Annotated in this window: 54 protein-coding genes and 2 tRNA genes (1 of these 56 running past the window's edge); 22 read left to right on the top strand and 34 right to left on the bottom strand. The window is 67.5% G+C overall.

What is annotated here, in order from left to right; translation table 11 throughout:
- The 3 genes from topA to plsY form a co-directional block, all read right to left on the bottom strand.
- Window positions 1–1006: the start of a type I DNA topoisomerase gene (gene topA, locus AC07XS_RS02165; protein WP_182713507.1), read on the bottom strand. The gene continues 1622 nt to the left of window position 1, outside the view; 1006 of the gene's 2628 nt are visible here — the first part of the coding sequence; it begins with the start codon at window positions 1004–1006; the stop codon falls past the left edge of the window.
- A 138-nt stretch (window positions 1007–1144) separates the two neighbouring features.
- The gene (dprA, locus tag AC07XS_RS02160) at window positions 1145–2215 is read right to left on the bottom strand and encodes a DNA-processing protein DprA (RefSeq protein ID WP_182713506.1); all 1071 of its coding nucleotides are present in this window, start codon (window positions 2213–2215) and stop codon (window positions 1145–1147) included.
- A complete protein-coding gene (plsY, locus tag AC07XS_RS02155) occupies window positions 2212–2850 on the bottom strand; it encodes a glycerol-3-phosphate 1-O-acyltransferase PlsY (RefSeq protein WP_152950601.1) in 639 nt (212 codons plus the stop codon). The genes dprA and plsY overlap by 4 nt, the downstream gene beginning before the upstream one ends.
- Window positions 2851–2977: 127 nt before the next feature.
- On the opposite strand from plsY, the gene AC07XS_RS02150 reads away from it, so the two are divergent.
- Window positions 2978–3913: a glycerophosphodiester phosphodiesterase family protein gene (locus tag AC07XS_RS02150; protein ID WP_182713505.1), complete on the top strand. Its 936-nt coding sequence runs from the start codon at window positions 2978–2980 to the stop codon at window positions 3911–3913.
- Window positions 3914–3982: 69 nt separating this feature from the next.
- Window positions 3983–5164, top strand: coding sequence for a 5-demethoxyubiquinol-8 5-hydroxylase UbiM (gene ubiM / locus AC07XS_RS02145; protein WP_182713504.1), 1182 nt, complete (start codon window positions 3983–3985; stop codon window positions 5162–5164).
- Between the two features lie 130 nt (window positions 5165–5294).
- On the opposite strand, the gene pyrC is transcribed toward ubiM, so the two are convergent.
- The 4 genes from pyrC to ruvX all read right to left on the bottom strand — a co-directional run bounded on the left by pyrC (window position 5295) and on the right by ruvX (window position 9055).
- Window positions 5295–6566 carry a dihydroorotase gene (pyrC, locus tag AC07XS_RS02140; RefSeq protein WP_182713503.1) on the bottom strand — a complete coding sequence of 424 codons (1272 nt, stop codon included), beginning with the start codon at window positions 6564–6566 and terminating at the stop codon, window positions 5295–5297.
- Window positions 6567–6611: 45 nt separating this feature from the next.
- On the bottom strand, window positions 6612–7592 hold the full coding sequence (locus AC07XS_RS02135; protein ID WP_182713502.1) for an aspartate carbamoyltransferase catalytic subunit: 981 nt from the start codon (window positions 7590–7592) through the stop codon (window positions 6612–6614).
- 63 nt (window positions 7593–7655) lie between these two features.
- Window positions 7656–8579 (bottom strand): AEC family transporter, encoded by a 924-nt coding sequence (locus AC07XS_RS02130; RefSeq protein WP_182713501.1) that lies wholly within the window; start codon window positions 8577–8579, stop codon window positions 7656–7658.
- Window positions 8576–9055: a Holliday junction resolvase RuvX gene (gene ruvX, locus AC07XS_RS02125; RefSeq protein ID WP_182713500.1), complete on the bottom strand. Its 480-nt coding sequence runs from the start codon at window positions 9053–9055 to the stop codon at window positions 8576–8578. Before ruvX ends, AC07XS_RS02130 begins: the two co-directional genes overlap by 4 nt.
- 113 nt (window positions 9056–9168) lie before the next feature.
- Between ruvX and gatC the strand changes: the two genes are divergently transcribed.
- Window positions 9169–9456, top strand: a complete 288-nt coding sequence (gatC, locus tag AC07XS_RS02120) for an Asp-tRNA(Asn)/Glu-tRNA(Gln) amidotransferase subunit GatC (protein ID WP_008261275.1) — start codon at window positions 9169–9171, stop codon at window positions 9454–9456.
- A gap of 2 nt (window positions 9457–9458) precedes the next feature.
- Window positions 9459–10937 (top strand): Asp-tRNA(Asn)/Glu-tRNA(Gln) amidotransferase subunit GatA, encoded by a 1479-nt coding sequence (gene gatA / locus AC07XS_RS02115; RefSeq protein WP_182713499.1) that lies wholly within the window; start codon window positions 9459–9461, stop codon window positions 10935–10937.
- Window positions 10938–10981: 44 nt separating this feature from the next.
- Here the strand turns inward: gatA and AC07XS_RS02110 are convergent, their stop codons facing one another.
- On the bottom strand, window positions 10982–11323 hold the full coding sequence (locus AC07XS_RS02110; RefSeq protein WP_287394760.1) for a hypothetical protein: 342 nt from the start codon (window positions 11321–11323) through the stop codon (window positions 10982–10984).
- A 97-nt stretch (window positions 11324–11420) separates the two neighbouring features.
- On the opposite strand from AC07XS_RS02110, the gene gatB reads away from it, so the two are divergent.
- Window positions 11421–12923, top strand: a complete 1503-nt coding sequence (gatB, locus tag AC07XS_RS02105; RefSeq protein ID WP_182713497.1) for an Asp-tRNA(Asn)/Glu-tRNA(Gln) amidotransferase subunit GatB — start codon at window positions 11421–11423, stop codon at window positions 12921–12923.
- 100 nt (window positions 12924–13023) lie between these two features.
- On the opposite strand, the gene AC07XS_RS02100 is transcribed toward gatB, so the two are convergent.
- Window positions 13024–13611 (bottom strand): RcnB family protein, encoded by a 588-nt coding sequence (locus tag AC07XS_RS02100; RefSeq protein ID WP_182713496.1) that lies wholly within the window; start codon window positions 13609–13611, stop codon window positions 13024–13026.
- 175 nt (window positions 13612–13786) lie between these two features.
- On the opposite strand from AC07XS_RS02100, the gene AC07XS_RS02095 reads away from it, so the two are divergent.
- Together AC07XS_RS02095 and AC07XS_RS02090 are read left to right on the top strand one after the other, a co-directional pair.
- Window positions 13787–14512 (top strand): glutathione S-transferase N-terminal domain-containing protein, encoded by a 726-nt coding sequence (locus AC07XS_RS02095; protein ID WP_182713495.1) that lies wholly within the window; start codon window positions 13787–13789, stop codon window positions 14510–14512.
- 172 nt (window positions 14513–14684) lie between these two features.
- Window positions 14685–14996: a sel1 repeat family protein gene (locus AC07XS_RS02090; protein ID WP_152950594.1), complete on the top strand. Its 312-nt coding sequence runs from the start codon at window positions 14685–14687 to the stop codon at window positions 14994–14996.
- Window positions 14997–15034: 38 nt separating this feature from the next.
- Here AC07XS_RS02090 and AC07XS_RS02085 read toward each other — a convergent pair whose 3' ends face one another.
- Complete coding sequence (locus AC07XS_RS02085; protein WP_152950593.1) at window positions 15035–15796, bottom strand: polysaccharide biosynthesis/export family protein; 762 nt, start codon at window positions 15794–15796, stop codon at window positions 15035–15037.
- Window positions 15797–15917: 121 nt separating this feature from the next.
- On the opposite strand from AC07XS_RS02085, the gene AC07XS_RS02080 reads away from it, so the two are divergent.
- Window positions 15918–17357: a Wzz/FepE/Etk N-terminal domain-containing protein gene (locus AC07XS_RS02080; protein WP_182713494.1), complete on the top strand. Its 1440-nt coding sequence runs from the start codon at window positions 15918–15920 to the stop codon at window positions 17355–17357.
- Between the two features lie 65 nt (window positions 17358–17422).
- Entirely contained in the window at window positions 17423–18124 is a 702-nt protein-coding gene (locus AC07XS_RS02075; RefSeq protein WP_152950592.1) for a P-loop NTPase family protein, read from the top strand.
- Here AC07XS_RS02075 and AC07XS_RS02070 read toward each other — a convergent pair.
- Genes AC07XS_RS02070 through AC07XS_RS02055 form a run of 4 tightly spaced genes read right to left on the bottom strand, consistent with a single transcriptional unit; the run spans window position 18121 to window position 22950 of the window.
- Window positions 18121–19050: a glycosyltransferase family 2 protein gene (locus AC07XS_RS02070; RefSeq protein WP_182713493.1), complete on the bottom strand. Its 930-nt coding sequence runs from the start codon at window positions 19048–19050 to the stop codon at window positions 18121–18123. The genes AC07XS_RS02075 and AC07XS_RS02070 overlap by 4 nt on opposite strands.
- Window positions 19050–19991 carry a glycosyltransferase gene (locus tag AC07XS_RS02065; RefSeq protein ID WP_182713492.1) on the bottom strand — a complete coding sequence of 314 codons (942 nt, stop codon included), beginning with the start codon at window positions 19989–19991 and terminating at the stop codon, window positions 19050–19052. The genes AC07XS_RS02070 and AC07XS_RS02065 overlap by 1 nt, the downstream gene beginning before the upstream one ends.
- The gene (locus AC07XS_RS02060) at window positions 19988–21433 is read right to left on the bottom strand and encodes a lipopolysaccharide biosynthesis protein (protein WP_182713568.1); all 1446 of its coding nucleotides are present in this window, start codon (window positions 21431–21433) and stop codon (window positions 19988–19990) included. The genes AC07XS_RS02065 and AC07XS_RS02060 overlap by 4 nt, the downstream gene beginning before the upstream one ends.
- A gap of 11 nt (window positions 21434–21444) precedes the next feature.
- Entirely contained in the window at window positions 21445–22950 is a 1506-nt protein-coding gene (locus AC07XS_RS02055; RefSeq protein ID WP_182713491.1) for an exopolysaccharide biosynthesis polyprenyl glycosylphosphotransferase, read from the bottom strand.
- 123 nt (window positions 22951–23073) lie between these two features.
- Between AC07XS_RS02055 and AC07XS_RS02050 the strand changes: the two genes are divergently transcribed.
- Window positions 23074–23165, top strand: a tRNA-Ser gene (locus tag AC07XS_RS02050).
- A 62-nt stretch (window positions 23166–23227) separates the two neighbouring features.
- Here AC07XS_RS02050 and AC07XS_RS02045 read toward each other — a convergent pair.
- From AC07XS_RS02045 to AC07XS_RS02025, 5 genes are all read right to left on the bottom strand, one after another.
- Window positions 23228–24016 (bottom strand): acid phosphatase, encoded by a 789-nt coding sequence (locus AC07XS_RS02045; protein WP_182713490.1) that lies wholly within the window; start codon window positions 24014–24016, stop codon window positions 23228–23230.
- Window positions 24017–24036: 20 nt separating this feature from the next.
- Window positions 24037–25608, bottom strand: a complete 1572-nt coding sequence (locus AC07XS_RS02040) for an alkaline phosphatase D family protein (RefSeq protein WP_182713489.1) — start codon at window positions 25606–25608, stop codon at window positions 24037–24039.
- A complete protein-coding gene (locus tag AC07XS_RS02035; RefSeq protein WP_321207947.1) occupies window positions 25605–26837 on the bottom strand; it encodes a hypothetical protein in 1233 nt (410 codons plus the stop codon). Before AC07XS_RS02035 ends, AC07XS_RS02040 begins: the two co-directional genes overlap by 4 nt.
- Window positions 26838–26976: 139 nt before the next feature.
- Complete coding sequence (locus tag AC07XS_RS02030; protein ID WP_182713488.1) at window positions 26977–29202, bottom strand: TonB-dependent receptor domain-containing protein; 2226 nt, start codon at window positions 29200–29202, stop codon at window positions 26977–26979.
- A gap of 268 nt (window positions 29203–29470) precedes the next feature.
- A complete protein-coding gene (locus AC07XS_RS02025) occupies window positions 29471–30721 on the bottom strand; it encodes a TetR family transcriptional regulator (protein WP_182713487.1) in 1251 nt (416 codons plus the stop codon).
- Between the two features lie 252 nt (window positions 30722–30973).
- Between AC07XS_RS02025 and AC07XS_RS02020 the strand changes: the two genes are divergently transcribed.
- A complete protein-coding gene (locus tag AC07XS_RS02020; RefSeq protein WP_182713486.1) occupies window positions 30974–31411 on the top strand; it encodes a DUF2231 domain-containing protein in 438 nt (145 codons plus the stop codon).
- Entirely contained in the window at window positions 31408–32697 is a 1290-nt protein-coding gene (locus AC07XS_RS02015; RefSeq protein WP_182713485.1) for a PQQ-dependent sugar dehydrogenase, read from the top strand. The genes AC07XS_RS02020 and AC07XS_RS02015 overlap by 4 nt, the downstream gene beginning before the upstream one ends.
- 21 nt (window positions 32698–32718) lie before the next feature.
- Here the strand turns inward: AC07XS_RS02015 and AC07XS_RS02010 are convergent, their stop codons facing one another.
- The 4 genes from AC07XS_RS02010 to AC07XS_RS01995 form a co-directional block, all read right to left on the bottom strand.
- The gene (locus tag AC07XS_RS02010; protein WP_182713484.1) at window positions 32719–33324 is read right to left on the bottom strand and encodes a biliverdin-producing heme oxygenase; all 606 of its coding nucleotides are present in this window, start codon (window positions 33322–33324) and stop codon (window positions 32719–32721) included.
- Between the two features lie 68 nt (window positions 33325–33392).
- Window positions 33393–34559: a glutathionylspermidine synthase family protein gene (locus AC07XS_RS02005; protein WP_182713483.1), complete on the bottom strand. Its 1167-nt coding sequence runs from the start codon at window positions 34557–34559 to the stop codon at window positions 33393–33395.
- Window positions 34560–34562: 3 nt separating this feature from the next.
- Complete coding sequence (locus tag AC07XS_RS02000) at window positions 34563–35318, bottom strand: PspA/IM30 family protein (protein WP_182713482.1); 756 nt, start codon at window positions 35316–35318, stop codon at window positions 34563–34565.
- 15 nt (window positions 35319–35333) lie between these two features.
- Window positions 35334–36014: a YjfI family protein gene (locus AC07XS_RS01995; protein ID WP_182713481.1), complete on the bottom strand. Its 681-nt coding sequence runs from the start codon at window positions 36012–36014 to the stop codon at window positions 35334–35336.
- A gap of 137 nt (window positions 36015–36151) precedes the next feature.
- Here AC07XS_RS01995 and AC07XS_RS01990 point away from each other — a divergent pair, with 137 nt between their 5' ends.
- The 8 genes from AC07XS_RS01990 to AC07XS_RS01955 all read left to right on the top strand — a co-directional run bounded on the left by AC07XS_RS01990 (window position 36152) and on the right by AC07XS_RS01955 (window position 47498).
- On the top strand, window positions 36152–36799 hold the full coding sequence (locus AC07XS_RS01990) for a DUF2491 family protein (protein WP_182713480.1): 648 nt from the start codon (window positions 36152–36154) through the stop codon (window positions 36797–36799).
- A 27-nt stretch (window positions 36800–36826) separates the two neighbouring features.
- Entirely contained in the window at window positions 36827–37240 is a 414-nt protein-coding gene (locus tag AC07XS_RS01985) for a DUF350 domain-containing protein (RefSeq protein WP_182713479.1), read from the top strand.
- A gap of 5 nt (window positions 37241–37245) precedes the next feature.
- Entirely contained in the window at window positions 37246–37875 is a 630-nt protein-coding gene (locus AC07XS_RS01980) for a DUF1190 domain-containing protein (RefSeq protein ID WP_224764384.1), read from the top strand.
- A 179-nt stretch (window positions 37876–38054) separates the two neighbouring features.
- Window positions 38055–40814, top strand: coding sequence for a TonB-dependent receptor (locus AC07XS_RS01975; protein WP_182713478.1), 2760 nt, complete (start codon window positions 38055–38057; stop codon window positions 40812–40814).
- 151 nt (window positions 40815–40965) lie between these two features.
- Window positions 40966–41484, top strand: a complete 519-nt coding sequence (locus AC07XS_RS01970; RefSeq protein ID WP_224760962.1) for an RNA polymerase sigma factor — start codon at window positions 40966–40968, stop codon at window positions 41482–41484.
- Between the two features lie 84 nt (window positions 41485–41568).
- On the top strand, window positions 41569–42576 hold the full coding sequence (locus AC07XS_RS01965) for a FecR domain-containing protein (RefSeq protein WP_182713477.1): 1008 nt from the start codon (window positions 41569–41571) through the stop codon (window positions 42574–42576).
- An 80-nt stretch (window positions 42577–42656) separates the two neighbouring features.
- Window positions 42657–45632 (top strand): TonB-dependent receptor, encoded by a 2976-nt coding sequence (locus AC07XS_RS01960; RefSeq protein WP_321207946.1) that lies wholly within the window; start codon window positions 42657–42659, stop codon window positions 45630–45632.
- 39 nt (window positions 45633–45671) lie between these two features.
- Window positions 45672–47498: a Ca2+-dependent phosphoinositide-specific phospholipase C gene (locus AC07XS_RS01955; protein WP_182713476.1), complete on the top strand. Its 1827-nt coding sequence runs from the start codon at window positions 45672–45674 to the stop codon at window positions 47496–47498.
- 125 nt (window positions 47499–47623) lie between these two features.
- Here AC07XS_RS01955 and AC07XS_RS01950 read toward each other — a convergent pair.
- The 7 genes from AC07XS_RS01950 to AC07XS_RS01920 all read right to left on the bottom strand — a co-directional run bounded on the left by AC07XS_RS01950 (window position 47624) and on the right by AC07XS_RS01920 (window position 51929).
- Window positions 47624–47713: transfer RNA gene (locus AC07XS_RS01950), tRNA-Ser, on the bottom strand.
- Between the two features lie 87 nt (window positions 47714–47800).
- On the bottom strand, window positions 47801–48748 hold the full coding sequence (locus tag AC07XS_RS01945) for an NrtR DNA-binding winged helix domain-containing protein (protein WP_182713475.1): 948 nt from the start codon (window positions 48746–48748) through the stop codon (window positions 47801–47803).
- Between the two features lie 4 nt (window positions 48749–48752).
- Window positions 48753–49346 carry a YfbR-like 5'-deoxynucleotidase gene (locus AC07XS_RS01940; RefSeq protein WP_054766983.1) on the bottom strand — a complete coding sequence of 198 codons (594 nt, stop codon included), beginning with the start codon at window positions 49344–49346 and terminating at the stop codon, window positions 48753–48755.
- Window positions 49347–49490: 144 nt separating this feature from the next.
- A complete protein-coding gene (locus AC07XS_RS01935; protein ID WP_182713474.1) occupies window positions 49491–50303 on the bottom strand; it encodes a methyltransferase type 11 in 813 nt (270 codons plus the stop codon).
- Window positions 50304–50359: 56 nt separating this feature from the next.
- The gene (locus tag AC07XS_RS01930) at window positions 50360–51220 is read right to left on the bottom strand and encodes an AAA family ATPase (RefSeq protein ID WP_182713473.1); all 861 of its coding nucleotides are present in this window, start codon (window positions 51218–51220) and stop codon (window positions 50360–50362) included.
- Window positions 51221–51283: 63 nt separating this feature from the next.
- Window positions 51284–51481, bottom strand: a complete 198-nt coding sequence (locus AC07XS_RS01925; RefSeq protein ID WP_182713472.1) for a hypothetical protein — start codon at window positions 51479–51481, stop codon at window positions 51284–51286.
- Between the two features lie 10 nt (window positions 51482–51491).
- Window positions 51492–51929: a hypothetical protein gene (locus tag AC07XS_RS01920; RefSeq protein ID WP_182713471.1), complete on the bottom strand. Its 438-nt coding sequence runs from the start codon at window positions 51927–51929 to the stop codon at window positions 51492–51494.
- A 157-nt stretch (window positions 51930–52086) separates the two neighbouring features.
- Here AC07XS_RS01920 and flbT point away from each other — a divergent pair, with 157 nt between their 5' ends.
- Window positions 52087–52509, top strand: a complete 423-nt coding sequence (flbT, locus tag AC07XS_RS01915) for a flagellar biosynthesis repressor FlbT (RefSeq protein ID WP_152950574.1) — start codon at window positions 52087–52089, stop codon at window positions 52507–52509.
- Window positions 52469–52834 carry a flagellar biosynthesis regulator FlaF gene (gene flaF / locus AC07XS_RS01910; RefSeq protein ID WP_152950573.1) on the top strand — a complete coding sequence of 122 codons (366 nt, stop codon included), beginning with the start codon at window positions 52469–52471 and terminating at the stop codon, window positions 52832–52834. The genes flbT and flaF overlap by 41 nt, the downstream gene beginning before the upstream one ends.
- Before the next feature lie 245 nt (window positions 52835–53079).
- Here the strand turns inward: flaF and AC07XS_RS01905 are convergent, their stop codons facing one another.
- The 4 genes from AC07XS_RS01905 to AC07XS_RS01890 all read right to left on the bottom strand — a co-directional run.
- Window positions 53080–53718, bottom strand: a complete 639-nt coding sequence (locus tag AC07XS_RS01905) for an exopolysaccharide biosynthesis protein (protein WP_152950572.1) — start codon at window positions 53716–53718, stop codon at window positions 53080–53082.
- A 101-nt stretch (window positions 53719–53819) separates the two neighbouring features.
- The gene (locus AC07XS_RS01900) at window positions 53820–54008 is read right to left on the bottom strand and encodes a DUF3008 family protein (RefSeq protein ID WP_054766072.1); all 189 of its coding nucleotides are present in this window, start codon (window positions 54006–54008) and stop codon (window positions 53820–53822) included.
- A 29-nt stretch (window positions 54009–54037) separates the two neighbouring features.
- Window positions 54038–55201, bottom strand: a complete 1164-nt coding sequence (locus AC07XS_RS01895; protein WP_182713564.1) for an isovaleryl-CoA dehydrogenase — start codon at window positions 55199–55201, stop codon at window positions 54038–54040.
- A gap of 81 nt (window positions 55202–55282) precedes the next feature.
- A partial coding sequence (locus tag AC07XS_RS01890; protein ID WP_494732647.1) for a hypothetical protein occupies window positions 55283–55976 on the bottom strand: 694 nt, incomplete at its 5' end.

Genomic DNA, 55976 nt, shown 5'->3' with positions numbered 1-55976 from the left:
TGTAATGGCGAGGTTCGGCCGGGACATAGGCGGGGCCGTACTCCTTGCCGATCACCTCGCGCGCCTGGGCCAGACCCTCGGGGCTGACCGAGACGCCGTCGGTCCGCATATAGGTGATCAGGCCGCCGGTCTCGTCCACGCCCTCATACAGTTTTTGCGCCGCCTGCATGGTGCGCTGGGCGGTGAAGCCCAGCTTGCGCGCAGCCTCCTGCTGCAGGGTGGAGGTGGTGAAGGGCGGCGCCGGGTTGCGACGGACCGGCTTCTTCTCGACCGAATTGATGGTGAAGTCGCCGGCCTGGATGGCGGCGCGGGCGGCTGCGGCGGTCGCCTCGTCCTTGATGTCCAGACGCTGCACCCGCTTGCCGGCGTGCTTGACCAGGCGGGCGGTGAAGGGCGGGCTGTCGGCGTTCAGGTCGGCCTCGATGGACCAGTATTCCTGAGGCTTGAACTTCTCGATCTCCATCTCGCGATCGACGACGATGCGCAGCGCCACCGACTGCACCCGCCCGGCCGAGCGCGCGCCCGGCAGCTTGCGCCACAGCACCGGCGACAGGGTGAAGCCGACCAGATAGTCCAGGGCGCGGCGGGCCAGATAGGCCTCGACCAGCTCCATGTCGATCTGGCGCGGCTTGGCCATGGCGTCCAGAACGGCGGACTTGGTGATGGCGTTGAAGGTGACGCGCTCGACTTGGGTGTCCTTCAGCGCCTTCTTCTTATTCAGAACCTCCAGCACGTGCCAGCTGATGGCCTCCCCTTCGCGGTCGGGGTCGGTGGCCAGGATGACGCGGTCGGCGCGCTTGGCGGCCTCGGCGATTTCGGACAGGCGCTTGGCGCCCTTGGCGTCGGCCTCCCAGTGCATGGAGAAGTCGTCGTCGGGCAGGACCGAGCCGTCCTTGGACGGCAGGTCCCGGACGTGGCCGTATGAGGCCAGGACCTCGTAGTCCGAACCCAGATACTTATTGATGGTCTTGGCCTTTGCGGGGCTCTCGACGATGACGAGGTTCATGCGTGTTCGGTCTCGGGAAGGGGCGCGAACGTGGTTGGAGCGGAGCCATGTGTCAATGCACCGGCCGCCGGGCGCCCGTAAACTTGCGGAATATCGGGTGACTATCACGGATCGAAGACGAATCCGGAAGAGACTTCACTATATCGACGCCAGACCGCCCGGCAGCAGCTCGGCTCGGCCGGCCAGGCTCAGCTCCAGCAGGGCGGCGGCGACCTGGCCCATGGGGGCGTTCAGGGCGCGAGCGATCTCGTCGCGCGGCGTCGGGGTGGGCGAGAGCAGGGCGGCGACCCGGTCCAGGAAGGCGTCGTCCACCTCGCCATAATCCATCGGCTCCGACGGCGGCGCGCGCAGGCTGCGCAGGGTGTTGAAGGCGCGCTCGATGTCCTCGATCCCCTCGCAGAGGATGGCGCCCTGGCGCAGCAGTTCGTTCGGCCCCTTGGCGCGCGGGTCCAGCGGCGAGCCCGGCACGGCGAAGACGTCGCGCCCCTGTTCGGCCGCCAGTCGGGCGGTGATCAGGGATCCCGACTTGATCTCCGCCTCCACCACCACGACGCCGCGCGACAGGCCCGAGATGATGCGGTTGCGGCGGGGGAAGTCCCGCGCCTGGGCCCGCGCGCCGACGGGGCTTTCCGACACGACGCAGCCCTGGTCGATCAGCCGCGCGTAAAGATCCGCGTGTTCGGGCGGATAGACGTCGTCCACCCCGCCGCCCAGGACCGCGACGGTCCCCGTCGCCAGGGCGCCTTCGTGGGCGGCGGCGTCGATGCCGCGCGCCATGCCCGAGACGACGACATGCCCCGCCTGACCCAGTTGCAGCGCCAGGCCGCGCGCGATCCTCTGCCCGCCCGCCGAGGCGATGCGGGCGCCGACGATGGCGATGCTGGGCATGTTCAACAGATCGACCCGACCCCGCGCCCACAGAATCGGCGGCGGCGGGTCCAGGTTCGCCAACATCTCAGGATAGTCAGGATCGCCCAGCACCAGCAGGCGCGCGCCGATCCGCTCGCCGTCAGCCAGTTCGCGCTCAATGCCTGCGACGGGCGGCGGAATGGAGGCCGCGCCGGACTTGCGGACCAGGTCGGGCAGGACCTCCAGCACGCGGACAGCTGACCCATAACGGCCCAGCAACTGGGAAAAGGCGACGGGACCGATGCGGTCGGTGCGGGCGAGCCGCAGCCGGGCGAACCGTTCGTCCGCCGCCGGGGTCACGCCTTCTTGGCCCCGATGCGCGGCTCCTCGCCCTTCAGCAGCCGGGCGATGTTCTCGTGGTGGCGGATCCAGATCAGCACGGCGGCGAAGACGGTCAGGGCCAGGATCGGCATGTCCACCGGCAGGCCGACGGCGGCCAGCGGCAACAGGGCCAGAAGGGGCGCAGTCGCCGAGGAGATCAGGGCCGCCAGCGACGAATAGCGGAAGGCGAAGGCGCTGATCAGCCAGACGGCGCCTGCCATCAGGCCCAGGGGCCAGGCGGCGGCCAGCAGCAGGCCATAGAAGGTCGCCACCCCCTTGCCGCCCTTGAACTTCAGCCAGACGGGAAACAGGTGGCCCAGGAAGGCCGCGCCGCCGGCGATGGCGCCCGCAGCCTGGCTGTCGAACAGGGCGCGGGCGATCAACAGGGCGACGGCCCCCTTGCCGGCGTCCAGCAGCAAGGTGGCCAGGGCCAGGTCCTTGCGCCCGGTGCGCAGCACATTGGTCGCGCCGATATTGCCGGAGCCGATGTTGCGCACGTCGCCGGCGCCGGCGGCGCGGGTGATCACCACGCCGAACGGGATCGAGCCGAGCAGATATCCGCCCAGCGCGACCAGCGCCAAGGTCCCGACCGCGGGCCCCACCAGATCCTGCACTTTGATTCTCTCCCCGGGAAATGCAGCGGCAAAATGCGTCGGCGCGCCTTACGGAGCAAGGGCGATCCGGCCTCTTGACCCGATGAATGACGCAGGGTCAGGTCCGCCCGCCTTTCCGGAGACTCTCATGAGCCGATATTCCACCGCCGTCGCCGTCTCGATCCTGCTGATGTCGGCTTCGGCCTGCGTCGGCGCTCCGACCGGCGGGGAGGGGGCCGTGTCCCGCCCGGCCATGGCCGCCTATTTCGACTGTGTCCGCGACGGCGGCGTGGCCATCTCTGCCCATAGGGCGGTCTCGGCGCCGGATCAGCCCGAGAACTCCATCGCCGCCATCGAGGCGACCGGACGGGCCATTCCGGGCGCCGTCCTCGAACTGGACGCGGTCCTGACCAGGGACGGCCATTTGGTGCTGATGCACGACGAGACGATGAACCGGACCACGACCGGCCGGGGCCGCGTCGCCGACCTGACCCTGGCCCAGGTCAAGGCCGCCCGGCTGAAGGCGTCGAACGGCGCCTTGACCGAGGCCGCGCCCCCGACCCTGGCCGAAGCCCTGGACGCCGCCGGCCGCGTCGGCGCCATCGCCAGCCTGGACCTGAAACCGGCCGAAGGCGCGACCACGGTCGATCTGGCGAAAGCCATCATCGCCCAGGTGCGGCGCTCGGGCGCGCAGAACCGGGTCATCCTGATCACCTATAATGACGCCGACGCCCGCGCCGTGGCGGCCCTGGCGCCGGAGATGATGATTTCGGCCGGTCTGGACGGCGTCGAGGATCTGGACGGTCTGAATCCGGCCCAGATCCTGGCCTGGACCGGCACGCGCGAGGAGCGGCCCGCCCTATGGTCGGCCCTGCGTCAGGCGGGGATCGAGGTCCAGTTCGGCACCCTGGGGGCGGAGGGGCGCCGCCGCGACGACCGCTACGCCGCCGACGGCGACGTCTCCGAATACCGCGACCTGTTCCGCCAGGGGGTGACCGTCATCGCCACCGACACTCCTCTGGCGGTCCAGTCTGTACTGGGCGCGGAAGTCGCCAAGGCCGCCGCCTGCCGCCGCCCGCGCTGACGCGACGGTTTGCGCTCGATCAAGGAGCGGACGAACGGGCTAGGGCAGGGGGAAGATCAGGAGTTCAGCATGCGCGATGATCTGATGTTCGACGTGGCCGTGGTCGGGGCCGGCCCGGCCGGCCTGGCCTTCACCCGGTCGCTGGCCGGGGCGGGGCTGACGATCGCTCTGATCGAGGGACAGGACGAGGCGGCCTTGCGCGACCCGGCCTTCGACGGACGCGAGATCGCCCTGACCCACAACTCCATCCGCCTGTTAAAGTCCCTCGGCGCCTGGGACCGGGTTCCGGCGCAAGAGATTTCGGACCTGCGCGAGGCGCGGGTGCTGGACGGCGGCTCGCCCTTCGCCCTGACCTTCGACGTCGGCGGCGCCGACCGGCTGGGCGTCCTGATCCCCAACCACCTGATCCGCCGCGCCCTGTTCGACGTTGTCGAAGGCCAGGCGGGCGTGATCCTGATGGCGGGGCGGCGAGTGGCCAGCTGCGCCGTCCAGGGCGCCGCCCCGCGCGGCCGGGTCGTGCTGGACGATGGGACGACGATCCGGGCCAGGCTGATCGTGGCGGCGGATTCCCGCTTTTCCGGCGTGCGCGACCAACTGGGCGTCGGGGTCGAGATGAACCGGCTGGGCCGGTCGATGATGGTCTGCCGGATGCGCCACGACCAGGCGCACGGCCATGTCGCGACCGAATGGTTCGACCATCGCCAGACCGTCGCCCTGCTGCCGGTCGCGGACGCCCAGGAGCGGGTCTCCTCCGTCGTCCTCACCCTGGCCGCCCCCGCCATCGCCGACCTGATGCGCCTGTCGCCCGACGCCTTCGCGGTCGAGATGGAACGGCGGCTGAAGGGCCGGCTGACCGGGCTGGAACTGGTCAGCGAACGCTGCGCCTATCCGCTGGCCACCACCTGGAGCCGCCGGTTCGCGGGCGAGGGTTTCGCCCTGATCGGCGACGCCGCGGTGGGCATGCACCCGGTCACCGCCCACGGCTTCAACCTGGGTCTGCGCGGACAGGACGTCTTGGCCAAGGTGTTGAAGTCGGCGCGGGGCGGGGACATCGGGTCGGGACGTCTGCTGGCCCGCTATGAACGCGACCACCGCCTCGCCAGCTGGCCCCTGTACCAGGGCACCAACGCCCTGGTCCGCCTGTTCACCCAGGAAACGCCCCCGGCCCGTCTGGCGCGCGGCGCCGCCCTGCGCGCCGGCCAGGCCACGGCGCCGTTCAAACGGGTGGTGAAGCGGATGCTGACGGCGTGAACACCGTCATCCTCGGGCTTGACCCGAGGATCGGAAGGTCCGCCGTTGATGCGACGAAGGTTTAATCGGTCCAGGACCGCGTCCGATCCTCGGGTCAAGCCCGAGGATGACGAAAGTAGCGAAGCGGGCTTCAGAAAACCTTACGGCCGCCCACCCAGGTCCCGATTACCTTGCCCTGCAGTCTGCGTCCGTCGAACGGCGAGTTCTTCGACTTGGAGCGCAGCGTATCCGCATCCACGATCACCGGCGCGCCGGGGTCGAACAGCACCAGGTCGGCGGGTGCGCCTTCCGCCAGCACCCCGGCGTCGAGGCCCAGCAGCGCCGCCGGTCCCTGGGTCAGGGGCCGCAGCACGTCCAGCAGGTCCAGACCGTCCTCGTGGTGCAGGGTCAGGGCGGCCGGCAGCAGGGTCTCCAGACCCACGGCGCCGGGCGCGGCCTCGGCGAAGGGGCGGCGCTTGTCCTCGGCCGGGGCGGGGGCGTGGGCCGAGGTGATGACGTCGATCAGCCCCTCACGCACCGCCTCGATCAGGGCCTGGCGATCAGTCTCCGACCGCAGCGGCGGGTCCAGCCGGTAGAAGGTGCGATAGTCGCCGATATCCACCTCGTTGAAGCACAGGTGGTTGATCGAGACGCTGACGGCGACCTCCAGTCCCTTGGCCCGCGCCCGCGCCAGGGTCTCCAGCGCGCCCTCGGTCGAGATCTGGTCGACCAGGAACCGGGCGCCCGTCTGTTCGACCAGGGCCAGGTCGCGCTCCAGCCCGATCCGCTCGGCGATGGCCGGGCTGCCGGACAGGCCCAGCCGCGTGGCCAGCTCGCCGGAGGCGGCCACCGCTCCTTCTGTCAGCCAGGGGTCGGCCGGACGACAGGCGATCAGGGCGTTGAAGGCGGCGGCGTAGCTCATCACCCTTTGCAGGGTGCGGCTGTTGACGATCACCTTGTCGCCGTCGGTGAAATAAAGGGCGCCGGCCTCGTCCATCAGGCCGATCTCGGCCATCCGCTGGCCGTCCAGGGCCTTGGTCGCGGCGCCGGCCGCTCGGACATTGACCAGATTCAGGGCCGCGCCGCGCCGCTGGATGAAGTCGACCATGGCCGGGTCGTCCACGGCGGGATCGGTGTCGGGCTGGACCACGATGGTGGTCACGCCCCCGGCCGCGGCGGCCAGGCTGGCGGACTTCAGCGTCTCTTTCGGTTCAGCGCCGGGTTCGCCGGTCTTGACCCGGATGTCGATCAGGCCGGGCGCGAGGCAGTGGCCGTCGGCGTCGATCACCTGATCGGCGTCGATGGGCGATGCACGGTGAACGACGCGCACGATGCGGCCATTCTCGATCAGGACGCCGCCGGGGCCGTCATAGTCGCTGGCGGGGTCCAGCACCCGGGCGTTGATGATTGCGAGCGTGTTCATCGGAAATCCTCCCCCGTTGGGGGAGGATTTGAGCGTTCGTCGTCATCACTTGTCCCCCCAACGGGCCGACAGGGAAGCCAGCACGGCCATGCGGGCGGCGACGCCCATCTCGACCTGATCCTGGATCAGGGAGACGTCCAGATCGTCGGCCACGTCGGAATCGATCTCGACCCCCCGGTTCATCGGCCCGGGGTGCATGACCTTTGCGCCGGGCTTGGCCCAGGCCAGCTTCTCGCGGTCCAGACCCCAGAAGCGGAAATATTCGCGGGTCGAGGGCACCAGGGCGCCGGCCATCCGCTCCAACTGAAGCCGCAGCATCATCACCACGTCGCAGCCGGCCAATCCCTCGCGCATGTCATGGAAGACCTCGCAGCCCCAGCGGTCGGCGTCGCCGGGCACCAGGGTCGGCGGCCCGACCAGACGCACCCGCGCGCCCATCATCTGCAACAGGGCGACGTTCGACCGCGCCACCCGGCTGTGGGTGATGTCGCCGCAGATGGCGACCGTCAGGCTGGTCACATCGCCGAAGGCCCGCCGCATCGACAGCAGGTCCAGCAGGGCCTGGGTCGGGTGCTCATGCCGGCCGTCCCCGGCGTTGACGACGGCGCACCCGACCTTCTGGCTCAGCAACTCCGCCGCGCCCGAGGCCGAGTGGCGGATGACCAGAATGTCCGGCTTCATCGCATTCAGCGTCACCGCCGTATCGATCAGGGTCTCGCCCTTCTTCACCGACGAAGAGGCCACCGGCATGGTGACGACGTCTGCGCCCAGCCGCTTGGCCGCGATCTCGAACGAGGAGCTGGTGCGGGTCGAGTTCTCGAAGAACAGGTTCACGACCGTGCGCCCGTGCAGCAGATCCAGGGCCTTGGACGACTGGCGATTGAAGTCGACGAAGGCGTCGCCCAGGTCCAGCAGCTGCGGGGTGACGAAGGGGTTCAGATCCGAGGCGGCCAGGAAATGGGCCTTGGGGAACGGAATCAGCCGCTCTCGAATGGTCTGGTCGGTGACGTCGTGGGGCTGGGTCATCGAGACGCGCCTATAGGCGGGAGTCGCCGCAAACGCCAGACCGGGGGCCGGCCGGGCCGCGGATCAAACGAAGTGGAACAGGGCCAGAAGCACCGGAATCACCACCGCGCTGCCGACGGTGGTCGAGGCGATGATCCCCGCGATCAGGGGCGCGTCCCCGCCCATCTGCCGCGCCAGCATATAGGAGGCGGCCGATCCCGGCGCCGCCCCGCAGATCAGGGCCACCCCCTGGGTCAGGCTGTCGCCGCCCAGGGCCCAGGCGATCAGCCACATCAGCGGCGGCATGACGCCCAGCTTGACCAGGGTCACGGCGGCGATGGTCCCCTGGCGGCGCCTGACCTCGGCGAAGGACAGACCGGCCCCGGCGACGATCAGCCCCAGGGGCAGGGCGGCCGCGCCCAGCAGGTCCATCGCATCCGACAGGCCGGGGATCAGCGGGACCCGCAGCAGGTTCAGCCCCAGACCGATCAGACAGGCCAGCAGGATCGGATTGACGATCATCGACTTCGCCAGCCCCAGCACCGAGGGCTCGCGCTTCAGCGCTCCCCATTTGGCCAGAACCGCCACACAGGTGATATTGGTCACCGGAATGATGAAGGCGATGGCCACCGCCGCCATGGCCGTCCCGGTCGAGCCGTAGACCGACTGGATCACCGGCACGAAGACGAAGCTGTTCCAGCGGATCACCCCCTGGAACACGCTGGTGTAGGCCGGCCCGTCCAGCGGGATCAGGGGCTTGGCCGCATAGGTGGCCGCCGCCACGATCAGGGTCGCCCCGACCGCCGCCGCCCCCGCCACCGTCGCCCCGCCGCCGGCCAGGTCCGCGTGCCAGATCGCCGGGATCAGGAAGCTGGGGTAGAAGATATTGATCGACAGCTTCTCGATCGGCCGCCAGGCCTCGTCCGGCAGGAAGCCGGACTTTCGCAAGCCGTAGCCCAGGGCGATCATTAGAAAGACCGGCAGGACGCCGGCGATCAGGCCGGTCAAATCCAGCTCGCCTGATCCCGCACCCGGTCCAGCGCGCCTTGCAGAATCCAGGCGGCGGCTGTGCGGTCCACGACCTCGGCCCGGCGCTTGCGGTTCAGGTCCAGGTCCTCGATCAGGAACCGCTCGACCGCGCTGGTGGACAGCCGCTCGTCCCAGAAGGCGACGTTGATGGGCCGCAGCCGCTCCAGATTGCGGGCGAAGGCGCGGCACGACTGGGCGCGCGGCCCTTCAGTCCCGTCCATATTGACCGGCAGGCCGATCACCAGGGCCGAGACCTTGCGATGGGCCATCAGCTTGAACAGATGTTCGGCTTCATGCGTGAACTTGGACTTGCGGATCAGCTCCAGCGGCGAGGCGATCAGGCGGGTGGCGTCCGACACGGCCACCCCGATCGTCTTCTCGCCCAAATCCAGCCCCATCCACGGGGTGTCGGGCGGGCAGGCGGCGGGCAGGTCGAGGAGGTCGAGAACAGGCACGGCCGGGCGGTAGGCCGCAATCCTGCGGAAGTCAAAGGCGTCACCTTGTGAATCCGAGGTCGGAAGGCTAATCCCGCCGATACATTCCCTATCGACGTGCATTGGAGGGCCGCATGGCCATCGACGCTGCGACGGTGCGCAAGGTTGCGCATCTCGCCCGCATCAAGACCCCCGAGGATCGGCTGGAGCCGCTGGCCCAGGAGCTGAACGGCATCCTGCAGTGGATCGAGCAGCTGAACGAGGTCGATGTCGACGGCGTCGAGCCCATGACCTCGAATGTCGCCCAGCCCCTGCGCCTGCGCGAGGACGTGGTCACCGACGGCGGCAAGATCGACGCCGTCCTGTCCAACGCCCCGAAGTCGGCCGACGGCTTCTTCGTCGTGCCCAAGGTGGTCGAATAATCATGAGCGACCTGACCAAACTGACCCTGAAGGCCGCCGTCGACGGCCTGAAGGCCAAGGATTTCTCCTCGGCCGAAATCACCCAGGCCTTTTTGACCGCCATCGAGGCCGCCAATCCGACCCTGAACGCCTATATCGAGGTGACGGCGGACAAGGCCATGGACATGGCCCGCGCGTCCGACGCCCGCATCGCCTCGGGCGAGGCTGGCGTGCTGGAAGGCGCCCCCCTGGGCATCAAGGACCTGTTCTGCACCGAGGGCGTCCAGACCACGGCCGGGTCCAACATGCTGCGCGGCTTTGTCCCGCCCTATGAATCGACCGTCACCGCCAATCTGTGGCGCGACGGGGCGGTCATGCTGGGCAAGCTGAACATGGACGAATTCGCCATGGGCTCGTCCAACGAGACCTCGGCCTTCGGTCCGGTCAAGAATCCGTGGAAGTCGACCGGCTCCAACGCCGATCTGACGCCGGGCGGGTCTTCCGGCGGTTCGGCCTCGGCCGTGGCGGCGGACCTGTGCCTGGCCGCCACCGCCTCCGACACCGGCGGCTCGATCCGCCAGCCCGCCGCCTTCACCGGCACGGTCGGGATCAAGCCCACCTATGGCCGCGCCAGCCGCTTCGGCATGGTGGCCTTCGCCTCATCGCTGGACCAAGCCGGCCCCATCACCAAGACGGTCGAGGATGCGGCCCTGCTGCTGCAATCCATGTGCTCGTTCGACGCCAAGGACTCCACCAGCCTCGACATCCCGACGCCCGACTGGACCCAGTCGGTCGGCCAGTCGGTCAAAGGCCTGCGCATCGGCGTGCCGCGCGAATATGTCGTGGACGGCATGCCGGCCGAGATCCAGGCCCTGTGGGATCAGGGCGTGGCCTGGCTGAAGGACGCCGGCTGCGAGATCGTGGACATCAGCCTGCCGCACACCAAATACGCCCTGCCGACCTACTATATCGTCGCCCCGGCCGAGGCCTCGTCCAACCTGGCCCGCTATGACGGCATGCGGTTCGGGCACCGGGCGGATGAGTTCAAGTCGCTGGACGACCTGTACGCCACCTCGCGCGCCGAGGGCTTCGGCAAGGAGGTCCAGCGTCGCCTGACCATCGGCGCCTATGTGCTGTCGGCCGGCTTCTACGACGCCTACTACGTCAAGGCGCTGAAGGTCCGTCGCCGCATCGCCGAGGACTTCGACAATGTCTGGGGCCGGGTGGACGCCATCCTGACCCCCTCGACCCCGTCGGCCGCCTTCGCCCTGGGGGACAAGCAGATCGATCCCCTGACCATGTATCTGAACGACGTCTTCACGGTCACGACCAACCTGGCCGGTCTGCCGGGCATTTCGGTCCCCGCCGGCGTCGATTCCAACGGCCTCCCGCTGGGCCTCCAGGTCATCGGCAAGGCCCTGGACGAGGCGACCGTCTTCCAGGTCGGCGCGGCGCTGGAACGGGCGGCGGGCTTTACGGCCAAGCCGGGCCAGTGGTGGTAGTTTAAATGGGAAGGGGCCGGCGAGATCGCCGGCCCCTTATGTCTTCAGGCTTCCGGCAGCGCCTTCAGGTCGGCGTCAATGGCCGCGATCTTCTCGTCGGTGATGGCTCCCTGGGAGTAGGGGGCGACCTGGCGCAGGGTCATGCCCTTGAACTGGCCGTAGGCGGGATGCTTGTCCATGCCGGGCAGGTGCTTCTCCAGCACGGCCTTGGTCGCCGGATCGTTCACCAGGGCCTCGATCGGGCTGTCGATGGTCGGATGGGCGTGATGCTCGGCATGAGCATGGTCTTGGGCGGGGGCTGGGGCCGGAGCCGGCGCGGTCTGGGCCGAGGCGGCGCCGACCAGCAGCAGGGAGGCCGCTGCGGCGGCGAACAGGGTCTTAGACATGGGATTCTCCATTGAGGCGACCGAAGTTGAGCGCGATTTCGCGACACCCTCAAGACAGCCTCTTTCTCGCCGCCGCCGAGGGCGCTAGGACGACCTCATGACCGACACTGTTCCGAACCCGAAAACCATCAAGGGCCGCACCGGCGATTGGGAAATCGTCATGGGGCTGGAGATCCACGCCCAGGTGGCCTCCAAGGCCAAGCTCTTCTCCGGCGCCGCCGTCGGCTTCGGCGCGGGGCCGAACGAACAGGTCTCGCTGGTGGACGCCGGCTTCCCCGGCATGCTGCCGACCCTGAATAAGCACTGCGTCGAACAGGCGGTGAAGACCGGTCTGGGCCTGCGTGCGCAGATCAACAAGCGCAGCCAGTTCGACCGCAAGAACTACTTCTACCCCGACCTGCCGACCGGCTATCAGATCAGCCAGCTGTATTACCCCATCGTCGGCGAAGGCGTGGTCGAGGTGGAGGCCGAGGACGGCAGCTTCTTCAACGTCGGCATTGAGCGGCTGCACCTGGAACAGGATGCGGGCAAGCTGATCCACGACCTGTCGCCGACCGAGAGCTATGTCGACCTGAACCGGGCCGGCACGGCCCTGATGGAGATCGTCTCGCGCCCCGACCTGCGCACGCCGGAAGAGGCGGTCGCCTATGTCAAGAAGATCCGGACCATCCTCGTCTATCTGGGCACCTGCGACGGCGACATGGAGAAGGGCAACCTCCGCGCCGACGTGAACGTCTCGGTCTGCCGCGCCGGCAACTATGAGAAGTTCAAGGCCACGGGCGACTTCAGCTTCCTGGGCACGCGCTGCGAGATCAAGAACGTCAACTCGTTCCGCTTCATCTCCCAGGCGATCCAGTACGAGGCGCGCCGCCAGATCGAGATCCTCGAGGACGGCGGTTCGATCATTCAGGAAACCCGCCTGTTCGATCCGGTGAAGGGCGAGACGCGTTCGATGCGCTCCAAGGAAGAGGCGCAGGACTACCGCTACTTCCCCGACCCCGACCTGCTGCCGCTGGACCTGGAAGAGGCCTGGATCGCCGAGATCAAGGCGTCTCTGCCCGAACTGCCGGACGACAAGCGCAAACGTCTGATGAGCCAGTACGGCCTGTCCCAGTACGACGCCATCGTGCTGATCTCGGAACAGGCCAAGGCCGACTATTTCGAGGCCGCCGCTCAGGGTCGCGACGCCAAGCTGGTCGCCAACTGGGTGACGAACGAGGTCTCGGCGCGTCTGGCCGCCGACGGCAAGGACTTCAGCGAGAACCCGCTGCCGGCCGCCCATGTGGCCCAGCTGGTCGAACTGATCGAGACCAACGTCATCTCCTCCAAGATCGCCAAGGAGGTGTTCGACCACGTCTGGAACGGCGAAGGCTCGCCGGCCGAGGTGGTGGAGAAGCACGGCCTGAAGCAGGTGACCGACACCGGCGCCATCGAGAAGGCGGTCGACGAGATCATCGCCGCCAATCCGGACAAGGCCGCCGCCGTCGCCGAAAAGCCTCAGGCTCTCGGCTGGTTCGTCGGCCAGGTCATGAAGGCCACGGGCGGCAAGGCCAATCCGGCCGCCGTCAACGACATACTGAAGGCCAAGCTGGGGCTTTGACCTCCGGCCCCGCCCTCGTCTGACGAAACCTCTGAAAAAGGCCCGGAGATCGCTCTCCGGGCCTTCTTCATTCGGACGGCGTCTTCAGGCCCGTGTCGGATCAATAGACGTTCGAAAGGACGCTGGCGATCAGACCCGTCGCGACGGCGACCAGAAGAATGTCGCTGCCGGCATGGACGTAGCGATAGCCGTGCGGCGCCGGACGCAGGCCGTAGAAATAGGGGTCGCGGACATAGTAGGTCCGATACCGGGCCGGCAGATAGGCGCCGGTCCGCCACCGATAGCCGTAGTAGCGCGGCTCGACGCGGTAGTAGCCGTAGCTGGGGGCGTACCAGTAGCCCGACCGAGGCCCGTTGTAGCCGCGGAACTCGGACCGACCTCGCCACCAGTCGCGATTGTTGCGGTCCCAGCGGTCGTTACGCCAGTCGCGACGATCATCCCGGCGTTCGACGCGATAATCGCGGCGGTCATCGCGGCGATCGTGGCGGTATTCCTGGCGATCCCGGTATTCGCCCTGACGCCAGTCACGTCGATCGTCGCGGCGTTCGTTGCGATAGTCGCGGCGGTCGTCCCGGCGGTCTTGGCGATATTCGCGCCGGTCGTCGCGGCTCTGCGCCTGGGCCATCATCGGAACGGCGGTAGCGGAGAGGGCGAGGGCGACGACGGCGGCCTTGGTAAGGCGTTTCATCAGCGTGCTCCAATCTGGGCCTTCCGCCGAGAGGACGAAAGCACCCGTTAATGACGTCAAAGTCCGGCTTTGCGTCTGAACGCCTCCTGAATGACCGTGTCAGGATTAATCGACGGACGTTGCGCAGGCGAGGCCGCCGACCCAGATGTCCGCAAGGCTCAATGGAGATCGTCTAATGAACGCGCCGATCCAGCTCTGGTACTGGCCCACACCCAATGGGTGGAAGGTCTCCATCGCGCTGGAGGAGATGGGCCTGGCCTATGAGGTCAGGCCGGTGAACATCGGCGTCGGCGAACAGTTCGAGCCGGCTTTCCAGGCGATCAGCCCCAACGGTCGGATGCCGGCCATCGTCGATCCGGACGGACCCGGCGGCGCGCCCATCTCGATCTTCGAATCCGGCACCATCCTCCAGTACCTGGGAAACAAGTCGGGCCTCTTCTATCCGACCGACATGCGGGCGCGGGTAGAGGTCGATCAATGGCTGTTCTGGCAGGTCGGCGGCCTCGGGCCGATGGCCGGACAGACCCACCATTTCCGCCAGTATGCTCCGGCCATGATCAAGGATCAGCGCCAGATCGCCTACGGCGTCCGGCGCTATACGAACGAGACCCATCGTCTCTATGGCGTCATGGATCGCCGCCTGCGGGATCGAGACTATCTCGCCGGAGACTATTCCATCGCCGACATGGCCGCCTGGCCCTGGATACTGCCCGGCCTGCAAGGTCAGGATCTGGCCGAGTTCCCCCGTCTGGCGGCGTGGCTTGAGCGGGTCGGCGCCCGGCCGGCTGTCAGGGCGGGCCGAGCGCTTCTGGAAGACCGGCGCGGAAACGCCGGCGGGTCAGGAAAAGCGGCCGAGGCGGCGCGGGCTATCCTCTTCGGCCAGCGGGCGCGCCCCGCGTAAACGACAGGTTTCCGAACGATTTCGGATTTATGAATCGAATCTGGAGTATTCATTCTCGCTTTACTGAAAAGTCCTGCGCGGGCTTTCGGCGTTAACTTTAACTTCAAACCAGCGGTATTTGATGCGTCATCAGAGACGGACCCAGAAGGGCGTTCGTTCAGGAGATGTGGTGATGCAAGCGCAAGAAATGGCGCACGACCTGGCGGCCGGCGCGCAGACGGATGAACTGCCCCTGCCGACTGCCGATATGTCGGGCGACGAGCTGTTCAAACTGGGCATGATGTATTCGGCCGGATCGGGCGGCTGTCCGATGGACCGGGTCTCGGCCCACATGATCTTCAACCTGGCGGCCATGAAGGGTTCGATCGAGGCGCGCGTTTACCGCCGCGAGATGAGCCAGGAGATGGATCGCGAAGAGATCGCCGAGGCCCAGAAGGCGGCCCGCCGTTACATCGACACCGGCGTGGTTCGTCTGGTCGCCTGACCGCAGAGACGTCGCCTGACCGCAGAGACGGTTACGCCTCAGAAGCTGGCGTAACCCGCGCCGTTCGAGCCGTTGATCGAATAGCTGAAGCCGATCGGCATGGCCGAGCGCACCTGGGTGAAGAAGGCGGCGAGTTCGCCAAGGGTCGAACGCGGCACGAAGATGATGTCGCCGCGCCTCAGGGCGACGACCTCGCCCCGCCGGGGACGCAGATCGATCACCCGCATCATGCGCGCGCCGCCAGGGCCGCGCCGGATCAGGGCCGCCCGTTCCGCCTTGCCTGTGGGCAGCAGGCCGCCTGCCTGAATGACGGCCTGGTGCGCGTCCAGGTCTCCGACCATTTCGATCACCCCCGGCGTGCGGACCTCGCCATCCACCCAGACCCGAATGGGCCCGGCCTGGCGCAGGGTCACCTCCACCGTCGGGCGCAGCAGTTGCGACCCATAGGCCGCAGACACCGCCTGTTCCAGCTCAGAGAGACTCCGATCCGCCGCCATGACCTGACCGATCAGGGGCAGGGCGACGCGGCCGTCCGGTCCGACCTTCAGCGTTCGCGTCAGTTCGGCGGCGGTGGGCAGGGCCACCTCGATCTCATCGCCGGGATAAAGCAGATATTCTGGCTCTTCGTCGGTCCAGTCGGCGAAGGGGATGTTGGGAAAATCCCCGCGGCTGGAAGGCTGGATCCTTTGCGCGCGGTCGCTGGGGCGGGGCATTCGGCCCGCAGCCCCGCCGCCGCATGCCGCCAGGGTGGCGGCGGCCGATCCGAGGGCCAGCAGGAACAGTCGGCGATCTGACGTCATGGAATCGGTTGGTCCGCCGGGAAAGAGGATGGATCACAGCCTCGCCCCTTATGGGTAACCGATGGTTAACGCCGGTCAGCGAAAGGTGGCGTCGATCAAGAGTTTCCTGGATTCGCTCGCCATGCGTTCGACGGCCTATGTCACGACCCGACCGCGCTACGGCGTGCTGGACGTCGTCGGACTGCTGTTCCGCGAACTGCTCTTGATGGTCGTCGTCTTCCTGCTGATCTTCGCCTTGGGAGCCGCCGCCGTCTTCACCTTGAAGAAGACCTATACGGCCCAGGGCGCCGTCTTCGCAGGCGTCGGCCAGGAATATGTCTATCAACCCCGTGTGGGCACGGCCGAACGGGGGCAGGCGCCGCAGGGCGACGAGGTGGCGAACTCCGAAGCGGCCATCCTCAGTTCGGGCCAGGTGCGCCAGCGCGTCATCGACGCCTTGGGCCCCCAGGTCATTTTGGGCAGGGCGCCCAAGGGCGCGCCGGAAAAGTCGAAGGCGGCGGCCAGCAATGTGCTGGGCTCCAGCCTGCACGTCGCGACGGCGCCGGGCAGCGCGGTCATCCGCGTCAGCTACAAGGCGGATGATCCTCAGCGGGCGGCTCGCATCCTGAACAGCGTGATCGATCAGTATCTGGCCTATCGTCGCGAAGTCTTTCAGGACAAGACCCCGGCCATCGCCAGCCAGCGCCTTGCGTTTGAAGAGGATTTGAACGCTGCGGACCGGGCCTATGAGCAGTTTCTGACGTCGAACGACATCGGCGACTTCGCCGCCGCAAAGGCCACCTTGGCGGCGACCTATCAGACCACCTTCGCCGACCGGATGGCGACGCAGAGCCAGTTGAACCAGACCAGCCAGAGGCTGAGCACCTTGGTGGCGCAGCAGGCCAATACGCCGGCCGAGGTCGCCCTGCAGCAGGATCTGAACATCTCGGCCCAGGATCAGGTGCTGCAACTGCGCACAGAACGTCAGCAGCTGCTGTCGCGCTATCAACCCGACGCCCAGCCGGTGAAGGACATCGAGGCGCGGATCGCCCAGCTGCAAGCCTATGTCGCCAGCGGGACGGCGGTCGGGCCTAAGGAGGTTCGTACCGGACCCAACCCGGTCTGGACCGAGCTGGAGACGACCCGAATCAACACCCAGGCCGACCGTGACGCCCTGGCGGCCCGGTTGGCGGCGCTGGATCGGCAGCTCTCGGACATCCGGTCGCGGCAGGCGCGGCTGACGGCTCTGGAGTCCGAGAATGCGACCTTGGCGGGCAATCGCGAGGTCCTGACCGCCAATATCCGCGAGTTCCAGCAGCGCGAAAGCCAGAGCCGAGCGGACAACGCCCTGGTGGCGGCCGGCGCCGACAACGTCACCGTCATCGAGCGGGCCCAGCCGCCGGCGACGGGCAAGAGCCTGAAGGCGCCGGCCCTGGCCGCCGTCTTCCTGTTCGCCGCCTTCACCGCCCTGTGCATCGGCCTGCTGAGGATTTTCACGCGGCGGGGATTTTCGACGCCCGACTCGGTGCGCCGTACTCTGGACGTGCCGGTCCTGGCGGTCGCCCCCGCCAAGGCGCACTAGGTCGGTGGGGCTTGGGCGGGCGGCCATGATACTGTGGCGCGTGGTGGAGCGCGCGTAGCGATTCGATGGTCGATCTGACGTCCGAAATGGCCGGTCTGTGGGCGGCGCTGGGGCCGGCCCCGGCGCATCGCGCCCGGGTGATCCAGTTCGCCGCCGCCACGACCGGCGAAGGCGTCTCGACGGTCACGCGCGAATACGCCCGGCTGGCCGCCGTGCGGGCGCGAAAGCCGGTCTGGTTGGTGGACGGCGATCTGGCGCAGCAAGGGCAGCTTGAAGCCATCGCCGCCGAACCGGACCGGTTCGGGCAGCTGGGCAAGCCGGCCCAGGCCTCGCCCGATGGCTCCAGCTTCTTCGCGGTCACGCCGGCGCCGACGGGGCGGGACGGCAAGCCGGTTCCGCCGGCGCGCCTGCTGACCGCGCGGCCCTGCCTGGGCGGACGGCTGTGGACGACGCGGTTTCACATGGAGGCCCTGCGCTCGGGGCACCGCATCGAGGCGGTGGGAGAGCCGCGCTACTGGGACGCCCTGAGGCCGCACGCCGACACCATCGTCATCGACAGCCCGGCGGCGGACCGCAACGACATGGCGATCATCCTGGCGCCCTTCGTCGACATGACGGTTCTGGTGGTCGCGGCCGGCGGGGCGAGCGCGAGCGCCCCGGTCATCCTGCGCGACGAGATCGAGGCTGTCGGCGGTCGTATCGCCGGGGTGGTCATGAACCGTTCGACCTATAAGCCGCCCAAATTCCTGTCCCGGCTGGCGGGTTAAGCGGCTTTGCGAAGCATGGCCGCGCCGTAGAGCTTCGGCTCCAACCCCTTTGTCCAGAAGACCTTGCCCAGGCCGCGCGCGGTGCGGTCCAGGGTTTCGGCGCGGGCGGGGCGGCGGAGCAGGGCGAGGGTCAGGGACGCAAGTCCCCAGACGGCGGCCTGGGCGGCGCCGATCAGCATCCAGCGGGAGACGCCAGGCCAGTCGCGGCGGGCGGCGGCCATCTGGCTGGGGCTCTGGCCATAGGCGAAGGCGCGCAGCAGGGCGTAGTTCAGGGTGGCGCGGTCGGGGGGCGCGAACTCGTCCACCCAGGCGTCGGCGGCCCAGCCGAACCGGCCGCCGCGCGCCTGCAGGGCGGTGAACAGGCGGTCGTCCTCGCCGCCGGTCTCGTTCATGGCCGTGTCGAAAGGGGCGTCGCCGGGCAGGGCCGTGGCGCGGACCATCAGACTGTTGCCGCAGCCGTGGATCTGGGCGGTCAGGCCGGTCTCAGCCGGGCCGTCGCGGCCGAAGAACCGCTCCAGATAGGGGGTGGTCCAGCCCGTGCCCTCAGGCACGCGACCCCGGATCGGGCCGAACAGGACGTCGGCGCCCGTTTGGGCCTGGGCCTGCAACAGGGCGGCCAGCCAGCCGGGAGAGGCGGCCTCGTCGTCATCCAGAAAGGCGATCAGGGGGGCGTCGGTGGCGGCCAGACCGACATTGCGGGCGGTGGCGACGCCGGGGACGGGCGCGTGGGCGTAGATCAAGGGAACCGGCGCCTCGGCTCGCAGCCGCTCGACCACGGCCGAGGCCGAACCGTCGGGATCATTGTCGGCGACGACCACGGCGGCGATCCGGTCCAGCGACCCGACCTGGGCGAAGACCGAGCGCAGGGCGCGCTCCAGCGTGGCGGGGCGGCGCAGGGTGGGGATGAGGACGGCGACGTCCCGCATCAGATCGCGTCCGCATAGACGGCCGCCCGGTACAGGCGCAGGGCGAAGGCGCGGGTGCGGGGCGGCAACAGAGGCGACAGGGCCGCGCTTCTGGCCATGCGACGGATCAGGGGCAGGGACGGCAGGCGTTTCAGGGCGCGGGCGGCCTTGTAGCTGGGGTAGGTCTGGACAATCTCGGGGTGCAGGGCGACGACGCGGGCGAAGTTGGCGGCGCCCTGGTCGAACTTTCGCGCCAGGTCCGGCACCGTGTCCAGGCCCATATGGGTGGCGGGATTGTCGATGTGGACCACCTGGAACCGGCGGGCGACCCGCATGGCCCATTCGACATCCTCCCACCCCCAGCCGGTGAAGCCAGGGTCGAAGGATTCGACGGCGAAGACGTCGCGGCGCACCAAAAGATTGGAGGTGTAGACGTATTTCTCGGGCGTTCTGGCGCGCTGGGCGGCGCGAACGCATTCACTGGCGCTGGACAGGGAGCGGTGGACGGCGAAGCGACGGTCGCGCGGCGCCTGTTTCAGCGAAAAGCCCCCGAAGGCCACGGCCGGGTCGTCGCGCGCGATCAGCTCGATCCAGGTCTGGAGAAAGCGCGGGCTGTCGGGCTTCATGTCGCTGTCGAGGAACAGCCAGGAGCCGGCGCGGGCGGCGATGGTCAGCCGGTTGCGCCCCCGCGCCCGGCCTTCATTGGCGGACAAGGTGACGAGGCGGGCGGGCAGGGCCAGGGCGTCCAGCGTCGCCTTCAGCCGGGCGGTCAAACCAGGGTCGCCCGTGCCGTCGTCCAGCAGGATCAGTTCGACCCGGCCGGCGATGGCGGCGCCTTCCGTATCCAGCCGGCGCAGCAGGGGCTCCGGATCGTCGCCCAGGAAGGGGATCAGGACCGACAATTCGGGCCCGGCGGCGGCCCAGCCGGGGTTGTCGTGGATATCGGCGCGGGAGCCGCTCATGCCGTCGCGCTCCGTCGGGCCTGGATCAGTCGGTTCAGCACGTCGCGCACTCCGGCGGCGTTGAGCGTCAGCGCCAGGGCCGCATAGACCAGTCCGCCCACGCCCGCGTCCAGCATCAGTTGGATGAAGCCGCCCAGAGGCGGAAGGCGCCAGACCACCAGGGCCATGCCGGTCGAGGCCAGGCCGCAACGGATCAGGGCCTCCCACGGAATGGGCAGGGCGATGGCGCGGCGGCTGATCAGCAGACAGGCGACCAGGCCTATGGCGAAGCTGAGGGCCGTGGCGACGGCGGCGCCCAGCACGCCCAGCCGGGGGATCAGCACCAGGTTCAGGATGATGTTGGCGACGGCGGGGACGGCCATGGTGACCAGCAGCAGGCCGGTCTTCTTGCCCAGGGTGAAGCCGAAACCGAAATAGTAGGCGATCAGGCCGGACAGAAAGGCCGAGGCCGCGATCCAGGGCGTGACCAGGGTTGCGGCGACGCGCAGCTCGGGGCCGATCATCAGCTCGGCCAGGGGGCGGGCGACCAAGGCCAGGCCGACGGCGGCGGGCAGGCCGATCAGGATCAGGGTCGAACCCTGTTCCAGCGCCGTCTGGCGCAGGGCCTCGCGGCCGCCGCGCTCCAGCGCCATGACCATGGCCGGCGCGCCTGCCGCGCCCAGCCAGATGAACATCACATCCAGGGTGCGGTTCGACAGACTGTAGCTGGCGTGATAGGCGCCGACCGCCGCCGCATCCAGGAAGGCCGCCAACAGGAACCGGTCGGTCGAGGCCAGGACCAGGGCCAGGGTCAGCGACGCCGCGATCGGATAGCCATAGGCGGCATAGGCCTTCAGCCGCGCGCGATCCACGGTTCCGCCGGCCGACTGGCGCAGTTCGCCCGGCAGGATGAAGGGCAGGGCGAACAGGGGGGCGATCATCAGGCCCAGCAGGGGCGAGGCGGCGCCCGCGCCGGCCAGGGCGAACCCGGCCCCGACCAGAAAGCCCAGGACAGCGACGGCCATATCGACCGTGGCGGCCTTGGACACCTCGCCGGCGGCGCGATACCGCTCCTGCGCCAGCTTGGCCAGGTTGCGGATGGGCGCTCCGGCCAAGCCGAAGGCCAGGGCCAGTTTGAAGGCCGGGCTTAGGGGCAGAAGCCAGACCACGAGGGCGGCGACGGGCGTGAAGACGGCGATGACGGCGAAGGAGGTGCGGTACAGGCTGGCGAAATGGGTCGCCAGGCCGCCCGGCGTGCGCTCGGCCGCCCAGAAGCGGGCCATGGCCGCCTCCAGCCAGCTGAAGCTGACGGTATGGGCCAGGCTGGTGACCGAAAAGGCCAGGGCGTAGCGGCCGAAATCCTCGGGGCTGAGCAGGCGGGTGAAGACGACGATGGTCAGGAAGCCGACCACGCCCTGAACGATCTGGGCCGGCAGATAGCCCCAGACGCCGCGCCAGAACATGCGTTTCTCGCTCACCTGACGGCGGTCCGGTCGCCCAGCAGAACGGGCACGGTGATCAGCAGGATCCACAGGTCCAGCCAGAAGGACTGGCGCTGGATATAGTCGATGTCCAGCTCGACTCTGCGGCGCACCTCGGCCTCGGTGTGGACCGGGCCGCGCGAGCCTTTGACGGCGGCCCAGCCGGTGATGCCGGGTTTGATGCGGTGACGATGGGCGTATTCGGCCACGAGAAGGGCGGATTCGGTCTCGCCGGTCTTCATGCCGATGGCGTGGGGCCGGGGACCGACCAGAGACATTTCGCCGGACAGGACGTTGAAGATCTGGGGCAGCTCATCCAGGCTGGTGGCGCGGATGAAGCGGCCGACGCGGGTGACGCGGTCGTCGTCGGCGGCCACCTGGCGGCTTGCGGTGGGGTCGGCGGCGGCATGGCGCATCGAGCGGAACTTCCACACCACGATGGTCTCCTGGTTGAAGCCGTGTCGCCGCTGGCGGAAGAAGATCGGCCCAGGACTGTCCAGACGCACCGCCAGGGCGATCAGCATCATCAGAGGCGCCGAGGCGATCAGGGCCACGCCGCCGATCACCAGATCCTGAAGCCGTTTGACGAAGGCCCGGCGCTCGTCGCTGGGCGTGCTGCCGAGCGGCGCCGGGCGGCCCCCGGCCAGCCGCTTCAGCGCATCGTCGCGGCCGGCTTCGGAATCGACCAGGATGGCCAAGGGCGTGGGGAGAGTCTCCAGCCGACGGGCCAAGTCGCGCCCGCGCGGCCCGGCCTCAGGGTCGATGGCCAGTACGATATGATCGACATAGGGCAGCATCCGGTGGCTCAGCAGGGCGTCGGCCCGGCCCAGCACGGGCACTCCGGCCAGCCGGCTGGGCGAACGCGCCAGCCGATCGTCGAACACGCCCAGGACGTTTAGGTCCCGCCGCTCCAGCGCGCGTTCGATCAGGGCCTGGGCGTTTCGGGTGGCTCCCACGATGACGATGTTGGGCGACAGGGCGCCCTGGCGGCGCCAGCGCCCGACCAGGATCAGCCACAGACCGTGCAGACCGGTCAGGGCCGCCGCCGCCGTCAGGCCCCAGGGGAGGACCGGACCCAGGCCGTCGCCTTGCAGCGCCCAGCCCACAGTCACGGCGGCCGCCATCGCCAGGGCCAAGGCCGCGAGCACCGCCGCCAGATGGACCAGGGGCGACCGCTCTGGCTCGAATCGATACAGGTCCAGGCCGCGCAGCAGGGCCAGAACCGTCGTCACTCCGACGGCCAGGGGCAGGACGGCGCCGACCGGCAGGATGCGCAGATCAATCGACTCCAGCGCCCACAGGACGACCGCAGCCAGGCCGACGGCGACCGTCACGTCGAGGGCGCGAAACCAGTGTGCGGCCAGGCGTACGCTGGAGCGACGGCGCGCGTTCAGCCAGACCTCGGGCCGGAACGGACCCCGCTGGGCGCGCGCCTCGCCCGCGTCGCCCGGCGGCGTCGCGGCGGCGGGCGCGGCGAGAGAGGAGGCGCAGTCAGGCATGGATATCCGTGGCGTCGTACAGTCGCCACCCTGCACGCTCGGCCCTCTATGTGACGTTAACATCGTCGTTTCGCGCGAAGCGGATTGCACGACGCATCAGGCTCCGCTATCGAGCCCTTCGCTGGAGACGTGGCCGAGTGGCTGAAGGCAACGGTTTGCTAAATCGTCGTACCCCGTAAGGGGTACCGAGGGTTCGAATCCCTCCGTCTCCGCCACCTCCTTGGAAGCATGAGTGAAACGGAAGCTCGCCCCGGAGCTGTTCGCCTGCGTGAAGTCGTCAACGCGCCGCTTCTAGGCGCGCCGCCTCCAGTTCATCGCGGGCTATGCTGAAGTCGGCCTGGAACTCGGGGTCGGCCTTCAGGGCGGAGACAAGGGCGGCGCCGACCAGGCGGCCGGCCTCGACGTCGCTGGCGTAGTGGACGCCGCAGATCATTCGGCTGTCGCCATAGGCCAGGCCGCGGGCCAGGACGGCGTCGGCGCGGTCCGGCGCCATTTCAGCCAGGACCAGGGCCCAGGCCCAGCCCAGGGCGGCGTGGCCGGAAGGATAGGAGCCGCTGTTCGCCAGCCAGGGCTCGGGCGGGAAACAGGTTTCGGCCGGTTCCGTGACGAAGGGACGTGGGCGGAAGAAGCCGCGTTTGGCGGGGGTCTGGACGATCTCAAGGTCCCCCAGCATCCGGCCCAGGAGCCGGGTCAGGGTCGGCATGCGCGCGGGCTCGAACCGAATGCCGAGCGCCTCGTCAAAGACCCGAGGCGCGGTCGGCGTCTCGATCTCATTGTCGGCGCGGGCCTGATCCCAGCGGGGCGTGTCCTTCAAGGCGCGGGTGGCGCGGTACCGGTCGACGTCATCCTGATCGCGCAGCGACCCGGCCTCCGGCGGGGGCGGCAGGAAACGGGAGGCGTCAGGGGCCGCGCCTGCGGTCAGATAGCCCTTCGGGTGATCGCGGAAGCCGGTCCAGAAGGTCGGGGCGGGAGAGGGGCTGGAGGCGCATCCGGCCAGCACGATCAACGGGGCGAGCGCCAGGGCCGCCGCGACGGCGCGGCCGCGCAGGGACAGGATTCGAATCATGAAATCAACTCTGGACGGGATCAGGCCGGTTGGGCCCCGGGGCGGCCATCCTCGACGACCCAGCGATTCAGGGTGGAGATCGACGCCTTGGGATCGCGCACGTCGCTGATCGCCTGATAGCGGGTGATCATCCGCTCCGGGGTGACGTCCATCGCCATATAGCCGCGCACGCGGCTTTCGAAGAAGCGGATGTGCGGATTGGCCGGCATGGCCGCCATCAGCCCCTCATAGGGCGGGCCGCCGGAGGTGATGGAGGTGCCCACAAACTCGGTCGCCACCACCGGCGAGGTCTCGTCGCGGCTGTCCAGCAGGACGTCATTGGTCCAGAAGGAGTGATAGTCGCCGGACAGAACCACGGGATTGCGCGGCTTCAGCTGATGCAGGGCCTGGGTCATGCGGTCGCGGGCGGCGGGGAAGCCGTCCCAGGTGTCGGTCCAGTAGCGGGTCTCGCCATTGGGGTTTTCGAACCGCAGCCCGGCCATGACAAGGTCCTGGCCCAGGATGGTCCAGCGCGCGTCGCCGCCCGCCAGACCGTCGTACAGCCAGCGTTCCTGTTCGAAACCCAGGAAGGTGCGTGACGGGTCGGCGCGGTCCAGGCAGAGGCTGTCGGGGACGATCTGCCCCTTGGCCCCGCCTTCGTCGACGCAGGCCCCGCGCGACCGATACTGGCGTCCGTCCAGCATGAAGAACTCGGCCAAACGGCCGTAGCGGACGCGCTTGTGAATGGGCATCTGAAGCCGGCGGTCCAGCCGCGTGCGGCGGATCGGCATAGCTTCATAGAAGGCCTGATAGCCGGCGGCGCGGCGGCGCAGGAAGTCGTCGGGCCGCCCGCCCTCGTCGGGCCAGACGCCGGAATAGTTGTTCAGCACCTCATGGTCGTCCCAGGTCACCAGACAGGGAGCGGCGGCGTGAAGACTTTGAAGGTCCGGATCGGTGCGGTGCAGGGCGTAGCGGTTGCGATAGCCGGCCAGGGTGGTGGCGTCCTCAAAGCCGTAGTGTCGCACCACATTGGCCGCTCGCGCGCCGGTGCGGGTGTATTCATAGATATAGTCGCCGAGGAACAGGGTCAGGTCCGGCGCCTCGTCGGCCATATGGCCATAGGCGCTGAAATAGCCGACCTCCCAGTTCGAACAGGAGGCCACGGCCAGTTTCAGCCGGTCCACCTCGGCGTGGGGCGCCGGCGCCGTACGCGCCAGACCGACGGGGCTGCGCTGACCGGCGGCGGTGAAACGGTACCAATAGGGGCGGCCGGGAAGCAGGCCCTGGACTTCGACATGGACCGAATGGGCCTCGGCGGGCTGGGCCGTGGTTCGGCCAGCAGCGACGATGCGGTTGAAACCTTCGTCGGCGGCGACCTCCCAAAGAACCTCCATCGGCTCGCCGAGACCGCCCCTGCCGTCCGGCGCTATGGGATCGGCGGCCAGGCGGGTCCACAGAACGAAGCCGTCCGGCCAAGGGTCGCCGCTGGCGATGCCCAGGGGGAACAGATCGGCGGCGCCCGCCTGGACCCGGCCGAACCGGAGGACGACCGGCGCGGCGACCAGCCCCCCGATCAGGGCGCGGCGCGACAGTCGATTGTTCAGGCCGATCATCGCCCGGCCTCTTCGGCGCCGGGGCCGAAGCGGGCGCGGAAATCTTCCAGGCGGATGACGAAGTCGTCGGCGGCGACAAAGGCTTCGTCGGTCATCTGGGGCTGTTCATTGGGCTTGTAGCGACGGGCGTATTCGGCCTGGTCGGACGCATAGACCCCATAATAGGTCGAATAGGTGCGGACTCGCACGGTCGGGACATCGCCGCCCATGTCGAAGATCATCAGCCGCAGCCAGCCGTCGCCGATCCCCGGCGCGCGGCCCAGCGCCAGGCCGGCGTCGAGCGCCGCCTGATTGCGGTCCTGATAGTCGGACAGAAGCTGATAGACGGCGCCGCCCTGTCGATTCAGGTCGGTACGGAAGGCCTGGCCGTTATGATGGCCGCTCAGCACCATGAAGATCTGCGGATTGCGGCTGATCAGCTTGTCCCACACGCCCTGGGCGCTGTTGTCGAAGGGATCGAGGGCGTTCAGATCGACCACCGGATGGGCGCGGCGCTGGCCGGTCTTGTCGATGAAGTCGTGGGTGGTGATCAGGGTCGGCAGGCCGGGGTGGGCGTGGATGACCGTCTCCGCCCATTTCAGGCTGGCGTCGGACGGCGCCATCTGCAGGCCGATGTGCAGGAAGCGATAGCCGCCCGCCTCGAAGACCTGGGCGCTGTCGGCGCCGTCGTCATGAGAGGCCACATACCAGGGCCGGTCCTTGAAATATTTCGAGGTCGCGCCGAAAGCCTGGGTGAAGGCGGTCAGGCCGCCGATGTGGATCATGCCCAGACGACGCAGGTCGCCCGGCGGCGCCGTCAGATCCTGGGGCCACTGCTCGTCCCACCATTGGCCGTCATAGTCGTGGTTGCCTGACACGACAGAGAAGGGCAGGACGCCGTCGATCCGGTCGTAGGCGGCGATGGCCGCCGGGATTTCGACATTCCGCACGCCGTCCGCCCAGGCCGCGACGCCCGCGCCTGCCGGCGCTGGGCGAGGGCGGAAGCCCCGGGCCGCATGGTCCGGGTCGATGTCGATGATCGGGTGCTGCCAGACATCGCCCACGGCGGTCGCGAAGACGATGTCGCCGCCGCGCGACACAGAGTTGTCAGCGACGAATTGAAGCTGCTGATCCATCAGGTCGCGGGCGTCGAAGGCGAAGCCCTCCGCGCGCTGATGGGTGAAGTCGACGTAGTTCTGAGTGTCGGGAATGACGGCGATGGTGAACCGCTTCGGCGCCGGTTCGGCCATGACGGCTCCAGCGGCCAAGGCAGTCAAGGCGGCGAGGGCGGCGGCGGTCCCGCGCAGACGTGTCCAAGGGAATTGCAAGGCGTGTCTCTCCCAACGAAGAAGGGCGGGCTTCGGCCGACCCACCGAAGCCCGCAAGGCGTCAGTACCGATAGCTCAGGCGCACGCCCCAGGTGCGGGGCGGGTTGGGCGAACCGGTCGAGGCCGAGATGAAGCGATTGCGCGACTCCTCGGAATAGTCGTCCGTCAGATTGTTCACATAGACGCCCAGGGCGTAGTTCCCGTCCATCGGCCGCACCGTCAGGCCGGCGTTGACCAGCCAGAAGGAGTCGATGATCGAGTTGGCCGAGGTGCTGAACTTCTCGTCACGGAAGGCGTAGTTGGTCTGGGCCTCCACGCCCCAGTCGCCCATCCGCCAATCATAGGCGATCGAACCCTTGTAGTCCCATTTGGGGAAGGGCAGGCGTTCGCCCGCCCGGTCGCTGTAGACGATGGTGTTGTACTCGCCCGTCACCTTGTCGCGCGCCGCCTCGGTGGCGGTGGCGTTGACGAAGAAGAACTCGTCGTATTCGCCGTACTTGTAGGCGAGGGCCTGGGTGACGGTCAGATTGGGGAGGGGACGCCAGACGGCCTCGATCTCTGCGCCCTGGATGTGGGACTTGGGCACGTTGATCATACGGCCCACGCGGCCCGTGCGGGTGTAGAGGATGCCCTGCAGCTGCTGATCGCGATAGTCGTAGTAGAAGGCGGCGGCGTTGAACTGAAGCTTGCGCTGGAAGAAGCTGGACTTCAGCCCGGTCTCATAGGCGATCAGCTCCTCGAACTTGAAGGGTTCCAACTGGTCCGGCAGGCCGCTGTTGTAAGTGGTGAAACCGCCCGACTTCACGCCACGCGAAACATTGGCGTAGGTCAGTATGTCGTCGCTGAGGGTGTATTCGACGCCCAGTTTGCCGGTCCACTCGCCCATCTCTTGCGACTTGGAGGTGGTGGCCCGGACGGACGGGGTGGGGGCCAGGACCTCGGTCTTGAAGTTGTTCAGTTCGCGGGTTTCATCCTCATAGCGCAGGCCGCCGACCAGGGTCAGGCGGTCGGTCAGGCGATAGTCCACATTGCCGAATACGCCGGTGGTCTCGACCTTCTGGCCGTAGGTGGTGCTCATCCAGAAGGCCAGGCTCTTGGCTTCGGAGAAGTCCGAATAGAAGCCGCCGTCCACGGATTCATTGGCGTGATAAACGCCGGCCAGCCATTGGATCCGACCGCCGGCCGGCGAGGCCAGGCGGACCTCCTGGGACGAGGTGTCGATGTCGTTGAAGAAGAAGGTGCCCGCCTCGTTCGACGCCGTGGCGTCCCAGTCGTTGAACTCCTTGCGGTCGAAGGTCTCATAGCTGGCGATGGCGGTCAGGGTTGCCCAGTTCAGATCCTGGTTCAGCCGCAGGCTGACGCCCTTGCCCTCATTGTCCCGGAAGGGCTTGGCGTTGGGCGAGGCGCCGATCAACTGGGCGAAATAGGGCGAGATGCCCCAGCCGGTGATGCGGTGATCGGTGTCGATCGGATAGACCCGCCCGCCGCCGGCGGTGAAGGGGGTGGTGATCAGACGCAGGCCCCGCCCGTCGGACTCGTCGCGGCTGTAGTGCAGGTTCAGATCGACGTCGGTCTGGGCCGAGGGACGCCAGGTCAGGCGCAGGCGCGCGGCCTTGGTGTCCTTGTCGCCCAGGCTCTCGCCGGTGTCGCGATTGTACTGCCAGGCTCCGCCCGATTCAGCCGCGACCGAAAGGCGGGCGGTCAGGGTGTCGACGACGGGGCCGGAGACATAGGCTTCCATCTTGGCCGCGTCATAGCTGCCGTAGCTCAGGTTCAGACCTGCGGCGACGTGATCGGTCGGGGCGTTGGTGATGACGCTGACCGCGCCGCCCGTCGTGTTGCGGCCGTAGAGCGTGCCCTGCGGGCCGCGCAGCGCCTCGATGCGGGCGATGTCGTACAGCAGACCCTGGGTCATCACGCCGTAGGGATAGGCGACTTCGTCCACATAGATGCCGACGGTCGAGGTGTTGTTGGCGGCGTAGTCGGTGAGGCCGACGCCGCGGATGCGGAACTGGGGCTGGCCGCCGCCCAGCTGGCTGTCCACCTCCAGGCTGGGCACGGTGTTCTCCAGATCGTTCACGGTCTGGATGTTGCGGTCGTCCAGCGTTTCGCCGGACACCACGGTCAGGGCCAGGGCGACCTTCTGCGACGATTCGGAGCGACGCTGGGCCGTGACGATGACGTCATCGACCGAAGCCGTTTGAGAGGCGGTTTGGGTTTGGGCGGAGGCGGGCAGGGCCGCCGCCGTGAGGACGGCGACCGAGGCGCCGAGAAGAAGACGTTGCATGTTGACCATCCATCGGGCGACGCGCGGGGCCCCCACCCTCGCGTGTCGATGTGTTGCTGAAGGTCGTCGAACAGCCGTTTGGTCGCCTCCTGATCGAAGCGGGCCCTGACCCTGGGGAGAAGTCCGGCCGCATCGTCGCGTGGAAAAACAACTGTTCGACAACGATGCGGCATTAGATTGCGCGCGCAATGCTTTTATGAAGCTTGTTAGAACTGTTCTTGTCAGCGGTAGTCAGGGCTGGGCGTGCACGACGATAACGTGTGTTCTGTCACGTGCGACGCGCAACCAACCGGGTTGCGGCCGCCTTGAGCGCCGCCTCGTCGAGGGGCTCTCCGGTCGCCCGAGCGGTCAGGGCGGCGGCCTTGATCCAGAGGGCGAACCGCGTCGCCGCCAGCCGATTGAGATCGAAGTCGGCGGGCCAGACGCCGGCCTGATTGTAATAGGTGCCTCCGCCTTCCGGGCCGCGCAGCAACATGGCCAGGTCACGCAGCGCGGGGTCGCGCCGCGCCTCCATGCACACGCCCGCGATCAGCCTGGCGTATCGGACGTAGAAGCCCTCTGCCCTGGGCGCGATGGCGACTGTCGGCGCCATGAGCCGCGCCCAACGCTCCAAATCCGCCGACGCCGGGTCGCCTTCTGGACGCTGACCGGCCAGATACAGCGGCATGTCACGAAAGACGCTGTGCCAGACCGCATCCAGGACGAAGCGGCGCATGTCGGGCCAGTGATAGGCGATGGTCGAGGTCGAGGTCCCCGCCACGGCGCTGACGGACCGGTTGGTCAGGGCGCCCAGACCCCGCTCCAGTATCTGATCCGCCGCGATATGCAGAAGCTTCAGCTTCATCGAATCCGGTTCCAGTCCGGCCGCCGGCGCCTGGGGTATGATCAGGGTTTCCCTGTGCCAGAGGGTCGCGGCCGCCGGCCTTTCAGTCTCGCCGAAGGCGCGGTCGACGAGGCCGCCCAGACCTTCGGACGCGATCACCTCATAGTCTGCGCGTTCACCCAGGGCTCCGGCGTAGAACTGCTCCATCGTGGTCCAGGCCACGATGATGGGGGCGAAGTCGACCAGCCGGGGATCAGACGCCAGATAGTCGGCCCACGCCGTTTCCCGCATCGCGGCCCAGCGCCGAATGAGATCGCGACGCTCGGCGCAGGCGTCTCCGTCGATCAACAGCGCCTCCCAGATCCGCGCGAAACCGGCGCTGTCGGAGGCGCGCAGGCGCAGATAGTGCCGCAACAAGGCCAGAAGGGCGTCTCGGCTGGGCGGCAGGCCGGCGACGGGGGCGAAGAAGGCGGCGTGAAAGGCCGCGTCCTGCCGCAGCGCCTCTTCTCCCACCGCCTGGATCAGCCCGGCCTTCGATCCGAAGAGGTTGACGATGACCGTCGTGCTCTTGCCGACAGCGTGGGCGAGGTCGCGCATCGTGAGGCTGTCGAGCCCGTTGGCCGCCGCCTGGGCGATGGCGGCCTCGATGATCTGAAGGGCGTCGGCGGCCCGGCCGGGCGCTTGGACTTGAGACATAGGTTTCAATGAAGTCTCGAGGATGAGCTGTCGAGTGCGCGGCGCGACGTTCGGGGAAGACGGCCTTGTCTTCAGCGACGAAGCGTCGCGGACCGAGCGCGGCTTAATCTCGGATTGTGTAGCGGAGATGATGGCGGCGGCGACAGCCTTTCCGCCCAGGGCCGCGCTCCCTCGATGATCTGATGAAACCAAATTCCTCGACGGAGGATTGGGCTCGGACAGACGAAGGCTGGACGAGGAGATTGAAGGTCGATGATCGCCGCCACAGGGTCGGAGCGCCCCGCCCATAATCCACTCCACGCCATACTGCTGTGTTTTCCGATCGCCCTGTTCACCTCGGCCCTGATCAGCGACATCGCCTATCTGCGGACCGCCGAGATGCAGTGGTCGAATTTTTCGGCCTGGCTGATTGTCGGCGCCCTGGTTTTCGGCGGCGTCGCAGGACTGTGGGCGATCGTCCAACTGGTTCTGGCCTGGCGCGCCCCTCAGCGGCTGGCGACCCTGATCTATGTGGTCGCCCTGGCCTTGGCTTGGCTCTGCGGCCTGATCAACGCCTTCAAGCACAGCCAGGACGCATGGAGCTCGGTCGGGGCCATGGGCCTGACCCTGTCTGTCCTGTCCACCCTCTTCGTCCTTGTCGCAGGGTGGTTCGCCTATAGCGCCGCGCCGGTTCGGGGGATTGCACGATGATCAGACACCTTCTCGGCGCGACCGCCGTGCTCCTGGCCCTGACGGCTTGCAGTCGCAGCGATCCCAACCTCAGACAGACCGGTCCCAATCCCGATCTACCGGCCCAGAACCAGACCCTGGTTCCACCGATGAAGATCGCCGAGCCGGTGGGCTGGAACGGCGACCGGCCCGCCGTGCCCGCTGGCTTCGCCATCACGCCCCTGGCGACCGACCTGAAGATTCCGCGCCAGATTCTTGTTCTGCCGAACGGGGACATTCTGGTGGCGGAAGGGTCGGGCGGCCATGCGCCCAAGCTGCGTCCCAAGGACGTCATCGCCGGCCTCATCAAGGCCAAGGGCAAGAGCAGCGTGAAGGGCGGGGATCGGATCACCCTGCTGCGCGACGCCGACGCAGACGGACAGGCCGAGCTCCGCACGACCTTCATCGACAATCTGGACGCGCCCTACGGCCTGGCCTTCGTGGACGGCGCCCTCTACGTGGCCGAGCAGGGCGCCCTGCTGCGCTTTCCCTATCAGCCTGGACAGACGCGGATCACAGCGCCCGGCGCGGTCCTGACCGAGCTTCCCTCGGCCATCAACCACCATTGGACCAAGTCACTGACCTCCAGCGCCGACGGCCAGACCCTTTACGTCGGCATCGGATCCAACAGCAATGTCGGCGAGCGCGGCATGGCGGTGGAGCAGGACCGCGCCGTGGTCTGGGCGATCGACCGGCAGACCGGCGCCCACCGCATCCTCGCCAGCGGCATCCGCAATCCGACGGCCCTGGCGATTGAGCCGACCACCAGCGCTCTCTGGGCCGTGGTCAATGAGCGCGACGAATTGGGCCCGCAACTGGCTCCCGACTATTTGACCTCGGTGCGGCCCGGCGCCTTCTACGGCTGGCCCTACAGCTATTGGGGGCAGAACGTCGATCCGCGCGCCCATCCGCAGCGGCCGGACAAGGTGGCCGAGGCGGTCAAGCCCGACTACGCCCTGGGCTCCCATGTCGCGGCCCTTGGCCTGAGCTTCGCCACCAACGGTGGTTTCGGCGGCGCCTTCAGCCAGGGCGCCTTCATCGGCGAGCACGGCAGTTGGAACCGCCAGGACCTGTCCGGCTATAAGGTGAGCTGGGTGCCGTTCAACGCCGGTCGTCCGGCGGGCCAGCCCGTCGATTTCGTCACGGGCTTCATCAAGGACGGCAAGGCGAGGGGACGGCCGGTCGGCGTCACCTTCGACCCTCAACGTCGCATCCTGCTGATCGCCGACGATCTGTCGAACACCGTCTGGCGGGTCGCGCCGCAATAAGGCGGAGACGGTCGGCGGGGTTCAGGCCGCCGCCGACTGATCCGGTCCGAGGTGCGCCTCCACCAGGGCGCGCACGCGGGCGAAGGCGGCTGTGGCGCCGGCCGTTGCCCGATCCTCTTGAGCCTGCGTCATCTCCGCCGCGTCCAGGGCGGCGGTGAAGCTGCGCCAGTGGTTGGCGCGACCGTCCGGAGAGGCGGCCAGATGCCGGGCGCCGAACGCCTCTGACAAGCCCAGGCCGGCCGCCGCCTTCAGCAAAAACGCTGCGCCCAGGTTCGATCCCTCCGCCACATACAGCCAGCCCAGCGCCGTGGGAATGTCGGCGATCTGATCCTCAAATACGGGGCTGTCAGACTCGACGCCGGGTTCGGCCTCCAGGTCGCCAAGGTCTGCGATCACCGCGTCATACCTTCGCCGCGCGGCCAGATCCGGGATCAGGGCCGTCAGAGCCTCGTTCTTATAGAGGGCCGCCACGTCGCGATGGAATATCTGCTGAATTCGCAGAAACTCCGCATATCGCGCGCGACTTTCGAAGGGGCGGGCGGCCATGACGGCTTCGTCCAGGCCCTGATGCACGCCTTGCGTCGCCGCCTTCAGTCTTTTGGCTCGGCTTGTCTCAGTTTCGATCATCAGCAGCTGCCATCCAGGCGTGGGTCTGAGAGTGGTTGCGCGGGCCGATCGCTGTTTTCGATTGAGCCTCAGTCACGGATGAAGTGCGGGACAAAGCGTGAGGTGTCGCGGGTGATCCGGCCCGCGTCCTCGCGCAGGCTCATGCCCGCCGGCTCGTCGCCGACCACCCAGGAGCCGACGATGACGTGGGCGTCGTCGAACCGGGGGGTGTCGTGCAGGGCCTGACGGATGAAACGGCCCTGGCCGTAGCCGCCGTCCACGACTGCTTCCGCGCTGACGCCCCGGTCGATCAGTTCGACATTGGCGCCCTCGCGCGAGAACAGGGGCTTGCGGACGTAGGAATTCCCGAGAGTAGCCTGCCCCGGATCGCCCTCGAAATAGGCCTCCAGCAGATTGGGGTGGCCTTTGTGGCGTTCCCAAAGCAGGGGCAGGATGGCCTTGTTGGACAGGATGCTCTTCCAGGCGGGTTCAAGCACCCGGACATCGGCGGTCGGCAGGGGGGCGGCGTAGTCGTCGCGCAGCATCTGCTCCCAGGGATAGAGCTTGAACATCGCCTGGATGATCCAGTTCTCGTGGTCGACGAACCGGCCGTCGGCGTTCAGGCCGATCTGGTCGATGGCGACGAACTGGGGCTCAAGCCCGGCCTGCTGGGCCAGGTCTTCGAGGAAGCGCACCGTCTGGCGGTCTTCCACAAAGTCGGCGTCGGAACTGAAGTGGACGAAGCCGCCGTTCGGGAAAATGGTGCGGAACCGCGTGATCAGCTTTTCACTGAGGCTGTTGAACTGGTCGGCGTCGGCGGGCAGGACGCCGGCCCGGATCTGATCCTCCAGCCACAGCCACTGGAAGGCGGCCGTCTCGTAGACGCTCGTCGGGGTGTCGGCGTTGTACTCGTAGAGCTTGGCCGGACCCCGGCCGTCGTAGGCGAAGTCGAAGCGGCCGTAGAGGGACGGATCCCCGCGCGTCCAGCTGGCGGCCACATAGTCCCGCATGGGCTCGGGGATATCCAACTGCTCCATCAGCCGCTCGGACTGGACCGCCTCCTCCACCAGCTCCAGGCAGAGGCCGTGCAGTTCGGCGGTAGGCGCCTCGATCCCGTCCTCGACCTCTTCCATGGAGAAGGCGTAGGCCGCCGTCTCGTCCCAGTAGATCTCGCCGTTGATGTGGCGCCAGGTGAAGCCCAGGCGCTCGGCCGTGGCTTCCCAGTCGGGACGGGGATCGAAGCGCAGACGCTCCATGGATCAGGCCGGGTCCTTGTCGGGCGTGGCCACGCCAGGGGTGGATTGGCCGATGCGGGGGGTGACCACGGTCACTTCCGGCTGGCTGAGGCGGGCCAAAACGTCGTCGGCCGACGAATGACCGGGCAGGATGCCGGCCTCGCGCAGCTTGGCGTCCAGATCGGCGCCGGTGCGGCGATCTTCCAGGGCCTGGCTGGCGTTCAGCTTTTCTTCCTGGATGGCCTGGCGCTGCTTGATCCGTTGCAGGCTGTCCGCCGCCGAGCCGATGCGCGAATGGGCGCCGGCCGAGTTCAGGGCGACCGAGGTCTGGGCTCGCTGGACTGAGTCATTGACCTTGACGATGTCGATCTCGCGACGGAGCGTCTCGATCTTCTGGTCGGTGGCGGCGATGGCCGTGCGCAGACGCGTCTCTGCCGTCTTCATGTCCTCGATCAACGGGCCGCGGCTGTTTATCTCGACCTCCAGCTCGGCGATGCGGGCGGCGACCTCGCGGGCCAGATCGGTCTTCCCCTGAGCCAGGGCGGTGCGGGCCGAGCTTTCGTACTTGGCGATCTGGTCGCGGAAGCTGGCCATCTCGTTTTCGGCCATGCGGCGGCGCGCCACCAGGCCGGCCAGGTCGTCGCGCGCCTTGCCCTGGGCGTTGTCGGCGTCGCGGATTTCCTGATCGAGGATCTTCAGGGCGTTGGCGTCGACGACGCCCTGGGCCGCGTCATGGGCCGTGCCGCGGAACAGGGCGGAGAGTTTTCTGAGCATGGACATGGTCTGGCTTCCGGATCAGGCGGCGTCGGCGCCGAAGGTTTCGCGCAGTTCGGTGGCGTCGATCGCATTCTCAGCCAGGGTGCGCAGTTCGATCAGTATGGTCTGGAGCGTCGTCTTGCACGACAGTTCGCCCATCAACTCATACACGTCTTCGCCGCCGACGTTGGTGATGGCGAAGTTCGACAGGGGCACCACCCGCTGGGCCTTCAGGAGAAACTCGTTGAAGGCATGGCGATCGGTCTGTTCCGACACCGGCCACAGCAGGACCGAGCAGACGATCTGGGCGCCCCCGACGCTGAGATAGACCGGCAGGTCGCCGTATTCATGCATGGTGGCCAGCAGTACGGGGTCCGCCCCCTCCAGCACGCGCAGGGTCATTTCGCCCTCGCGCACCAGGGGGGACTGGTCCAGCGCCGCCTTGATGGCGGGCACGGTCCAGGGGGTTTCGATCACGGCGTCCATAGGGTGGTCGTCTCCAGGGGTGATGGGGTCAGAAGTGGGGATCCGGCGGCGCCCGGCAAGCTCCGGGCCGCGGGTGGAGTCCGTGACGATGGCGCGGACGGCGGCCTTGACGTCGTCGCGCGCGGCCTCCGGCACCCAGAGCTCCAGCTTGACGAGGCCCGCTTCCCGGCGCGCCTGTCGCCACGCGCGAATGCGGTCGTTGGCGGCGGAAGAGTGCGGGGCGCGGTTGGGCATGGCGTTACATGAAACGTGTAACATGAACGCTTGACATGATGCAAGATCGGGCTGAAGTTGCGCGTATGAACCGCTTCGTTCCGTCGCTCTTGCGTCCGAGGCTCGCCCTTGGCGTCCATGGGGCCTAGATAGTCGCCATGTTCAAGAAACTCTTCGGATCGTCGAACAAGGCTGAGCCCGCGTCGAAGCTGGCGGCGGTGCGCAACATCACCGTGGGTCGAACCGTGTCGCTGGACCCGTTGGCCTGGCGGCGGCTGGGCGAAGAGACCCGTTTCGCCCTGGACCGCGACGTGCTCGACATTTCGGCCCAGGGGCTGATCAGCCTGGAAAGCGGCCAGTTCGTCCATCGCTTCTACACCGACGACCACGTCATGCTTCAGGCCATGAGCGACGACGAGGCGGGGCTGGAGAACTATGACTTCAGTCTGTTTGTGCCCTGGACCTCGGCCTATCCGCCGGGAGAGCGGGAACGGCGGGTCTGGCGCGACCGGCTGTCGGCGCCGGTCTTCCACGGGGCGGCCGAGGACCTGCCCGACTATCCGCGGTTCTGGTTCTCCGAGAGCGACGCGATCCAGCCGCCGGTCACCCTGTGGGAGACCATCTGGGACGACCGCGCCGCGACGAAGCCCTACGCCAAGATCTTCCAGACCTGCATGCTTTATACACGCGAACTGGCGGGCGGGCGCGAACTGATGATCGCCCTGGAGCAGCAGCCCGAGGGCGGCGAGACGACGCACGAGATCATGATCGGCATTCCGCTGGAAATGGCCGAATTCCGCGCCTGAGGGCGTGTTTAAAGAGGGGAAGACCGAATGTTCGACTGGTTCCTGTTTCAGCAAGGTGCGATCGCCTTTCTGATCGCCTTCGCCGTAGCGGGCGGCTTCACCCTGGCGTTCAAGCTGCTCTACCAGTGGGTCACGCCGTACCACGAGCATACGCTGATCCGGCAGGGCAATACGGCCGCCGCCATTGCGTTGGGTGGCGCCCTGATCGGCTATGTCCTGCCGCTGGCCTCGGCCCTGTCCCATACGGTCAGCCTGGCCGAGTTCGCCGCCTGGGCCCTGCTGGCCGGGGTGATCCAGATCGTGGTCTTCGTCACCATCAGCCGCCTGGCCTTCCGCAATCTGGTGGCCCGGATCGAGGCGGGCGAGATCGCGGCGGCTGTCTATCTGGCCTCCATCTCGATCTGTGTCGGCCTGCTAAACGCCGCCTGCATGACCTCGTGACCGCCATGACCGACCACAACAATGGATCGGGCGATCTGCCCCAGACAAGGACGATGCGACGGCTGAAGCGGTCGCGTGTCCTGCACATCGGAAGCCTGATGGCCACGGCCGGCTTTACGCTGGCGGCCTGCGATTCTCCGGACGTTCCAGCCCCGCGGGCCGAGGCCGAGCCGGCGCTGGTCTATGCCTCGCTGGATGAGTGTCGGACCGCCGACGTCATACCCGACGCCCAGTGCGACGCTGCCCTGGCCAAGGCGCAGGAGGATGCGGCGCGGACTGCTCCACGCTACGCCACGCGCGAGGAGTGCGAGGGCCAATGGGGCCCATCGCAGTGCCAGCCGAACAATCAGGGCGGGGGATCCTTCTTCACCCCGCTGCTGGCCGGCTTCGTCATCGGCCAGATGCTGGACGGCGGGCGATACTATGGCGGGGGTCCGCTGTATCGGGATCGCGAGGACCGCTATGTGAACGGATACGGCGGCGGCTATGCCTATCGCGACTACCGGACCGGTCGGATGGTGACGACGCGCGACAACGGAGATGTCGTGAAGCAGGCGCCGACGCGGGTACAGAGCCGGACCACGGTCGTCTCGCGCGGCGGCTTCGGCGGCGGGGGGCGCAGTTTCGGCGGCTGAACTCGTCCCTTCGCCAGAATCGGACGACGGCCCGCAGGTTGCGCCTGCGGGCCGTTTTGCTTGTGTGAGAAGGTCGAACGCGACAGGGCCGTGAAGTTTGAATGAAAAGGCCTGTCACACATTGAGGGGGCCTGAGAGCCCGTCGTTGAAGCGCCTAGAACTCACTGGGGGCTACTCACATGAAGAACCGAATTCTGGGCACGACGGCCTTCGCCGTGGTCGCTGCAACGCCGTTCGTCGCCTTGGCGCAGACCGCCGAACCGGCCGCCGTCGCGAGCCAGGCCACAGCCACTCTGGACGAGATCGTCGTCACCGGCTCCTATCGCCGCAGCCTTGAAGAGGCGGTCGACATCAAGCGCAAGACGGTCGGCTTCTCGGACTCCATCGTCGCCACCGACGTCGCCAACTTCCCCGAACAGAACCTAGCCGAGGCGCTGCAGCGCATCCCAGGTGTCACCATCGAACGCAACCGCGGCCTGGGCCAGCGCGTCAACGTGCGCGGCCTGCCCAGCGATTTCACCTTCGTCAGCATCAACGGCCTGGCCACCGCCTCGGGCAGCGGCGGTCGTGACGTCGAGTTCGACATCTTCGCCTCGGAAATCATCCAGCAGGTGACGGTCCAGAAGTCGCCGCGCGCCGCCGATGAAGAAGGCGGCATCGCCGGTTCGGTCAATATCTCGACCGCCCGTCCGTTCGATTACGCCGGTCGCCGGGTCGTCGGTTCGGTGGAGGGCGCCTACAACTCCATCTCCGAAGAGATCGATCCCAAGATCGCCTTCCTGGCCAGCGACACCTGGGGCGACTTCGGGGCCCTGGTGTCCTTCTCGACGGCCCGCCGCACCAACCGCACCGACTCGGAATCGGGCATCAACTTCCGCCCGATGTCGCGCTTCCTGGCGACCTCGACCGGCACCCGGGGGACCCAGGCGGCGGCGGTTCTGCTGCGAGACGCCGGCATCGCCATTCCGAACCGGTCCGACACCAATGTCACCAACCGGATCATCTTCCAGGACAAGGTCGGCGACCGCGCCTATCTGAACACCCAGGATCAGTGGGGCGGCACCGTCTCTCTGCAGTATCGCCCGTCGTCGAACTTCAGCCTGGCCTTCGACGCCATGATCGGCAGCTACGACACGACCGAGGACGAGTATGATGCGGCGGCCTATTCGGCCTCCAGCCGCTCGACCCTGGAGACGATCCACGAATATGACGCCACAACCCTGGCCGACTACGGCATGGTGGTGCTGCGCGACGTCTCCTACACCGCGACCCAGCACGAGATGCTCAGCAAGGAGCGCATCAACGAAACCGACTACCAGCAGTTTGGAACCGAACTGAACTGGAGCGGGGACAGCTGGAAACTGCACGCCATCGCCGGCTATTCCGGCGCCGAGAAGACCCTGGACTACGCCAACCTGAAGCACGTGGCCTATGCGCCGTCGCGGACGCGCTGGACGGCCGAAGGCGGCGAGACGATCCAGAGCGCCAACCCGGCCTCGATCGACATGTACAACTCGCCTTCGCGCTATCTGTTCGAGGCCTATGAGACCACCTACGAAGAGATCAACGACGACAAGTACGCCGCCCAGATCGACTTCACCCAGTACGTCGACTTCAGCTTCTTCCCGGCGCTGAAAAGCGTCCAGGTCGGCGCGCGCTATACGGACAAGTCCAAGGAGCGCCAGTACGGTTCGCTGAACATCCAGGGCTCCGGTGCAGGCAAGGTCGACTATGTGGGGCGCCCGATGTCGCAGAGCGAACTGACGCCGATCGGCGATCTGGTGCCCGGCGGCGACTACAGCATCCGCGACCTGAACTGGAGCCAGGTCTCGAACGACTACGCCCGTCGCACCTTCCGCTATGACGGCTTCTTCACTCCCTTCAACGTCGGCGACTACTACGAGGTGACGGAAGAGGTTCTGGCCGCCTACGCCATGGCTGACCTGGAGTTCGACCTGGGGCCGGTGCCGGTCGCCGTCAACGGCGGCGCCCGCTACATCGACACCTCGATCACCTCTTCGGGCTATCACCAGATTCAAACGCCGACCGGCGGCACCACCTATACGCCGGAGCCGGTGTCCAGCGACGGCAGCTACGACAAGGTCCTGCCCAGCCTGAACATCACTGCCGACCTGACCGACAGCCTGATCTTCCGCGCCGCAGCATCCGAGACCCTGATCCGTCCGGCCCTGACGGACCTGGCCTACAAGCGCACGGCCAGCTGGAACTCGTTCCGCTTCACCGACGGCAACCCCAACCTGAAGCCGACCTACGCCAAACAGTGGGAAGCCGGTCTGGAACAGTATCTGGGCGACGGCGGCCTGCTGGCGGTCTCCTACTTCTGGAAGGAGATCGAGGGCGTGGTGCGTCAGGCCCTGACGGGCACGGTGCCGAACGTCACCAAGTACAACGCCAACGGCTCGATCGACGGCGTCTACACCTTCGACGTCTATCAGCCGATCAACGAGCCCGGCTCCTACGAGGTCAGCGGCGTGGAGCTGGTCGCCGTCGTGCCCTTCGGCCAGTTCTTCTCACCGCTGGAAGGCTTCGGGATCAACGCCAACTACACGGTGCTGGACAGCTCGCTGACCGGCTCGTCGACCCTGGGCATCCCGACGCCGCCCATTGGTCTGGCCGACAACACCTACAACGTCACCCTGTTCTACGAGAACGACAAGCTGCAGGCCCGCGCCTCCTACAACTACAAGGACGAGTATGTCGAAGCCATCGGCTATGAGATGTACCCGATCACGCGCGAGGGCTATGGCCAGGTCGATCTGTCGGCCAGCTATCGCGTGACCGACAGCCTCCAGCTCAATGTGGAAGGCATCAACGTCACGGACGAGGCGACCAAGGGATACACGATGGATCCCTCCTTCCCGACCATGTACGAAAAGTCGGGACGCCGTATCAATTTCGGCCTGCGGATGGAGTTCTGATCCATTCCCACAAGCGAACCTCATGTCGAAAGCGGGGGGCGACCGACGTCGTCCTTCGCCTTCCCCGGCCCAACCCGGCGGGACAGAGGCCGGCGCGACGCCCCTTCCGCGAGGAGGGGGCGTCTTCGCTTAGTCGCGTCTGAGTGTCCAGGTGAGCGGGGCGACCATGTCGCTTGATCAGGTCTTCGCCGGCCTGCGGCGCGATCTCATGGCCTATGTCCAGCGCCGCGGCCTGTCGGCCGAGGACGCGGAGGACGTGGCCCAGGAAGCCTTCACGCGTTTCCACCGCGCGGGCCACGATCTGACGGGGCCGGACGCCCGCCCCCTGTTGTTCGTCATCGCCCGAAACCTTCAGGCGGATCGGTGGAAGGCCGCCGGTCGGACGGGGGTTCGGGGCACGGACGACATCCACGCCCTCGACGCTTCGCCGCGCGCCGTGGCGAGCGAGGCGCCTGCCGCCGACCAGCAGCTGATCGGCCGAGAGAATCTGGCTGCGGCCGCCCGCGTCATCCGCGCCCTGCCGCCGCGAACCCGAGACGCCTTTCTATTGCACCGGTTCGAGGACCAGACCTACGTCCAGATCGCCAAACGTCTGGGCGTGTCGGTCAGCATGGTCGAAAAACACATTGCCGAAGCTCTCCGTCAGCTGAAGATTTCACGCGATGGCTGAGGGGTTCGCTGAAACTGTCGTTGTGAGTCTTGAAGGCGTCGGCGCCCCATCCCCCCGCCGCGTCCCGGAGCGTTCTGTTTGCGCATGATCCAGCGCCTGACATCCCTGTTTGATCGTCGGCCGCTGACCGCCGAATCCTGGCTGGCGCGCATGCGACGGCCGGACGTCTCCGCGCGCGACCAGGCGGCCTTCCTCGAATGGCTGGAGGCGGACGAGGCTCATCTGGACCAGTACGAGGCTGCGAAGAGCGGTCTGGCGGAACTCTCGCCGTTGGGCGATGTCTTTGCGCCCGATCTGGCGCGTCTGCGGGGACGACGGACTGTCGTGTCCCAGAGACGTCTGCTGATCGCCGGCGGGCTGGCCACAGGCGCGGTGGCGGCGGTGGTCGCCGTCGCTCTTGTCCTGCCCGGCGCGGGGCAGGAGCCCGCCGTCGCGACCGGTCGTCTTTATGCCAGCGCGCCGGGCGAGATCACGGATGTGACGCTGGAAGACGGATCGCGCGTCACCCTGGATTCCGGCACGCGGATCCAGGTCGCCTATGGCCGCGACGCCCGCCGCCTAACCCTGATGCAGGGCGCGGCCTATTTCGACGTCGCCCACAATGCCGAACGACCCTTCCAGGTCGCGGTCGAGGATCGCTACGTCATCGTGACAGGGACGCGGTTCGCGGCGGCGTTGAGGAACGACCAGGCGGAGGTGTCGTTGCTGGAGGGACGGGTCGCCATCGGGTGGACCGACGTCGGCCGCGCCCGCGCGCTGGAGCGCGCCGTCGCCCTGGCTCCGGGGCAGCAGGCCGTCTTCAAACGGGGCGTCAACCGCGTCAGTCTTCGTCGGATCGACGTCGAGGCGGCCACCGCCTGGCGCGAGCGCAGACTGGTCTTCCACGATGCGCCCCTGTCGGTCGTGGTCGAAGAGGCCGGGCGCTACGCAGGCGCGCCCCTGGTGATCGCCGACCCCGCCCTCGCCGAGATGCGCGTGACGGCGGTTTTGCCCCTGACGGACGAGGCGAAACTGATCGACCGGCTGGACGCCCTGTTGCCGATCTCGATCGAACGCGGCGAGGACGGCCGGGTCCTGATCCGCCCCGAATAGGTCTATCGCAGAGCTGTCACGCAAGCGCGCTAAGCGTTGCGTCTTCGTTGTTCGCTACCCTGGCTCAAGGCGCCGTTCGCTTGAAACCGCCCGCACGATCGACGCCGTTCGATGCGCTACGGGGAGGCGTCGCCGCCGCCGCTCTGGCGATCGTCGCCCTCGGCGGCTGGGCCCCGGCCGCCCGGGCGCAGGATCGCGCGCAGGTTTTCGACATCCCCGCCCAGGACGCGCGTCGCGCCTTGGTGCAGCTCTGTGTTTCGGCGGGCTGTGACCTGGCCTTTCTGACGCCCATGGGCGAGGCGCGGCGCACGCGAGCGGTTCGCGGGCAAATGTCCTGGCGCGCTGCGGCAGACCAGATGCTCCAAGGCACCGGCTTGCGGCACCGTTTCATCGGCGACCGGGGGCTGCGGGTCTGGATGGAGGCTCAAAAGCCCGCCGAGATCCCGCCCATTCCCGCCGCAGAGCTGGAGTCGATCACGGTCGTGGGGCGGCTGTCGGAGCAGATCGAGGAATCCTTGCGACGCAAGGCGGCGGCGGACGTAATCCTGGACAGCGCGTCCGCGACCCGGATCGGCGAACTTCCGGCCGCGAATCTGGCCGAGGCCTTGCAGCGGGTCCCCGGCGTGGCCATCGAACGCGAGGTGGGCGAGGGGCAGTTCGTCAGCGTTCGGGGGCTGGGGCCGCTGTTCCAGTCGGTGACCCTGAACGGAGCGCCGGTCGCCTTCAACGAGAACATCCGCAACTCGACCCAGAGCGGTCGGCAGTTCCGCTTCCGCGCCCTGTCGGCCGATCTCCTGGCGGGGGCTCAGCTCACCAAGTCGGCGACGCCCGATCTGATCGAGGGCGGGATCGGCTCCAACATCGACATCGAGACGATCGGCGGCCTGGACGGCGATCCCTTCCTGAGCCTCAGGGCGGGCGCCTCCGTCGAGGCGCGAACGCGCCGGCCGGAAACAGACGTCTCCCTCGCGGGCCGGTTCGTGTCCGAAGGCGGCGCATGGGGTTTGGTCGGCGGCCTGTCCCAGGAGGGGCGGTCGGTCCTCTACGACCGTTTTCAGGTGGGACGCTATACGCCGGTCGTCGTCGAGGGGCAGCCGGCGGTCGCCCCCAGCGATGTGAGGACGACGGTCGAGCACGAGGATCGGCTGAGGCGTAGCCTCTTCCTAGGTGGAGAGTGGCGGGCCTCCCCTTCGCTCAGGCTGCGGTTCGACAGCCTCGTCTCCACCTTCGACAACACCATTCGCGAGGACCGGATCGCCTATGGGGTCGGCGCCCTTCTGGAGACGCCCGGCGCCACGGCCACGGTCACGGACGGCGTGGTCACGGCCGGCTCGATCCGGGCGGGCGTGATCGACAACAACACGGAGTTCTCCGCCCAGGCGCATCTGAACATCGTGGTGTCGGGCAGGGCGGATGTGGTGCTGGGCGATTGGAGCCTGACGCCGCGTTTCAGCCTGTCCCGCGCACGATCAAAGCTGGATACGCCGCTGGAGAGGATCTCCTTCCGTTCGTTACAGGCCCCCGCCTATGCGTTCGACGTCAACGGGGCGGCGAGCGGCCGGCAGGCGGCTCTGCTTGCGACCGATCTGGACCTGACCGACCCGGCCGGCTTCGCCTTCAAGCGTTTGGGCGTGCGCGCCATCGAATCCGTCGACGAGGACCTGACGGGCCTCCTCGATCTGCGGCGTCCCGTGTCCGTCGATCTGGGCAGGACGGTCCTGACCGAAATCGCCTTCGGCGCCCAGATCAGCGATCGGTCCCGCGATTACCAGAGACGCGACCGTGAGGCCGCGCTTCGGCCGGGCGCCGTGGTCACCCCCGAGTTTCTCGGATTTCGCGTGGCCGACGACGTGTTCGATTCCCTGATCGATCGGCATCCGGGATCCTGGACCGCCGCCGATTTCGACCGGTTTCAGCAGGCCTTTCACATCGCAGGGGAGAGCAAAGCGCTGGCGGTCGGGCCCGACGCCCTGGTTCCCACAGGCGCCGATCTGCAGAACTCCTATCGGGTCGGGGAGCGTGTCGGCGCCCTTTATGCGCGAACGGACTTCAAAGGAGAGGCGGGCGGCGCCCCCTTCTCGGGCAATCTGGGTCTTCGTTTGGTGACGACTCGCAAGGCGGTGGACGGCGCCTTTCTGAACGCCGGCGACAGCGGCGGCGGCGCCATTCGGCCGGTCTCCAAGCTGGGGACCGACACCGCCCTGCTGCCCAGTTTCAACATCGCCTTCGATCTGGATCGGGGCCGGCGCCTGCGGCTGGCGGCGTCCCGCACGATGACGCGGCCCTCGCTGGCGGACCTGCGCCTGGCGACCGTGCCCGCCAGCTCCCTTGTCTCGAACATCTACGAGCGCGGGCAGGCGGAGATCGACGCGCCGTCGCCCGGCTCGATCTTCACCGGGGTCGGCGGTAACCCGGATCTCAGCCCCTATATGTCGACCAATCTCGACGCCTCGTATGAGTGGAGCTTTCCGCAGGGCGCGCTCAGCCTCGCCGTCTTCCACAAAAGCATCGACGACTTCATCGGCCTGGTGGAGGCGCCCGAGATGCTGGTGTTCGAGACCCGCGCCGGTCCCCTGGTGCGGGCCGAGGTGATGATGTCGCGGCCGGCCAATCTGGGGCGCGCGATCAGCCGGGGCGTGGAGGTGGGGCTCCATCGGCGGCTTCCCTCCGGCTTCGGACTATGGGCCAGCGGGACCTTCACCGACGGCCACGGGCCCGGGGGACGCAGCCTGGCCGGAGTGTCGCGCCTGGCCTATTCAATCAATCCCTTCTTCGAACGGGGGCCGGTCGCGATCGGCCTGTCCTGGTCGTGGCGGTCCGCCTTCCGGTCCGAGGCGGACATGCAGGGGGGAGGGGTGGCCGACTTCACCGTCGGTCCCGCCGGCTATCTGGACGCTCAGGCCTCGTTCGAGATCGGGTCCGGCGGCACCCTGGTCGTCGCCGCCTCCAACCTGACCGATACGACCGACCTCGCCTACGAATACGACACGCGGCGCTTGCTCCAGCTGGGCCGCGTCGGCCCCAGCCTGACCGCCAGCCTGCGTTGGTCCCTGTGATCCCTTTTCCCTTCTGCTTGTGACTTCCGAGGATTTTCGATGCTCAATCTGATGGCGGCCCTGATGGCCGGCTCCGCTCTGGCGGGCACGGCGCCGGCCTGCGACCTGACCGCAGCCGACGTGCGCACAGCCGGCGGCGACCCCTGCGCTCCGGCCTGGATGGATCGCAATCTGGGCATGAACGATCTGACGGCGGTGGGCGCCCACAACAGCTACAAGCTGCCGATCCCGGTCGCCGAACTTCAGGCCATGATCGCCGTCAATCCCGGAGCCGTGGCTCTGGACTATTCGCATCGCCCCCTGACGGAACAGCTGGACGCCGGGGCGCGCCAGATCGAGATCGACGTGCTGAACGATCCGCAGGGCGGGCGCTACGCCCATCCCCTGTCGGCCCTGGGACGGCCGGGACAGGGCGCGCCGGTCAGCGTCGCCTTCGCGGAAGCCATGGCCCGGCCGGGCTTCAAGACCCTGCACATGCCCGACGTCGATTTCCGCAGCACCTGCCTGACCTTCGTGGCCTGTCTGGCGGAGATCCGCGATTGGTCGCGCGCCCATCCGGACCACGCGCCCATTCTGATCATGCTGAACGCCAAGACGGGCGGGCCCTCCATGCCCGGCGGAACGACGCCGTTGGATTTCGACGCCGCCGCCTGGGACGCCCTGGACGCCGAGGTGCGGTCGGTGTTCGACGCCGATCACCTGATCACGCCCGACCGGGTCCAGGGGCGGCACGCCACCCTGCGTGAAGGGGTTTTAGCCGGAGGCTGGCCGAGGCTGGGCGAAGCGCGCGGCAAGGTCTTCTTCGCCCTGGACGAAGGGCCCGAGAAGGTCGCCGCCTATCGCGGCGCGCGGCGCTCGCTGGAAGACCGGGTCTTCTTCGTCAACACCGATGAGACCTCGCCCGCCGCCGCCTATCTGACCCTGAACGATCCAGTGGCCGAGCAGGGGCGCATCCAGACGGCCGTCCGCGCCGGCTTCATTGTCCGCACCCGCGCCGACGCCGACACTCTGGAAGCGCGAACGGGGGACGTGACTCGGCGCAGCGCCGCCTTCGCCAGCGGGGCGCAGTATGTGTCTACCGACTATATGACGCCGGATCCGCGCTTCCCCGCCTATCAGGTGCGGCTGACCGGGGGCGCGGCGGCTGTCTGCAATCTGCTGCGGACTGAAAAGCGGTGCGACGGGCTCGCCGTGGAGCTGACCGACGAAGGGACGGAGCGGGGCTATCTGACTCCGGCGGAACGACCGGATCTGACCCAGGTGCTGGCTCCGCCGCCCGAACCGGGCTCGCCTCGCGCCGTCGCCGACCAGGGCGTGTTCCGTGAGACGCGCGCCCTGCAGGGCACGCCGCGTTGGGCGCTGGCGACCTCGGACGTGTCGGGCGAAATCTATGATGACTTCGCAGAGGCCCTGGGGGTGCGGCTGACGCCAGACACCGCGCCGGTTCTGACGGCCTTGCTGGATCGGGCCGGCGAGGACCGGTCCGTGGTCGGAGACGCCAAGACCCACTGGGGCACGAAACGGCCCTACATCGGCACGGACCAACCGATCTGCGAAGCCAAGACTGAACATCTGGCCGGCAATCCCGACTATCCGTCCGGCCATTCGGCCCACGGCGCCCATGTGGCCATGATCCTGGCGGAACTGGCGCCCCAGCGCGCCGACGCCCTCTACGCCCGCGGACGCGCTTTCGCCGAAAGCCGCTATATCTGCGGTTCTCACAGCTACAGCGCCGTCGAGGCCGGCATATTGTCGGGCATGGTCATTTACGGCGCGGAACAACGCTCGGACGTCTTCCGCCGCGACATGGAGGCCGCGCGCGCCGAGGTCCAGGCCGCGTTGGCGCGGGCCAGCCTGGCGCAATAGGGGCAGCCCCGCCGGTCGAAAGACCGGCGGCTCCCTGGGCGCAGGGCTCCGAAACATGCAGTGTTCGAATGCAGTTCTTCTGTTCGGTGAGGCGGGGCCCGCCTCGCCTCGGGACGGCAGGATGATGGCGGAGAGGGTGGGATTCGAACCCACGGTACCCTTCCAGGCACGCCGCATTTCGAGTGCGGTACATTCGACCACTCTGCCACCTCTCCGCGGCGCATCAGTCGCTTGGTCGAGCGAGCGGCTTCTCTAATGGCAGAGCGGCGGCGCCGCAAGCTGTCTGTGAAAGAAATCCGAACCTATCTTTGCGCCGGCAGCGACAGGCCGGGCGCGGCGCCGGTTTCCGGGTCCAGGCCCTTGAATCGAAACAGCTCGGCGGGGCGGCCGCCCGTGGCCGACGACATCCGGCCGGTGGGCTCGACCAGGCCCGCGCGTTCCACGGCGCGGCGGAAGTTCTGCTTGTGCAGGGTGAGGCCGGAGACGGCCTCGGCGGCCGCCTGAAGCTCGGAAAGGGTGAAGGACTCAGGCGTCAGGTCGAACAGGACGGGCCGATACTTCAGCTTGCTGCGCAGCCGACCAAGGCCCGTGGCGAGAATGCGCCGGTGGTCGGAGCCCATGACGGCGCCGGGGAGGGGCGGGACGTCGTGCGGCGTCTGCCGGGCGTCGCGCCAAGCCTCCGCAACCAGGCGCGCCTCATAAAGAAGTTCATAGCGCTCCAGAACGCGCTCCTCGTTCCAGCGATGATCCGGCGTCAGGGCGAAGAGGGCCCGGGCGCGGCCCAGGCGTCGTTCATCCGCCCCGGCCCAGCTAAGAAGGGCGTCTATCACCGAGCCCTGCAGAGTCGATCGGCCGCAACGCCGATCCTCCCAGGGGAAGATGTCGAAGACGGGGGTCCATTGGGCGTCATGGGCCGGCGGAGCGGCGGCTTCCGAGGTCAGGGCCAGATAGCCGACCGACACCTCGCGCATCTGGTCGGGGCCGGGCGCTGCGCGGGGCGAGGCGCGGCCCGCGTCGCCGAAGGTGTAGAGCTGTTCGACGAAGCCGAGCCGGAACCCCGTCTGATCGGTGACGAAGTCGCGCAGCGCGCGCTCAAAGGTGCGGTCCCGCGCCGGGTCGAAAGGCCCGAACGGCAGGGCGCGAACGCCGTCTTCCGTCTGGGTGGTCAGGACCACGGCCCGACGGTCCTTCAGCGTCATGACGACGGCCGACAGACCGATTCGCACGCCCTGATCCGTCGGCCCGGTCACAGCTCTATTCCGTGTGCCAGGCGTCGTCGGCGGGCAGAAGGCCCACCGCCTTGGCCAGCACCTGATACCGCTCCAGATAGCGCGCCTGGGCGAGAGAGGCCGGCAGTGGCTCTATGGTCAGGCTGTATCCGGGCGGCGGCGCGCCGAAGAAGCCGAGCGATTCCTTCTCGCTGAAACCCGCCAACTGCGTCGCCTCGAAATAGGCGCAGGCCTTGTCCGCCTTCTTGATCAGGGTCTTGATCGTTTGGGGCGTCTTGGGCGGCAGGCCGTAGCGGACGTGGATGGCGGCTTCCAGCCGCGCCTCGAAATCCTTGTAGCCGGACCCCAGGGCCGCCTTGAACGGCGAGATCATGTCGCCGATGACATATTCGGAGGCGTCGTGCAGCAGGGCGGCGAGGCGCCATTTGGGATCCAGCCCCGGCTTGATGTGGGCGGCGATCTCCTCGACCACGACGCTGTGCTGGGCCACCGAAAAAGCGTGCTCGCCGATGGTCTGGCCGTTCCACCGCGCGACCCGGGCCAGGCCGTGGGCGATGTCTTCGATCTCAATGTCAAAAGGAGAGGGGTCGAGCAGATCCAGGCGTCGGCCCGACAGCATGCGCTGCCAGGCGCGGACTTCGGTCTTCTTCTTGGGGCGCTCGGCCAAATCGTCGATCCTGCTCGCTGGTGGGCTGGTCAGGTGACGCAAAGCGCCGTCAGGATCAAGGCGTCCGGCCGTCGGCGCTTGTTTTCGGCGTGGATTTCAGTCTCCGACGTTCAGGGCGACCAGATCCTTGGCCGCTTCGAACACCCGGTCGTGCCGTGACTTGGAGCGGACCGTGGCTATGACGAGCGGGCCGCCGGCGGGACCACGCGCCTCGAAGCCGACCTGACGCCATGCGCCCGCCGGCACGTCGTCGTCCGCCAGGATGAAGCTGGCCCGCGTGGCGTCCCCTGGCGCCTGGGTGCGGATCTGGGTGGTTTCGCCGTCCGAGTCGATCTTGACGCTGCTCTTTTCGGTGCGGACGCCTTCGCCGTCCTTGGACTGGATGTTGATGCCTGCGATGCGAACGCTCGCGCTGTCGCCCCGGGTCTCGATCTGAAGCCCCGGAAGCTTGACCGAGGCGTCATCGCCCTTGGCCTGGATGTTCACGCCGGGCGCGGCGACAGTGGCCTCTTCCGCACCGTTTTCCGTCTGGCGGGCGTCGATACGCATCGCCGCCTGGGGCATGTCCGACGAGACGCGGCGTTCGTATTCGCGCAGCACGTCCTCGGCGGACCGATCTTCAAGCTTGACCAGATAGAGCACCACCTCGGCGCCGCGGGGGCCGCCGTAGGTGCAGGCGGCCCCGCCGGGGTCCGCAAAGCCCTTGCGCGTCAGCACGCCCAGCGTTTCGGGGCATTTCAGACCTTCGACGACCTTGAGTACGCCGGGCTCTACGTCATTGGAGGCGCTGGTCGTGGTGGTCTTGGTGATCCGAACCGCGTTTTCGCCGTCACAGGCGGCCAGGGCCCCGCCGAGGCCGACGACCGCCAGACCGGCGATCAGCAGACGATACGGAACTGTAAGGCTCATGGTCTCTATTTTGAGCCGTCGAAGGGGATGGTCCAGTGAAATCGCGGTAATGCCGCTCAGCCGCCCGGGCGCGCGCCGTCTCTGCGGCCCAGGAAGGCCAGACGTTCGAACAGGTGAATGTCCTGCTCGTTCTTGAGCAGGGCGCCGTGCAGGGGCGGGATCAGCTTGTTGGGCGTCTTTTCGCGCAGGGTTTCCGCGTCAATGTCTTCGACCAGCAGCAGCTTCAGCCAATCCAACAGTTCGGAGGTGGAGGGCTTCTTCTTCAGGCCGGCCGTGTCGCGGATCTCGTAGAAGGTCTTCAACGCCTCCGAGACCAGGCGCGGCTTGATGCCCGGAAAATGGACGTCGACGATGGCCGCCAGGGTCTCGGCGTCGGGAAAGCGGATATAGTGGAAGAAGCAGCGGCGCAGGAAGGCGTCCGGCAGCTCCTTTTCATTGTTCGAGGTGATGATGACGATGGGCCGGACCTCGGCGCGGATCGTCTCGTCGATCTCCTGAACGTAGAACTCCATCCGGTCGAGTTCCTGCAACAGGTCGTTAGGGAATTCGATGTCCGCCTTGTCGATCTCGTCGATCAGCAAGACCGGGCGCGTCGGGGATGTGAAAGCCTCCCACAACTTGCCTTTCTTCAGATAGTTGCGGACGTCATGAACCCGCGCCTCGCCGAGCTGGCTGTCGCGCAGCCGGCTGACGGCGTCGTACTCATAGAGTCCGTTATGGGCCTTGGTGGTCGATTTGACGTGCCAGGTGATCAGGGGCGCATCGAAGGCCTTGGCGACCTCATAGGCCAGCACGGTCTTGCCCGTTCCCGGTTCGCCCTTGATCAGCAGCGGACGTTCCAAGGCCACGGCCGCATTGACGGCGACCTTGAGGTCCGCCGTCGCGATGTAGCGATCAGTGCCTTCAAACCGGCTCATGAAAAACCCGCTCCGTGGATGTCACGAAGCGGGTTAGCCGATCATCAGTCGCGTGAACAGCGATCAGGTGATGTGTTTGGGCGAGATGGGATCGCTTGCGGGGAAGGTCTCCTCAATGCTTTCGTCGACCAGCGCTTCCTCCCGGCCTTCGTCCGGCTTTAGGCGGGGTTCCAACTGGTCCGGCTTGCCTTGTCGGGGTTCCACTCTTTTGGCGTGGGGGACGTCGGTAGAGGCGTCATCCTTTGCGCGTGTTTCGTGCATGTCTGCTCCTTTAAGGCTTTTGCGTCCGGGGTTCGTCCGGCGCGTAGCCGAGTTGTTCGAGGTCGTCGTCGTCGAGGCGTCGCGACTCCCAGTGGGCGGCGCTGGCCTGGGCGCCGCGGTCGTTCTCCATCAGGCCGGAGTAGACCAGTTCGATCTCGTCCTCGGCCGCCAGATCATTGCTGTCGGCGTCGGATTGATTGATTTTCTCGCCGTCCATGCCGAGCAGGGCGTCCGCCTCCCGCTCGATCCCGTCCAAGGCCAGTTGATCGTCGATATCCAGATCGTCCTCGTCGAACGGTTCTTCATCGGCGTCGCCGTCGGCCTGGGTCACGTCCAGAATTTGGTCAGCCTCGTCCAGCAGAAGGTCGCCTTCGCCTTCATCGTCCAGATGGGTTTCGTCAAAGACCTCGGCCTGTCCCTGATCGTCCTGATAGTCCATGTCGGGCATGGTCGCCTCCTGTCTGGTGACGAAACGTCGCCCCGAGGCAGGTGTTCCGCGCAGGCTGGGAACAAGGGATGATTAACCCTCAGCCTTTAAGGTTTCGAATCGTTAGGGGCGGTCCATCTTTGATCGGTTCCGACCTGCTGAAGGAGTTCGGTCGTCAATGGCTTTGAAACTGTCGTTGAAACCCGGCGAAAAATTCGTGTTGAACGGCGCGGTGGTTCAAAACGGCGACCGTCGCGGCGTTCTCATCCTGCAAAACCGCGCCAGTGTTTTGCGTGAGAAGGACATCATGCAGGCCGATGAGGTCACGACCCCTGCGCGCCGCATCTATTTCCCAATCATGATGATGTATCTGGACGAGGCGTCGGCGTCGAAATTCTACGACGAGATGGCCCTTCGCATCACCGAATTCATGGGGGCGACCAAGAACCCGGACGTCTTGGCCGAATGTGTCGCCGCCTCGCGCTATGTGCTGCAACGCGAATACTATAAGGCCTTGATGGCCGCCCGTAAGATTGTCGATTACGAAGAGAAGGTGCTCAATGTCGCTTCAGGCGTACGCAGCGGCGGCGACGCGGGCTGAGACGCCGCGCGACCTGGAATACCGCCTGTTCGGTCAGGTCACGCGCGCCCTGGTCCAGGCGTCCAAGTCTGATGAGCGCGATCTGGCCACCCGGATTGACGCCTTGGATTGGAATCGCCGTCTTTGGTCGGCCCTGGCGGCGGACTGCGGCGATTCCGCCAATGCCCTGCCTCAGGCCGTGCGCGCCCAGATCATCTCGCTGAGCCTGTTCGTCAATCGTCACTCTTCTTTGGTCATGCGCGGAGAGGAGTCGTTCGAGGACCTGATCGACATCAATCGCATGATGATGCAGGGCCTGGCACCCGGCGCGCAGCAGGCGGCCTGACGACCGACTTCACGAAATCGCGAAGCCTATTGGCGCAAGGCCTTGAGGCGTCTTACCTTTCGAATCCCTGTTCAACAGTCGAAAGGAGGTGATCCAGTGTCTCATTGTCATCAATCGCGTGCGGTGGCCGCGACCCTGGTCCTCGTCGGAGGCCTGGCCTGATCCTTTCGGGCTGAGTTGCGGTCCGGCCGTTCGCGGTCAGACAATGAAGGGCCGTCGCGGCGACGCGGCGGCCCTTTTGTCGTTCAGGGCAGAACGCCCGAGAACCATCCGGCCGCGTGATGGGCGATCTCTGACACCGTGTGCCAGATCAGGAACAGGTAGAGGCCGCAGGCGCCGGTCGCCAGTGCGCCCAGCAGAATGGCCACACCGTCTCTCTGCATCATGCCCAGGGCGAAGAAGACCAAGGCGATGCCCGGCAGGGCGTCTCCGAACGGGATCGGCAGGGCCATGATCAGCGCCAGCAGGACGCAGACGAGGCCCGTGATGGTATCCGCGACTTCGCCTGTCAAAAGGGGGAGGCGCGGCTGGGTCAGGTTTTCGACATAGCGCACCGTCTTCATGATCCGCGACACCCCGGCGCGATAGGCGGGACGGCTGATCGAGGTGCGCAGCGCCCAGCGCGGCAACCAGATCGAACTGCGCTGAAAGGCCAGTTCCAGCGCCATCAGGATGATGGGTACGGCGAACACCGCCTTGCCGCCCGGCGGCCACGGCAGCAGGGCCAGCATCGACAGGATCAGTATCATGGCCCCGAAGCCCCGTTCGCCGAAAGCGGCGACCAGCTCTTCCAGCTTCAGTTTGGGGTCGTCGCCTTCGCCCAGTTCCTCGATCACGTCGGAGAAGAGCCGCAGGTCGTCGTTCGGCTTGTCTTGGGCGGGCATCAGCGGCGGGCTCGGCGAAAGGAGTTCGCCCATTTAGGCGCACAGAGGTTTCACCGCCACTTACGGAACGGCAACAATGCCGAAGAATCGCGCCGAACCGGCTATTTCTTGGCCGCGTGTTCGGGTTTGCCCTTGCGTTCGGTGTGGGCGAAGTCTTCCAGCTGTTTTTCCGTCATGGACTCGGCCATGGACTTGGACGCGCCCTTCAGCTCCGACTTGGGCGTGTCGCCGCGCTTGGCCGACAGGGCGGCGCCGGCGGCCTTCTGCTGGGCTGCGGATTTTGCGGGCATGGGCGTCTCCTTCCGTTCGGAAGAAGCCGTCAGCCGCCCAGCAGTTCCCGACCGATGAGGAAGCGACGGATCTCGTTGGTGCCGGCGCCGATGTCATAGAGTTTGGCGTCTCGGACCAGACGTTCGACAGGCCACTCCTTGGTGTAGCCCGCGCCGCCCAGGGCCTGAACGGCCTCAAGCGTGACCTTCACGGCGTTTTCGGACGCCAGCAGAATGGCGCCCGCAGCGTCATAGCGGGTGGTCAGGCCGGCGTCGCAGGCGCGGGCCACCGAATAAACGTAGGCCCGGGCGCTGTTCAGGGCGACGTACATGTCGGCCACCTTGCCCTGCATCAGCTGGAAGCTGCCGATCGGCTTGCCGAACTGTTTGCGGTCGCGGACATAGGGCAGGACCACGTCCAGGGCGGCCTGCATGATGCCCAGTGGGCCGGCGGCGAGGACTGCGCGCTCATAGTCCAGGCCGCTCATCAGGACGCCGGCGCCGCCGCCGACCGGGCCCATGACGTTCTCCTCGGGAACCTCGCAGTCCTCGAACACCAGTTCGGCGGTGTCGGAGCCGCGCATGCCCATCTTGTTCAGCTTCTTGGAGACGCTAAATCCCTTCATGCCTTTTTCGATCAGGAAGGCGGTGATCCCGCCGTTGCCGTCGCCCGTGCGGGCGTAGACCACCAGGGTCTCGGCGTGGGGGGCGTTGGTGATCCAGAACTTGGTCCCGTTCAGGACGTACCGGTCGCCCCGCTTTTCGGCCCGGGTGCGCATGGACATGACGTCCGAGCCGGAACCGGCTTCGGACATGGCGAGCGATCCGACGTGTTCGCCGCTGATCAGCTTGGGCAGATATTTCTGTTTCTGCTCAGGCGTGCCCCAGCGGCGGATCTGGTTGACGCACAGATTGGAGTGGGCGCCGTAGCTGAGGCCGATCGAGGCCGAGGCGCGCGACACCTCCTCCATCGCCACCACATGTTCCAGATAGCCCAGGCCAAGGCCGCCGAACTCTTCCTCGACCGTGATGCCGTGCAGGCCCAGTTCGCCCATCTCGGGCCAGAGTTCGCGGCGGAAGCTGTTCGTTTCGTCGATCTCGGCGGCCAGGGGCGCCAGGCGATCCGCCGCCCAACGCGCGGTGGTGTCGCGAATGGCGTCCGCGTTCTCGCCGAGGCCGAATTCCATGGATTGGGGTGCGAAGGGAATGCTCATGCCCTTGGGCGTAGCATCGCGCACGGCCTTTCGCAAAGCGCAGGACGACCTGTCCGTTTCAGCCTGTGACGATTCCGTCCGTCAGGCCGTCGGATCCGTCGGGCGGCCCCAGCGCTGAAACAGATTGTAGCCCGACACCCCGACGCAGGCCAAGGCGATGATCGCCAGAACCCAGCCGATGACGGCGGTCTCGCCCCCCGTCGAGTTCGACGCCTGTCGGAAGGCCGCCATGGCCGCGCCGAAGGCCAGCATGCCTATGCCGCCCATCACCAGGAAGGTCGCGGTTTCGCTCCAGTCGAACCGTTTGTCGGGCGTCGCCTCCTGGTCGATCGACGGATGCAGGCCGTCCTCCGGTTGGACCTCCGCGTCGAACAGGGCGGTCTGATCGAGGTCGGTGAATCCCGTCGCATCGGTCGCGGCGTGGGGAGGCGGAGCGGCCTCCAAACGCCCCGCCGACGCCTGCTCGCTGTCCGGCTCGGCGGGCGGCTCGGTCGGGGCGATCAAGAACATGGGCACCTGAACCGTCTGTTCCTCCACGTCGGGCGCATCGGCGGATGCCAGGGTCGGCGTGGGGCTCGGGGCGTTGGACGGCTCGAAGGCGGGCTGATCGACGGAGGCCGCTTCCGCCTCGCCGGCCGGCGCCGCCACAGCCTCCTCCGGAAGGCTCACGCCGTCGTCGTTCGCCGGCTCCGCTTCTGCGGCAAGGGTCTCAAGCGGGACGGGCGTCAGCGCCGCCGGGACGGCTGAGGCGGAGGCCGCCGGGGGCGACGGGGGG

The organism is Brevundimonas sp. GW456-12-10-14-LB3 (genome assembly GCF_059424365.1).
Note: the sequence above shows the minus strand (reverse complement) of the source record. Positions and strands in the feature narration are given on the sequence as shown.

Bases quoted from the DNA above. Each gene is read 5' to 3' on its own strand.
- ubiM (WP_182713504.1), top strand. From the start codon at position 3,983: ATGCGCGATGATCTGATGTTCGACGTGGCCGTGGTCGGGGCCGGCCCG.
- AC07XS_RS02090 (WP_152950594.1), top strand. From the start codon at position 14,685: ATGCAAGCGCAAGAAATGGCGCACGACCTGGCGGCCGGCGCGCAGACG.
- AC07XS_RS02045 (WP_182713490.1), bottom strand. From the start codon at position 24,016: ATGATTCGAATCCTGTCCCTGCGCGGCCGCGCCGTCGCGGCGGCCCTG.
- AC07XS_RS01900 (WP_054766072.1), bottom strand. From the start codon at position 54,008: ATGCCCGCAAAATCCGCAGCCCAGCAGAAGGCCGCCGGCGCCGCCCTG.
- AC07XS_RS01920 (WP_182713471.1), bottom strand. From the start codon at position 51,929: ATGCCCGACATGGACTATCAGGACGATCAGGGACAGGCCGAGGTCTTT.
- AC07XS_RS02005 (WP_182713483.1), bottom strand. From the start codon at position 34,559: ATGGAGCGTCTGCGCTTCGATCCCCGTCCCGACTGGGAAGCCACGGCC.
- AC07XS_RS02030 (WP_182713488.1), bottom strand. From the start codon at position 29,202: ATGCAACGTCTTCTTCTCGGCGCCTCGGTCGCCGTCCTCACGGCGGCG.
- AC07XS_RS01905 (WP_152950572.1), bottom strand. From the start codon at position 53,718: ATGCCCGCCCAAGACAAGCCGAACGACGACCTGCGGCTCTTCTCCGAC.
- AC07XS_RS02040 (WP_182713489.1), bottom strand. From the start codon at position 25,608: ATGATCGGCCTGAACAATCGACTGTCGCGCCGCGCCCTGATCGGGGGG.
- AC07XS_RS02135 (WP_182713502.1), bottom strand. From the start codon at position 7,592: ATGACCCAGCCCCACGACGTCACCGACCAGACCATTCGAGAGCGGCTG.
- AC07XS_RS01995 (WP_182713481.1), bottom strand. From the start codon at position 36,014: ATGCCCAACCGCGCCCCGCACTCTTCCGCCGCCAACGACCGCATTCGC.
- AC07XS_RS02080 (WP_182713494.1), top strand. From the start codon at position 15,918: ATGCGTTCGACGGCCTATGTCACGACCCGACCGCGCTACGGCGTGCTG.
- AC07XS_RS02020 (WP_182713486.1), top strand. From the start codon at position 30,974: ATGATCGCCGCCACAGGGTCGGAGCGCCCCGCCCATAATCCACTCCAC.
- AC07XS_RS02095 (WP_182713495.1), top strand. From the start codon at position 13,787: ATGAACGCGCCGATCCAGCTCTGGTACTGGCCCACACCCAATGGGTGG.
- AC07XS_RS02065 (WP_182713492.1), bottom strand. From the start codon at position 19,991: ATGAGCGGCTCCCGCGCCGATATCCACGACAACCCCGGCTGGGCCGCC.
- gatC (WP_008261275.1), top strand. From the start codon at position 9,169: ATGGCCATCGACGCTGCGACGGTGCGCAAGGTTGCGCATCTCGCCCGC.
- AC07XS_RS02085 (WP_152950593.1), bottom strand. From the start codon at position 15,796: ATGACGTCAGATCGCCGACTGTTCCTGCTGGCCCTCGGATCGGCCGCC.
- AC07XS_RS02025 (WP_182713487.1), bottom strand. From the start codon at position 30,721: ATGTCTCAAGTCCAAGCGCCCGGCCGGGCCGCCGACGCCCTTCAGATC.
- AC07XS_RS01895 (WP_182713564.1), bottom strand. From the start codon at position 55,201: ATGAGCATTCCCTTCGCACCCCAATCCATGGAATTCGGCCTCGGCGAG.
- AC07XS_RS01965 (WP_182713477.1), top strand. From the start codon at position 41,569: ATGATCCAGCGCCTGACATCCCTGTTTGATCGTCGGCCGCTGACCGCC.
- AC07XS_RS02010 (WP_182713484.1), bottom strand. From the start codon at position 33,324: ATGATCGAAACTGAGACAAGCCGAGCCAAAAGACTGAAGGCGGCGACG.
- AC07XS_RS02110 (WP_287394760.1), bottom strand. From the start codon at position 11,323: ATGTCTAAGACCCTGTTCGCCGCCGCAGCGGCCTCCCTGCTGCTGGTC.
- AC07XS_RS01955 (WP_182713476.1), top strand. From the start codon at position 45,672: ATGCTCAATCTGATGGCGGCCCTGATGGCCGGCTCCGCTCTGGCGGGC.
- flaF (WP_152950573.1), top strand. From the start codon at position 52,469: ATGTCGCTTCAGGCGTACGCAGCGGCGGCGACGCGGGCTGAGACGCCG.
- AC07XS_RS02060 (WP_182713568.1), bottom strand. From the start codon at position 21,433: ATGTTCTGGCGCGGCGTCTGGGGCTATCTGCCGGCCCAGATCGTTCAG.
- AC07XS_RS01975 (WP_182713478.1), top strand. From the start codon at position 38,055: ATGAAGAACCGAATTCTGGGCACGACGGCCTTCGCCGTGGTCGCTGCA.
- AC07XS_RS01940 (WP_054766983.1), bottom strand. From the start codon at position 49,346: ATGCTGTCGGGCCGACGCCTGGATCTGCTCGACCCCTCTCCTTTTGAC.
- AC07XS_RS02150 (WP_182713505.1), top strand. From the start codon at position 2,978: ATGAGCCGATATTCCACCGCCGTCGCCGTCTCGATCCTGCTGATGTCG.
- AC07XS_RS01985 (WP_182713479.1), top strand. From the start codon at position 36,827: ATGTTCGACTGGTTCCTGTTTCAGCAAGGTGCGATCGCCTTTCTGATC.
- gatB (WP_182713497.1), top strand. From the start codon at position 11,421: ATGACCGACACTGTTCCGAACCCGAAAACCATCAAGGGCCGCACCGGC.
- AC07XS_RS01935 (WP_182713474.1), bottom strand. From the start codon at position 50,303: ATGAGCCTTACAGTTCCGTATCGTCTGCTGATCGCCGGTCTGGCGGTC.
- AC07XS_RS02075 (WP_152950592.1), top strand. From the start codon at position 17,423: ATGGTCGATCTGACGTCCGAAATGGCCGGTCTGTGGGCGGCGCTGGGG.
- pyrC (WP_182713503.1), bottom strand. From the start codon at position 6,566: ATGAACACGCTCGCAATCATCAACGCCCGGGTGCTGGACCCCGCCAGC.
- AC07XS_RS01930 (WP_182713473.1), bottom strand. From the start codon at position 51,220: ATGAGCCGGTTTGAAGGCACTGATCGCTACATCGCGACGGCGGACCTC.
- AC07XS_RS02070 (WP_182713493.1), bottom strand. From the start codon at position 19,050: ATGCGGGACGTCGCCGTCCTCATCCCCACCCTGCGCCGCCCCGCCACG.
- flbT (WP_152950574.1), top strand. From the start codon at position 52,087: ATGGCTTTGAAACTGTCGTTGAAACCCGGCGAAAAATTCGTGTTGAAC.
- AC07XS_RS02015 (WP_182713485.1), top strand. From the start codon at position 31,408: ATGATCAGACACCTTCTCGGCGCGACCGCCGTGCTCCTGGCCCTGACG.
- AC07XS_RS01990 (WP_182713480.1), top strand. From the start codon at position 36,152: ATGTTCAAGAAACTCTTCGGATCGTCGAACAAGGCTGAGCCCGCGTCG.
- AC07XS_RS01980 (WP_224764384.1), top strand. From the start codon at position 37,246: ATGACCGACCACAACAATGGATCGGGCGATCTGCCCCAGACAAGGACG.
- gatA (WP_182713499.1), top strand. From the start codon at position 9,459: ATGAGCGACCTGACCAAACTGACCCTGAAGGCCGCCGTCGACGGCCTG.
- AC07XS_RS02000 (WP_182713482.1), bottom strand. From the start codon at position 35,318: ATGTCCATGCTCAGAAAACTCTCCGCCCTGTTCCGCGGCACGGCCCAT.
- AC07XS_RS01925 (WP_182713472.1), bottom strand. From the start codon at position 51,481: ATGCACGAAACACGCGCAAAGGATGACGCCTCTACCGACGTCCCCCAC.
- AC07XS_RS02055 (WP_182713491.1), bottom strand. From the start codon at position 22,950: ATGCCTGACTGCGCCTCCTCTCTCGCCGCGCCCGCCGCCGCGACGCCG.
- AC07XS_RS02100 (WP_182713496.1), bottom strand. From the start codon at position 13,611: ATGAAACGCCTTACCAAGGCCGCCGTCGTCGCCCTCGCCCTCTCCGCT.
- AC07XS_RS02035 (WP_321207947.1), bottom strand. From the start codon at position 26,837: ATGGCCGAACCGGCGCCGAAGCGGTTCACCATCGCCGTCATTCCCGAC.